This window comes from Pedobacter sp. UC225_61 (assembly GCF_044452285.1).
Taxonomy (GTDB): Bacteria; Bacteroidota; Bacteroidia; order Sphingobacteriales; family Sphingobacteriaceae; genus Pedobacter.
Map to the genome: position 1 here is coordinate 1 of NZ_JBIOAL010000001.1, position 57,671 is coordinate 57,671.

General features: G+C 35.4%; 48 protein-coding genes, 2 tRNA genes, 3 rRNA genes and 1 pseudogene (1 of these 54 running past the window's edge). 26 read left to right on the forward strand and 28 right to left on the reverse strand.

Annotated elements, in window-relative coordinates; all coding sequences use genetic code 11:
- Nucleotides 1-149: 149 nt before the first annotated feature.
- From rrf to ACHMWN_RS00025, 5 genes are all read right to left on the reverse strand, one after another.
- A 5S ribosomal RNA gene (gene rrf / locus ACHMWN_RS00005) occupies nt 150-261 on the reverse strand.
- 85 nt (nt 262-346) lie between these two features.
- Nucleotides 347-3,225: ribosomal RNA gene (locus ACHMWN_RS00010) — 23S ribosomal RNA — on the reverse strand.
- 207 nt (nt 3,226-3,432) lie between these two features.
- Nucleotides 3,433-3,509, reverse strand: a tRNA-Ala gene (locus ACHMWN_RS00015).
- 18 nt (nt 3,510-3,527) lie between these two features.
- Nucleotides 3,528-3,602 (reverse strand) — tRNA-Ile (locus ACHMWN_RS00020).
- A 110-nt stretch (nt 3,603-3,712) separates the two neighbouring features.
- Nucleotides 3,713-5,232, reverse strand: a 16S ribosomal RNA gene (locus ACHMWN_RS00025).
- Together the 16S, 23S and 5S rRNA genes with 2 tRNA genes alongside form the textbook arrangement of a ribosomal RNA operon.
- A gap of 1,354 nt (nt 5,233-6,586) precedes the next feature.
- Between ACHMWN_RS00025 and ACHMWN_RS00030 the strand changes: the two genes are divergently transcribed.
- The 12 genes from ACHMWN_RS00030 (at nt 6,587) to ACHMWN_RS00085 (ending at nt 21,651) form a co-directional block, all read left to right on the forward strand.
- Complete coding sequence (locus tag ACHMWN_RS00030; RefSeq protein ID WP_397296632.1) at nt 6,587-7,519, forward strand: outer membrane protein assembly factor BamD; 933 nt, start codon at nt 6,587-6,589, stop codon at nt 7,517-7,519.
- A gap of 4 nt (nt 7,520-7,523) precedes the next feature.
- Nucleotides 7,524-7,853 (forward strand): DNA-directed RNA polymerase subunit omega, encoded by a 330-nt coding sequence (locus ACHMWN_RS00035; RefSeq protein ID WP_372819821.1) that lies wholly within the window; start codon nt 7,524-7,526, stop codon nt 7,851-7,853.
- A 119-nt stretch (nt 7,854-7,972) separates the two neighbouring features.
- Nucleotides 7,973-9,172 (forward strand): bifunctional phosphopantothenoylcysteine decarboxylase/phosphopantothenate--cysteine ligase CoaBC, encoded by a 1,200-nt coding sequence (gene coaBC / locus ACHMWN_RS00040; RefSeq protein WP_397296635.1) that lies wholly within the window; start codon nt 7,973-7,975, stop codon nt 9,170-9,172.
- The gene (locus tag ACHMWN_RS00045; RefSeq protein ID WP_397296637.1) at nt 9,169-10,068 is read left to right on the forward strand and encodes a DUF4835 family protein; all 900 of its coding nucleotides are present in this window, start codon (nt 9,169-9,171) and stop codon (nt 10,066-10,068) included. The genes coaBC and ACHMWN_RS00045 overlap by 4 nt, the downstream gene beginning before the upstream one ends.
- 110 nt (nt 10,069-10,178) lie before the next feature.
- Entirely contained in the window at nt 10,179-10,556 is a 378-nt protein-coding gene (locus ACHMWN_RS00050; RefSeq protein ID WP_397296639.1) for a BlaI/MecI/CopY family transcriptional regulator, read from the forward strand.
- Between the two features lie 2 nt (nt 10,557-10,558).
- Complete coding sequence (locus ACHMWN_RS00055; protein WP_397296641.1) at nt 10,559-12,682, forward strand: M56 family metallopeptidase; 2,124 nt, start codon at nt 10,559-10,561, stop codon at nt 12,680-12,682.
- A gap of 119 nt (nt 12,683-12,801) precedes the next feature.
- Nucleotides 12,802-14,454, forward strand: coding sequence for a DNA repair protein RecN (gene recN / locus ACHMWN_RS00060; protein ID WP_397296644.1), 1,653 nt, complete (start codon nt 12,802-12,804; stop codon nt 14,452-14,454).
- A 67-nt stretch (nt 14,455-14,521) separates the two neighbouring features.
- Complete coding sequence (locus tag ACHMWN_RS00065) at nt 14,522-15,754, forward strand: carboxypeptidase-like regulatory domain-containing protein (protein WP_397296646.1); 1,233 nt, start codon at nt 14,522-14,524, stop codon at nt 15,752-15,754.
- 70 nt (nt 15,755-15,824) lie between these two features.
- A complete protein-coding gene (locus tag ACHMWN_RS00070; protein WP_397296648.1) occupies nt 15,825-17,072 on the forward strand; it encodes a carboxypeptidase-like regulatory domain-containing protein in 1,248 nt (415 codons plus the stop codon).
- 74 nt (nt 17,073-17,146) lie between these two features.
- The gene (locus tag ACHMWN_RS00075; protein WP_397296650.1) at nt 17,147-19,567 is read left to right on the forward strand and encodes a TonB-dependent receptor domain-containing protein; all 2,421 of its coding nucleotides are present in this window, start codon (nt 17,147-17,149) and stop codon (nt 19,565-19,567) included.
- 59 nt (nt 19,568-19,626) lie between these two features.
- Entirely contained in the window at nt 19,627-20,700 is a 1,074-nt protein-coding gene (locus ACHMWN_RS00080) for a PA0069 family radical SAM protein (protein ID WP_397296653.1), read from the forward strand.
- 78 nt (nt 20,701-20,778) lie between these two features.
- Nucleotides 20,779-21,651 carry a RimK family alpha-L-glutamate ligase gene (locus ACHMWN_RS00085; protein ID WP_397296656.1) on the forward strand — a complete coding sequence of 291 codons (873 nt, stop codon included), beginning with the start codon at nt 20,779-20,781 and terminating at the stop codon, nt 21,649-21,651.
- On the opposite strand, the gene ACHMWN_RS00090 is transcribed toward ACHMWN_RS00085, so the two are convergent.
- The 4 genes from ACHMWN_RS00090 to ACHMWN_RS00105 form a co-directional block, all read right to left on the reverse strand.
- Entirely contained in the window at nt 21,643-21,978 is a 336-nt protein-coding gene (locus tag ACHMWN_RS00090) for a hypothetical protein (protein WP_397296659.1), read from the reverse strand. The genes ACHMWN_RS00085 and ACHMWN_RS00090 overlap by 9 nt on opposite strands.
- Before the next feature lie 84 nt (nt 21,979-22,062).
- On the reverse strand, nt 22,063-22,413 hold the full coding sequence (locus ACHMWN_RS00095) for a hypothetical protein (protein WP_397296662.1): 351 nt from the start codon (nt 22,411-22,413) through the stop codon (nt 22,063-22,065).
- A 92-nt stretch (nt 22,414-22,505) separates the two neighbouring features.
- Nucleotides 22,506-22,862, reverse strand: a complete 357-nt coding sequence (locus ACHMWN_RS00100; RefSeq protein WP_397296664.1) for a hypothetical protein — start codon at nt 22,860-22,862, stop codon at nt 22,506-22,508.
- 103 nt (nt 22,863-22,965) lie between these two features.
- Nucleotides 22,966-25,503 (reverse strand): ATP-dependent Clp protease ATP-binding subunit, encoded by a 2,538-nt coding sequence (locus ACHMWN_RS00105; RefSeq protein WP_397296667.1) that lies wholly within the window; start codon nt 25,501-25,503, stop codon nt 22,966-22,968.
- 665 nt (nt 25,504-26,168) lie between these two features.
- Here ACHMWN_RS00105 and ettA point away from each other — a divergent pair.
- On the forward strand, nt 26,169-27,848 hold the full coding sequence (gene ettA, locus ACHMWN_RS00110) for an energy-dependent translational throttle protein EttA (protein WP_397296670.1): 1,680 nt from the start codon (nt 26,169-26,171) through the stop codon (nt 27,846-27,848).
- A gap of 47 nt (nt 27,849-27,895) precedes the next feature.
- On the opposite strand, the gene ACHMWN_RS00115 is transcribed toward ettA, so the two are convergent.
- The gene (locus ACHMWN_RS00115) at nt 27,896-29,692 is read right to left on the reverse strand and encodes a M61 family metallopeptidase (protein WP_397296673.1); all 1,797 of its coding nucleotides are present in this window, start codon (nt 29,690-29,692) and stop codon (nt 27,896-27,898) included.
- 110 nt (nt 29,693-29,802) lie between these two features.
- Between ACHMWN_RS00115 and ACHMWN_RS00120 the strand changes: the two genes are divergently transcribed.
- Complete coding sequence (locus tag ACHMWN_RS00120) at nt 29,803-30,192, forward strand: PleD family two-component system response regulator (RefSeq protein ID WP_397296676.1); 390 nt, start codon at nt 29,803-29,805, stop codon at nt 30,190-30,192.
- A 1-nt stretch (nt 30,193) separates the two neighbouring features.
- Here the strand turns inward: ACHMWN_RS00120 and ACHMWN_RS00125 are convergent, their stop codons facing one another.
- Both ACHMWN_RS00125 and ACHMWN_RS00130 read right to left on the reverse strand, forming a co-directional pair.
- Nucleotides 30,194-30,406, reverse strand: a complete 213-nt coding sequence (locus ACHMWN_RS00125; protein ID WP_397296679.1) for a DUF1456 family protein — start codon at nt 30,404-30,406, stop codon at nt 30,194-30,196.
- A 99-nt stretch (nt 30,407-30,505) separates the two neighbouring features.
- Nucleotides 30,506-31,813, reverse strand: a complete 1,308-nt coding sequence (locus ACHMWN_RS00130) for a DEAD/DEAH box helicase (RefSeq protein ID WP_397296681.1) — start codon at nt 31,811-31,813, stop codon at nt 30,506-30,508.
- Between the two features lie 219 nt (nt 31,814-32,032).
- Here ACHMWN_RS00130 and ACHMWN_RS00135 point away from each other — a divergent pair, with 219 nt between their 5' ends.
- Both ACHMWN_RS00135 and ACHMWN_RS00140 read left to right on the forward strand, forming a co-directional pair.
- Nucleotides 32,033-32,506, forward strand: a complete 474-nt coding sequence (locus tag ACHMWN_RS00135; RefSeq protein ID WP_397296684.1) for a ribonuclease H-like YkuK family protein — start codon at nt 32,033-32,035, stop codon at nt 32,504-32,506.
- Between the two features lie 48 nt (nt 32,507-32,554).
- Entirely contained in the window at nt 32,555-33,082 is a 528-nt protein-coding gene (locus ACHMWN_RS00140; protein ID WP_397296687.1) for a TlpA family protein disulfide reductase, read from the forward strand.
- Here the strand turns inward: ACHMWN_RS00140 and ACHMWN_RS00145 are convergent, their stop codons facing one another.
- The 3 genes from ACHMWN_RS00145 to ACHMWN_RS00155 all read right to left on the reverse strand — a co-directional run bounded on the left by ACHMWN_RS00145 (nt 33,083) and on the right by ACHMWN_RS00155 (nt 36,250).
- The gene (locus tag ACHMWN_RS00145; protein ID WP_397296690.1) at nt 33,083-33,667 is read right to left on the reverse strand and encodes a DUF4468 domain-containing protein; all 585 of its coding nucleotides are present in this window, start codon (nt 33,665-33,667) and stop codon (nt 33,083-33,085) included.
- Nucleotides 33,668-33,729: 62 nt separating this feature from the next.
- The gene (locus ACHMWN_RS00150) at nt 33,730-34,773 is read right to left on the reverse strand and encodes a porin (RefSeq protein ID WP_397296692.1); all 1,044 of its coding nucleotides are present in this window, start codon (nt 34,771-34,773) and stop codon (nt 33,730-33,732) included.
- Between the two features lie 118 nt (nt 34,774-34,891).
- Complete coding sequence (locus ACHMWN_RS00155; protein ID WP_173272448.1) at nt 34,892-36,250, reverse strand: ammonium transporter; 1,359 nt, start codon at nt 36,248-36,250, stop codon at nt 34,892-34,894.
- Nucleotides 36,251-36,672: 422 nt separating this feature from the next.
- On the opposite strand from ACHMWN_RS00155, the gene ACHMWN_RS00160 reads away from it, so the two are divergent.
- Nucleotides 36,673-37,035, forward strand: a complete 363-nt coding sequence (locus ACHMWN_RS00160; RefSeq protein WP_397296695.1) for a hypothetical protein — start codon at nt 36,673-36,675, stop codon at nt 37,033-37,035.
- A 289-nt stretch (nt 37,036-37,324) separates the two neighbouring features.
- Here the strand turns inward: ACHMWN_RS00160 and ACHMWN_RS00165 are convergent, their stop codons facing one another.
- The 12 genes and pseudogenes from ACHMWN_RS00165 to ACHMWN_RS00220 all read right to left on the reverse strand — a co-directional run bounded on the left by ACHMWN_RS00165 (nt 37,325) and on the right by ACHMWN_RS00220 (nt 45,773).
- The gene (locus ACHMWN_RS00165) at nt 37,325-38,275 is read right to left on the reverse strand and encodes a TIGR01212 family radical SAM protein (protein ID WP_397296698.1); all 951 of its coding nucleotides are present in this window, start codon (nt 38,273-38,275) and stop codon (nt 37,325-37,327) included.
- Between the two features lie 438 nt (nt 38,276-38,713).
- Nucleotides 38,714-39,214, reverse strand: a complete 501-nt coding sequence (locus ACHMWN_RS00170; protein ID WP_397296700.1) for a DUF6691 family protein — start codon at nt 39,212-39,214, stop codon at nt 38,714-38,716.
- A 12-nt stretch (nt 39,215-39,226) separates the two neighbouring features.
- A complete protein-coding gene (locus tag ACHMWN_RS00175) occupies nt 39,227-39,790 on the reverse strand; it encodes a YeeE/YedE family protein (RefSeq protein ID WP_397296701.1) in 564 nt (187 codons plus the stop codon).
- Nucleotides 39,791-39,848: 58 nt separating this feature from the next.
- Nucleotides 39,849-40,403 (reverse strand): annotated as a pseudogene (locus ACHMWN_RS00180) (putative glycolipid-binding domain-containing protein).
- Nucleotides 40,404-40,480: 77 nt separating this feature from the next.
- Complete coding sequence (locus ACHMWN_RS00185; protein ID WP_397296703.1) at nt 40,481-40,840, reverse strand: hypothetical protein; 360 nt, start codon at nt 40,838-40,840, stop codon at nt 40,481-40,483.
- Between the two features lie 34 nt (nt 40,841-40,874).
- Complete coding sequence (locus tag ACHMWN_RS00190) at nt 40,875-41,294, reverse strand: DUF6157 family protein (protein WP_397296706.1); 420 nt, start codon at nt 41,292-41,294, stop codon at nt 40,875-40,877.
- Nucleotides 41,295-41,431: 137 nt separating this feature from the next.
- The gene (locus ACHMWN_RS00195) at nt 41,432-41,941 is read right to left on the reverse strand and encodes a hypothetical protein (RefSeq protein ID WP_397296709.1); all 510 of its coding nucleotides are present in this window, start codon (nt 41,939-41,941) and stop codon (nt 41,432-41,434) included.
- Between the two features lie 29 nt (nt 41,942-41,970).
- Entirely contained in the window at nt 41,971-42,888 is a 918-nt protein-coding gene (locus ACHMWN_RS00200) for a GyrI-like domain-containing protein (RefSeq protein WP_397296712.1), read from the reverse strand.
- A 23-nt stretch (nt 42,889-42,911) separates the two neighbouring features.
- Nucleotides 42,912-43,541, reverse strand: a complete 630-nt coding sequence (locus tag ACHMWN_RS00205) for a class I SAM-dependent methyltransferase (RefSeq protein ID WP_397296715.1) — start codon at nt 43,539-43,541, stop codon at nt 42,912-42,914.
- Nucleotides 43,542-44,343: 802 nt separating this feature from the next.
- Nucleotides 44,344-45,210 carry a reverse transcriptase family protein gene (locus ACHMWN_RS00210; protein WP_397296717.1) on the reverse strand — a complete coding sequence of 289 codons (867 nt, stop codon included), beginning with the start codon at nt 45,208-45,210 and terminating at the stop codon, nt 44,344-44,346.
- Nucleotides 45,191-45,481 carry a helix-turn-helix domain-containing protein gene (locus ACHMWN_RS00215; protein WP_397296720.1) on the reverse strand — a complete coding sequence of 97 codons (291 nt, stop codon included), beginning with the start codon at nt 45,479-45,481 and terminating at the stop codon, nt 45,191-45,193. Before ACHMWN_RS00215 ends, ACHMWN_RS00210 begins: the two co-directional genes overlap by 20 nt.
- Before the next feature lie 73 nt (nt 45,482-45,554).
- Nucleotides 45,555-45,773 carry a hypothetical protein gene (locus ACHMWN_RS00220; protein WP_397296723.1) on the reverse strand — a complete coding sequence of 73 codons (219 nt, stop codon included), beginning with the start codon at nt 45,771-45,773 and terminating at the stop codon, nt 45,555-45,557.
- Between the two features lie 598 nt (nt 45,774-46,371).
- Here ACHMWN_RS00220 and ACHMWN_RS00225 point away from each other — a divergent pair.
- The 9 genes from ACHMWN_RS00225 to ACHMWN_RS00265 all read left to right on the forward strand — a co-directional run bounded on the left by ACHMWN_RS00225 (nt 46,372) and on the right by ACHMWN_RS00265 (nt 56,260).
- Entirely contained in the window at nt 46,372-46,581 is a 210-nt protein-coding gene (locus tag ACHMWN_RS00225) for a hypothetical protein (protein ID WP_173272426.1), read from the forward strand.
- A gap of 564 nt (nt 46,582-47,145) precedes the next feature.
- Nucleotides 47,146-47,766 carry a hypothetical protein gene (locus ACHMWN_RS00230; RefSeq protein WP_173272424.1) on the forward strand — a complete coding sequence of 207 codons (621 nt, stop codon included), beginning with the start codon at nt 47,146-47,148 and terminating at the stop codon, nt 47,764-47,766.
- A gap of 719 nt (nt 47,767-48,485) precedes the next feature.
- Nucleotides 48,486-49,568, forward strand: coding sequence for a hypothetical protein (locus ACHMWN_RS00235; RefSeq protein ID WP_397296727.1), 1,083 nt, complete (start codon nt 48,486-48,488; stop codon nt 49,566-49,568).
- A complete protein-coding gene (locus ACHMWN_RS00240; RefSeq protein ID WP_397296729.1) occupies nt 49,561-50,334 on the forward strand; it encodes a hypothetical protein in 774 nt (257 codons plus the stop codon). The genes ACHMWN_RS00235 and ACHMWN_RS00240 overlap by 8 nt, the downstream gene beginning before the upstream one ends.
- 598 nt (nt 50,335-50,932) lie before the next feature.
- Nucleotides 50,933-51,475, forward strand: coding sequence for a hypothetical protein (locus ACHMWN_RS00245; protein WP_397296732.1), 543 nt, complete (start codon nt 50,933-50,935; stop codon nt 51,473-51,475).
- 926 nt (nt 51,476-52,401) lie between these two features.
- A complete protein-coding gene (locus ACHMWN_RS00250) occupies nt 52,402-52,947 on the forward strand; it encodes a M23 family metallopeptidase (protein ID WP_397296735.1) in 546 nt (181 codons plus the stop codon).
- 80 nt (nt 52,948-53,027) lie between these two features.
- Entirely contained in the window at nt 53,028-54,182 is a 1,155-nt protein-coding gene (locus ACHMWN_RS00255) for an O-antigen ligase family protein (protein WP_397303503.1), read from the forward strand.
- On the forward strand, nt 54,175-55,497 hold the full coding sequence (locus ACHMWN_RS00260) for a hypothetical protein (RefSeq protein WP_397296738.1): 1,323 nt from the start codon (nt 54,175-54,177) through the stop codon (nt 55,495-55,497). The genes ACHMWN_RS00255 and ACHMWN_RS00260 overlap by 8 nt, the downstream gene beginning before the upstream one ends.
- A gap of 202 nt (nt 55,498-55,699) precedes the next feature.
- The gene (locus tag ACHMWN_RS00265; RefSeq protein WP_397296741.1) at nt 55,700-56,260 is read left to right on the forward strand and encodes a hypothetical protein; all 561 of its coding nucleotides are present in this window, start codon (nt 55,700-55,702) and stop codon (nt 56,258-56,260) included.
- 334 nt (nt 56,261-56,594) lie between these two features.
- Here the strand turns inward: ACHMWN_RS00265 and ACHMWN_RS00270 are convergent, their stop codons facing one another.
- Nucleotides 56,595-57,671: the 3' portion of an APC family permease gene (locus ACHMWN_RS00270; protein ID WP_397296743.1), read on the reverse strand. 363 nt of this gene lie beyond the right edge of the window; 1,077 of the gene's 1,440 nt are visible here — the last part of the coding sequence; its start codon lies beyond the right edge, outside the window; its stop codon occupies nt 56,595-56,597.

The window sequence follows — 57,671 nt, forward strand, 5'->3', positions numbered from 1 at the left end:
TTTCGATTTGGAAAGGCATTAAAGTTTATTAAGAAGTAATGTACTCCTGCTTTTATAGGACTACCTTATATTGTCAATCTTTTTATTCCATATTGAAATTGTGTATAAACAAGAAAGCCCTGCAACTTTCGTTACAGGGCTTCTTTAGGATCTGGCACCGACCTACTCTCCCACATGTTACTGCAGTACCATCGGCTCTGGCGGGCTTAACTTCTCTGTTCGGAATGGGAAGAGGTGGACACCGCCGATATAGGCACCTGAATATCGTTAATAGGTGGACAAGGGTCCAGCCTAGAATGACATATTATTGAAAGAAGTTAGTTTGGAAGAGCAAACAACGTGTTGCTCTTGAAAGCTTCGGATGATTAGTATTACTCGACTGTGCTGTCACCAGCTTTACATCTGTAACCTATCGACGTAGTAGTCTTCTACGGTCCTATATGGAATTCTCATCTCGTGGCTAGTTTCGCACTTAGATGCTTTCAGCGCTTATCTATCCCCAGCGTAGCTACTCTGCAATGCCCCTGGCGGAACAACAAATTCACTAGAGGCTAGTCCAACCCGGTCCTCTCGTACTAAGGTCAGCCCCACTCAAAATTCCTACGCCCACAACAGATAGGGACCGAACTGTCTCGCGACGTTCTGAACCCAGCTCGCGTGCCACTTTAATCGGCGAACAGCCGAACCCTTGGGACCTTCTCCAGCCCCAGGATGTGACGAGCCGACATCGAGGTGCCAAACCTCCCCGTCGATATGAGCTCTTGGGGGAGATCAGCCTGTTATCCCCAGCGTACCTTTTATCCTTTGAGCGATGGCCCTTCCATGCAGAACCACCGGATCACTATATCCGTCTTTCGACCCTGCTCGGCTTGTCTGCCTCACAGTCAAGCAAGCTTATGCTATTGCACTCCACGTACGGTTACCAAGCGTACTGAGCTTACCTTTGAAAGCCTCCGTTACCTTTTTGGAGGCGACCACCCCAGTCAAACTACCCATCAAACAATGTCTCCCGCTGGGCGGGATTAGACACCGAATACAAAAAGGGTGGTATTTCAACGTTGGCTCCACGACGCCTAGCGACGCCGCTTCAAAGCCTCCCACCTATCCTACACATCCTGTATCCAATGTCAATGTTAAATTGTAGTGAAGGTGCATGGGGTCTTTCCGTCCCGTTGCGGGTACCCGGCGTCTTCACCGGGACCACAATTTCACCGAGCTCATGGCTGAGACAGCGCCCAGATCGTTACACCATTCGTGCAGGTCGGAACTTACCCGACAAGGAATTTCGCTACCTTAGGACCGTTATAGTTACGGCCGCCGTTTACTGGGGCTTCGATTCAATGCTTCTCCTTGCGGATGACATCCCCTCTTAACCTTCCAGCACCGGGCAGGTGTCAGGCCTTATACTTCATCTTTCGATTTTGCAAAGCCATGTGTTTTTGTTAAACAGTCGCCTGGGCCTTTTCACTGCGGCTGATATTGCTACCAGCGCCCCTTCTCCCGAAGTTACAGGGCCATTTTGCCGAGTTCCTTAGCCATGATTCACTCGAGCACCTTAGAATTCTCTTCCCGGATACCTGTGTCGGTTTGCGGTACGGGTTTTTATAGACTGGAGCTTAGCGGTTTTTCTTGGAAGTCTGATTACCTGCGCTATCCACTCACCCGAAGGCTTGCGGTACTATCGACGTTCAGCTAGATTGGCGGATTTGCCTACCATTCTAATACCTACAGTCTTTAACGAACTATTCCGTCAGTTCGCGGCAGTGTCACTACTCCGTCCCCACATCGCATCTATAAAAAGTACGGTAATATTAAACCGTTGTCCATCGAATATCCCCTTCGGGTTCTCCTTAGGCCCCGACTAACCCTGATCCGATTAGCGTTGATCAGGAAACCTTATCCTTTCGGTGGGCGGGTTTCTCTCCCGCCTTATCGTTACTTATGCCTACATTTGCTTTTCCAGAAGCTCCACCATAGCTCACGCTACAACTTCGCTGCCGCTGGAATGCTCCCCTACCGTAATATTAATATTACCCATAGCTTCGGTATACCACTTAATGCCCGTTTATTATCCATGCACGATCGCTCGACTAGTGAGCTGTTACGCACTCTTTAAATGAATGGCTGCTTCCAAGCCAACATCCTAGCTGTCTATGCAATCGCACCTCGTTAGTTCAACTTAGCGGTAATTTAGGGACCTTAGCTGATGGTCTGGGTTCTTTCCCTCTCGGCCCGTGACCTTAGCACCCCGGGCCTCACTGCAGTGTATATTATATAGCATTCGGAGTTTGTCTGGATTTGGTAGGATTTGACTTCCCCGCACCCAATCAGTAGCTCTACCTCTATATAACTTAACCACCACGCTGTTCCTAAAAACATTTCGGGGAGTACGAGCTATTTCCCAGTTTGATTAGCCTTTCACCCCTACCCACAGATCATCCGGAAACTTTTCAACGTTTATCGGTTCGGTCCTCCAGTACGTGTTACCGCACCTTCAACCTGTCCATGGGTAGATCACAAGGTTTCGCGTCTACCTCCCCTGACTATACGCCCTATTCAGACTCGCTTTCGCTTCGGATCCGTGTCTTAAACACTTAACCTTGCCAGAGAAGAGTAACTCGTAGGCTCATTATGCAAAAGGCACGCCGTCACGCCACCTGGACGCTCCGACCGCTTGTAAGTATACGGTTTCAGGTTCTATTTCACTCCCCTGTTCGGGGTTCTTTTCACCTTTCCCTCACGGTACTGGTTCACTATCGGTCTCTCAGGAGTATTTAGCCTTACCGGATGGTGCCGGCAAATTCCCACAAGGCGTCTCCGACCTCGCGGTACTCAGGATACTACTAGACTAATGGTACTTACGTGTACGAGGCTATCACTCTATTTTGCCGGGCTTCCCATCCCGTTCCACTTCATTGCATTATAATCACATCGTAGTCCTACAACCCCAGCTATGCCGTAACATAACTGGTTTGGGCTCTTTCCCTTTCGCTCGCCACTACTTAGGAAATCATTATTATTTTCTCTTCCTCTGCTTACTTAGATGTTTCAGTTCGGCAGGTTTGCGCACTATGTGCGACATGTCTTCAACATGCCAGGTTTCCCCATTCGGAAATCGCCGGATCAATTCATATTTGCTGATCCCCAGCGCTTATCGCAGCTTATCACGTCCTTCATCGCCTCTGAGAGCCAAGGCATCCCCCGTATACTCTTTCTTACTTTCTTCTCTATACAGCCTTTTGCGCCTGTATAAATGCTTTTTTTGATCTGTCGTTACCTCTTCGTCCCCGAGGGAACTCCAAGCTAACAACGTCTCTATTGTTGTTTGCTCTTCTTATTAACTTCTTCCAATATGTCAAAGAACTTTTCAATCCCGAGGCTGCATTGCTGCATCCTTATTATAAACGTACCTTTTGTAACAGGTACCGGTGATGGTGGAGAATAACGGAGTTGAACCGTTGACCTCCTGCGTGCAAGGCAGGCGCTCTAGCCAGCTGAGCTAATCCCCCAAAAAAACTTAGCGTTTGTAGTCCCGTCCAGATTTGAACTGGAGACCCCTACATTATCAGTGTAGTGCTCTAACCAGGCTGAGCTACGGGACTGTTAATCTCGCCCCTGCAGACCTGAGTCGTGCCGATGGCTCGTCTTCTTGGTGTTTCCTTTTAGAGATATGTATCATTTTTTACGCAGCGAGTAGTCTTTCCTACTCCAGAAAGGAGGTATTCCAGCCGCACCTTCCGGTACGGCTACCTTGTTACGACTTAGCCCCAGTTATCGGTTTTACCCTAGGACGCTCCTTGCGGTTACGTACTTTAGGTACCCCCAACTTCCATGGCTTGACGGGCGGTGTGTACAAGGCCCGGGAACGTATTCACCGCATCATTGCTGATATGCGATTACTAGCGAATCCAACTTCAAGAGGTCGAGTTGCAGACCTCTATCCGAACTGTGAATGGCTTTTTGAGATTTGCTTGCTGTTGCCAGCTTGCTGCCCTCTGTACCATCCATTGTAGCACGTGTGTAGCCCCGGACGTAAGGGCCATGATGACTTGACGTCGTCCCCTCCTTCCTCTCTGTTTGCACAGGCAGTCTGTTTAGAGTCCCCACCATTACGTGCTGGCAACTAAACATAGGGGTTGCGCTCGTTGCGGGACTTAACCCAACACCTCACGGCACGAGCTGACGACAGCCATGCAGCACCTAGTTTCGTGTCCTTGCGGACGCATCCATCTCTGGATACTTCACTAACTTTCAAGCCCGGGTAAGGTTCCTCGCGTATCATCGAATTAAACCACATGCTCCTCCGCTTGTGCGGGCCCCCGTCAATTCCTTTGAGTTTCACTCTTGCGAGCGTACTCCCCAGGTGGAATACTTAACGCTTTCGCTTAGCCGCTGACTGTGTATCGCCAACAGCGAGTATTCATCGTTTAGGGCGTGGACTACCAGGGTATCTAATCCTGTTTGATCCCCACGCTTTCGTGCCTCAGCGTCAATGACACCATAGTAAGCTGCCTTCGCAATCGGTGTTCTGTGACATATCTATGCATTTCACCGCTACTTGTCACATTCCGCCTACCTCTAGTGTATTCAAGCCCATCAGTATCAAGGGCACTGCGATAGTTGAGCTACCGTCTTTCACCCCTGACTTAACAGGCCGCCTACGCACCCTTTAAACCCAATAAATCCGGATAACGCTTGGATCCTCCGTATTACCGCGGCTGCTGGCACGGAGTTAGCCGATCCTTATTCCTTCGGTACATTCAGCTACTTACACGTAAGTAGGTTTATTCCCGAATAAAAGCAGTTTACGACCCAGAGGGCTGTCTTCCTGCACGCGGCATGGCTGGTTCAGAGTTGCCTCCATTGACCAATATTCCTTACTGCTGCCTCCCGTAGGAGTCTGGTCCGTGTCTCAGTACCAGTGTGGGGGGTCATCCTCTCAGATCCCCTAGTCATCGTGGTCTTGGTGGGCCGTTACCCCGCCAACTAACTAATGACACGCATGCTCATCCCTATCCTATAAATATTTGATCATTGTACGATGCCGTACTGTGATTTTATGCGGTGTTAATCCGAATTTCTTCGGGCTATCCCCCAGATAGAGGTAGATTGCATACGCGTTACGCACCCGTGCGCCGGTCTCATGGTTGCAAGCAACCACTACCCCTCGACTTGCATGTATTAGGCCTGCCGCTAGCGTTCATCCTGAGCCAGGATCAAACTCTCCATTGTAAAATGTGTTGTTTGAACACTGACCATTCTTATTCTAGTGTTATTAAAAATTAAATAGTCTTGTATTCTATTATGTTGTCTGATAGAATAGACTTAAGAAACAGCTTGGTGTCATGTACTTTGAAATCGTACTGTTTGCCCCGCTGCGTTGTATAAATGATATCTCTTTAATGAACTTTTCGATCGTGCCTCGCGGTGATCTGTATATGTTGCAATGTCAATGTCCTGCTTTGTTCCGGTCTTTGTTGTTCCGAACCGCCACTCGACGTTTTCATTGTTTCAATCTTGTTTATTCTGCCTTCTCAACATCCGCTGATCGGCTCCCGTTTTGTTTGGGACTGCAAAGGTAGGAAACTTTTTTATTCCTGCAAACTTTTTTTAAAAAAAATCGAAACTTTTTTTCCGCTCCGTTGTTTGCTTTCCATATAGCCTCCCTATTTCAAAATCCCTCTCCTCCTTCATCCCTTTCTTCCTGTGCCGTTACCTCCGTAGCGGGTTGCAAAGGTAGGAAACTTTTCCGCTTCCCAAAACTTTTTTTTCAAGTTTTTTGAGGTTTGTTCTAAGTGGCTATAAATAAGCCGCTTTGTTTTCATCCCTCCCCCCTGCACTACCAGAGCCGTTTCCGGCATCCATCCCCCTTCCTCCGAAGCGGGACGCAAAGGTAGAAAATCTATCCCAAAACACCAAGACCCACCTAACTATTTCCCCAGGAAAAACCCTAAGTGCATGGAACACACCCAGAAAAAGTTTGATTAGGCCTTTCCAGCAAGTGGCTTGCACCCGCAGCAGTCCGGAACACAACAGCCCTACCATCGGACCGGATCCACCCGCACATGGTTCGGGCCTTGGTCGGATCCGATTGTCACAAGCCCGACCAAACCCCGAACCAACCCCGACCAGACCCCGTTTTAACATAACCTGTTTAAAGACATTTACTAAAGCATTTGTTAATTTGCTTCAGAAATGGTCAGGACCAAAACGAAGCACTATTACATCTACGAAAACTTATCTAATAAAAACACGATATAAATAGTTTCTGTAATCAACATAGCGGCTGTATAGCGGATAAAGATTGGAACAGCTATCCTTATATATATAAGCTTAGTTCCTAGTATTAACCAATACTTATATAGTATTGATAAAGATGAAATATGGCAGAGGTTATTCTACTATGATACTGAATTTTATTTTTGTTAATCTAATATAAAAACCACTTTATAACTTGACCCATAGTGTTTATTTAAAGCTTTATGTTAAAAATTGTTAAGTGTTTGATAGGTTGAAAGCCTTTAATTAGCTTAGCGGACTATTATTTTTAATTGACGTTATCGTATTATTACCTTATCTTTGCACAATGTTTAAAATTAAACACATACTTATTTTAAGTTTTATTACCATTTTATTAGGTGTAGCGGGCTGTAAAAGCCGTTTTGAAAAACTACGCCTAAGTAATGATGTTGCCAAAAAATACCAAGAGGGTATTAGACTATATAACAAGAAAGATTATTCAAAGGCTTTAATTTTATTTGAGGGCTTAGCACAAAAATATAGAGGAACTGCAGAAGCAGAAGATTTGAATTACTATTATGCTTTTACACTTTATCGTTTAAAAGACTATACAACGGCTCGTTATAAATTCAAAGAATTTGCAGATACTTATCCTGCAAGTAAAAATGCAGAAGAGTGTCGTTATATGGGAGCTTATTGCTATTATTTAGATTCTCCTAAGTCTTCTTTAGATCAAGAAAATACGTATAAGGCTATTGACGCTTTGCAGTTGTTTATCAACTTATATCCAAAAAGTGATCGTGCAACACAAGCGGCTCAATATATTGCTAATTTACGTGGTAAGTTAGAAAGCAAAGCTTTTGATAACGCTAAATTATATTATGATTTAGGTGGTTATGATATTACAAATTATAAATCGGCTGTAATAGCTTTAAAAAATGCTCAAATTGAATTCCCAGACATTAAGTATGCTGAGGAAATGAATTTATTAATTGTTAAATCGCAATATATGTATGCGAAAAACAGTTATGCAGTTAGACAAGAGGATCGTTTTAACGAAGCTATTGGCTATTATAATGAATTTATTGAAGCTTATCCAAATAGTAAATATGCAAAAGAAGCTAAACAGTTGAAGGATGATAGCGAAGCTGGAATTGTTACTGCTAGAAAACTTATTGCTGAAGAAGCAGCTTTAGTAGCTAAATATAATGCCCTACAAAAGAAAGGTGAAAAACAAAGAGATAGTACAACTAATAAAGTAGAGATTAAAAACCCATAGGATAATGAATACACCAAAACCCGCTATACCAAATACTACGGTAACTAGAAATGTACATGATTTAGATCAAAATACTGATAATATTTATGAGTCTTTAGTGATAATTTCAAAAAGGGCTAATCAGATTTCTAACAACATGAAAGAAGAGTTGCACGGTAAATTAGCAGAGTTTGCTTCATCAAACGACAACTTGGAGGAAATTTTCGAAAACAGAGAACAAATTGAAATAAGCAAGCACTATGAGCGTATGCCTAAGCCTAGCTTAATTGCAATTGATGAATTTTTGAATGATAAAATTTACTACAGAAATCCGGCTAAAGAGCAACAAAAATAATTAGCTATTGGCTAAATATTGAAGCCGCAGATATGCAGATTACATTTAATTTGCATATCTGCGGCTTAAAGCTTTAATACGTTTTGGTAAGCCAACTTAATTTCTAATCTTTGGTTATCATGCTTAGCAAAAAAAATATCATTCTTGGTGTTTGTGGCAGTATAGCCGCATATAAGTCAGCTCTATTAGTTAGAGCGCTTATAAAAAGTGGTGCAAACGTTAAGGTTATTCTTACTGCTGATGCGAGTAATTTCATTACTCCTCTCACATTGGCTACTCTTTCTAAAAATCCTGTTTATACTCAATATTTCGAAGCCGAAACTGGCGTTTGGAGTAATCATGTGGAATTAGGTCTTTGGGCAGACTACATGATTATTGCTCCTGCATCTGCCAACACCATTGGCAAAATGGCGAATGGCTTGTGCGATAATTTGCTTACCGCAGTTTACCTTTCTGCTAAGTGCCCAGTGTTTTTAGCTCCTGCAATGGACTTAGATATGTGGAAGCATGAAAGCACTCAAGAAAATATTGAAAAACTAAAAAGCTTTGGTAATACTGTTATTGCACCAAATAAAGGCGAGTTAGCTAGTGGTTTATATGGCGAAGGTCGGATGGCTGAACCAGATGAGATTGTTGAATTTTTAACAAAGGAAATAAAGAAGAATTTACCCTTGCTTGGCAAAAAAGTTCTAGTTACTGCTGGTCCAACTTATGAAGCCATAGATCCAGTTCGCTTTATTGGCAATCATTCCTCTGGTAAAATGGGGTTTGCCTTAGCTAATGAAATGGTTGCTTTAGGCGCTGATGTAACGTTAATTACAGGCCCTACATCCGAAAAGACAACTACCCAATTACAACGGATTGATGTTATAAGTGCTGCAGATATGCTGTCTGCCTGTATGGAAAAATTTTCACAAAGTGATATTACTATTATGAGTGCTGCTGTTGCAGACTACACTCCTACTGAAGTTGCTCCGCAGAAAATCAAAAAGAAGGATAGTGAATTCAGTATCAATCTTAAAAAAACTATAGATATTTTAGCAAGCTTAGGCAATATTAAAAGAGATAATCAGTTTTTAGTTGGATTTGCATTAGAAACTGAACAGGAAGAATCCTATGCACAAGAAAAATTGCAGAAAAAGAATTTAGATCTTATTGTATTAAACTCATTAAATGATAAAGGGGCTGGTTTTAAAACAGAGACCAATAAAATCACCTTATTTAATAGAGCATTTGATAAAACTAGTTTTGAAACAAAATCTAAGACTGAAGTCGCAAAAGATATTTGTGCTGAAATACTTAAATTAATACATAAATGAAGAAAATTATAGGTTTTATCTTTTCACTACTAATTTGTGGCTTTGTACATGCACAAGAATTAAATACTCGAGTACAAGTTTTAGCTCCAAACATTTCTAATATCAATAAGAAAAACCTAGAAGTACTACAAAATACAATTAGAGATTTTTTGAATAATAATAAGTGGACTACTGAAACTTATTTACCACAAGAGAGAATCGAATGCAACCTTGTACTTACCATAACTTCATGGGATGGCAGTTCTGCTTATACCGCAGAGGCACAAATACAATCTAGCAGACCAGTTTATGCTAGTTCTTATTACAGTACTTTATTAAATATTAACGATAAAGATTTTGATTTTAATTACAATGATGGACAGTCTTTAGATTTTTCTGATCAGAATTTCATCACTAATTTAAGTTCACTTTTAGGTTATTATGCCTATACAATTATCGGTTTAGATAAGGATAGCTTTAGCAAATTAGGAGGTACGCCTTATTATAATAAAGCTCAAAACGTTTTAAATGTTGCGCAAATTTCTGGCAACAAAGGTTGGAAAGCATTCGATGGTTTACGTAATCGTTATTGGTTAAATGAAAATCTGCTGAATGCTACGTTTAAAGAACTTCGTGTTTTTATTTATAACTATCACTTTAATGGATTGGATAAACTGCAAGATAATGTATCTAATGGCGCAAAAAATATACTCGCATTATTGCCAGCTCTACAACAAATGGATAAGCAAAAGTTAGGATCTATTTTCCCTAATGTTTATTTTGCAACCAAGGCTGATGAGATTACCAATGTATTATCCACAATCGATTTACAAGAAAAAATCAAAGCTTATAATCTATTAAGTGATATCGACCCAGCTAATATCAGCAAATACGAAGCCTTAAAAAAGGCTCGTTAAGTCACTTTTTTTACTCTCTTCAAAAAAAAATGTTAAATTTTCGTTAAAATATTTTGTTTATACGAATACATTCGTACATTTGAATACGAAAAAATTCGTAGTGTAACAAAATGAGCAATTCAAACATCAAACCAACAGAAGGCGAAATGGAAATTTTACAGGTACTTTGGCAAAAAGGAACCTGTACCGTTCGAGAAGTTCATGAGGATTTAAATAAAAAAGATGCTGGTTATACCACTACTTTAAAACTAATGCAAATTATGCATGAGAAAGGTTTAGTGGACAGGGATACTAGCGCTAAAACGCATATTTATCGTGCATTAATTAACCAAGAAAAAACTCAACAACAATTGGTTAATAAAATGATAGATAATGTTTTTAATGGCTCTGCTGCTCGTTTAGTAATGCAGGCCTTAGGAAATAAAACAGCAAGCCAGGAGGAGATAGATTTGATTAAGGAATATTTGGAAAAACTTGAAAACAAATAATCATGGAAGCAATGATAAATAATCTTATTAAGGCTATTGGATGGAGCATTCTTCATTCTTTATGGCAAGGCGCAATCATTTATGCTATGCTATTCATCGTTCTGATGGCTTGGCCTAAAATGAATTCGAGATTAAAACATAACCTTGCTTTTGGTTCTTTGTTTCTAATTTTTGCTAGTTTTTGTTTTACTTTTTTTACGGTGTTCGAGTTGCCAACAACAAGCACGTCTATAGAAAGTATAGCATTTAACGAAGCTGCTTATCAGAATTTATCGGAGCTAAGTCGAAATTTTAATTTTAAAACTGAAGCATATTTCCCAATGGTGGTTACGGTGTATTTAGTTGGAATTATTTTTCAATTGCTCATCCTTTTATCAAGTTATGTAAAACTTAAAAAATTAAAGCAGGTAAGTACCTTATCTGTGCCTGCAGAGTGGAGTAGAATTTTCGAATTAACACTTACTCAATTAAAGATCAATAAAACAGTTAAATTCTTCTTATCGTCTAAAGTGAATGTGCCTTTGGTGATTGGATTTTTTAAACCTGTTGTATTATTTCCTGTTGCATTAGCTACGCAATTGGATTTGAAACAAGTTGAAGCGATTTTAATACACGAGTTATCACACATTCGTCGTAATGATTATCTAATCAACCTTGTTAAAACCTGTATAGAAACGTTATTGTTCTTCAATCCATTTGTATGGCTTACCACCAAATTCATACATATAGAAAGAGAACATGCCTGCGATGACTTGGTGGTTAATTTCACGGGAACACCGTTAACCTATGCACATGCATTACTGAAATTAGAATTATTAAAAGACAAACAAACGCCGTCGCTGTCACTTGCAGCAACGGGTAAAAATCAACATTTGTACCAACGAATTAAAAGAATCACAGATATGAAAACGAATTATATGAATGCTAAGCAGCAATTCTTCATCCTGACCTTAACGATTGCCACCGTTGTTTCATTGGCATGGATTAACCCAACCAAAAAACCAGCAGAAAAAACCAAGAAGGCTATTTCTTTAACATTAATTAAAGCAGCCCCAAGTGAAACAAAAAATTTAAGTAAACATTTAGTTGTTAGAGCTGACACCGATACAACCAAAAAGAAAAAGCAATTTAAAATGATTGTTAAAGGAAATGATGGCAAAGAAGTAATCTATACTACGATGGATGATATGCCAGATAGTTTGAAGAAAAAAATGGCCGAGCTAGACAAAAAGTTCAATTCTCCTGAGTGGAAAGCTAAAATGGATAAAATTAAATTAAATGCCGAAGCAATGGAGAAAAAATTCAACTCTCCTGAATGGAAAGATAAGATGGCAAAGATTGAATTTGATTCTAAAAAGATGGAGAAAAAGTTCAATTCCCCAGAATGGAAAGATAAAATGGCTAAGATTAAATTAAGTGCTGAAGCGATGGAGAAAAAATTCAACTCTCCTGAATGGAAAGATAAGATGGCGAAGATTGAATTTGATTCTAAAGAGATGGAGAAAAAGTTCAATTCTCCCGAATGGAAAGATAAAATGGCTAAGATTAAACTAAATGCCGAAGCGATGGAGAAAAAATTTAACTCTCCTGAATGGAAAGATAAGATGGCAAAGATTGAATTTGACTCTAAAGAAATGGAAAAAAAGTTTAATTCTCCTGAATGGAAAGATAAATTGGCTAAGATTAAACTAAATGCCGAAGCGATGGAGAAAAAATTTAACTCTCCTGAATGGAAAAGCAAAATGGCCGATATCCAAAAAAATGCTGAAGAAATGAATAAAAAATTCAACTCTAAAGAGTGGAAAGATAAAATGGAAGAGCTTAAAAAGCTTCAAGATTCACCAGAATACAAAGAGTTGAGAAAAAAATATGAACAAGATTTAGAGGAATTAAAAAAAGCCAAAGGAATTAAAACTGACAAAGCTTTCTTATTATTTGACAGTAACTTAGATGTACAAAAGGCTTTTTTGCCTTTAACTGCTAAACTTTCGACTATTACCAATTTGAAGTTAAACACTCCAGATGCTATTTTAGAAACTCCAAGTATAAAGCTTAATGCTACTACTCCTTTAAAACTTGAATTAGAAAAGGCTTTTGAATTAAAACTTAAAAACAAAGAGAATTAATAACAACAAACAAATGATACACTAAGGGTAAGAACTAATTTTCTTACCCTTTTTTATTTTACTAAACTCGAATCTATTCTTGAAAGCTAAAAGCTTTTATGTTAATTTAGCATCACGATATGCTACAAAAACTTTCTATACATAACTATGCTTTAATTGATAGTTTAGACATTGAATTTGATCAGGGTTTAAACATTATTACAGGTGAAACTGGTGCTGGAAAATCTATCATTTTAGGGGCACTTTCATTAATTTTAGGTCAAAGGGCAGAAAGCAAGTACTTTTTTAATCAAAATAAAAAGTGTGTAATAGAAGGTATTTTTTTATTGGCAGATGAAAAGCTAAAACCCATTTTTGAAACGAATGATTTAGATTTTCTTAATGAAAGCATCTTGAGAAGAGAGATTTCTATAGATGGAAAATCGAGGTCATTTATTAATGATACACCGGTTAATCTTACTATCTTAAAACAAATTGGGGAGCAACTCATTGATATTCATTCTCAACATGCTACACAAGAAATTAATGATGCAGATTTTCAGCTATTGATTGTAGATTCTTTAGCTAATCATTCCTCGCTTTTAGCAACCTATAGAACTGGTTTTAAACAGTTAAAACAAAATAGCTTGCAGTTAAAAACTTTAATTAGCAAAGCTGATGAAGCTCGAAGCAAGCAAGATTACGAACAATTTTTATTCAATGAACTAGAGCAAGCAGGATTAAAAGAAGGTGAGCAAGAAGAATTAGAGCAAGAACTCGAGCGGTTAACTCATGCAGAAAGTATTAAAAGAAGTTTATTGGCTGCTACTTCCCTACTTACTGAAAATGAAGTTTCTGCAACTAGCATTTTAAAAGAAGCATCTTTGCAACTCCAAAGTATCGAAAAATTTGCTCCTGAAATTAATGTACTCTATGAGCGGTTGCGTTCTAGCATAATTGAACTTAAAGACATTTCAGATGAAACTGCTGGCATTGAAGAAAAAACACTACATAGTGCAGAGCGATTAACAATTATTCAACAACGATTAGATGTTTTGTATACTTTACAACAAAAACATCGTGTAGCAAATAACAGCGAATTATTGACCATTCAACAACAGCTAGAAGATAATTTAAGCCAATTAATTAATTCTGATGAAGAGATTGAACAGTTGAAAAAAGACATCGTTTCACTTACCGCTGAATTAAAAAAGCAAGCAAATGAATTAAGCTTAAATCGTAAAAAAGCCATTAAAATAGTTGAGGAACAAACTACTTTAACTTTAAAACAAGTTGGTATGCCAAATGCCAAATTGATTTTTAATCAAAACGCACTAACGGATTTAACTAAAGATGGTTTAGATGAAATTAATTTACTTTTCACGGCAAATGCTGGACAAGCACCTGCTCCACTAAATAAAGTTGCATCTGGGGGTGAATTATCTCGATTAATGTTAACTATTAAAGCTTTATTAGCTAAGTACACCTCCCTGCCTACTTTAATTTTTGATGAAATTGACACGGGAATTTCTGGCGAAACTGCGTTAAAAGTTGGTGAAGTAATTGCAAGTTTGGGAGAAGATATGCAAGTATTATCTATTACCCATTTACCTCAAATTGCAGCTAAAGGTAATTCACATTACTTTGTTTATAAACACGAAGAAAGCAATAAAACAACTACAGGTATTCGTAAATTAAACTCTGAAGATAGAATTTACGCGATTGCGGAAATGCTAAGCGGCAAAAATCCAGGAGCTTCTGCTTTACAAAATGCAAAAGACTTATTAGGATAGTTCTCTTTTTTCTATTGTCACGTTTATTTTATTTTTTAACACCTAATTATTTAGTTAAGTTTACAGCATGGTTAAAAAATTGTTGTTAAATTTTATACTGATTACTTGTATTAGCCTTTATTCTTTTGCCCAAAACACTTATTCTATTACTGGAATTGTTAAAGACAAAAAAGAAACGCTTCCTGGTGCTTCTGTATTTATTAGTGGTTACAAAATAGCTACATCAACTAATAGTGAAGGACAATTTGCATTGCCAAAACTTGCGCCTGGTAATTATGATATTTTAGTGCAAATGATAGGTTATCTTCCCTATTCGAAAAATATAATCATCTCAGATAAGTCGATAAATATTGAAGTTTTACTAACTGAGAATACGACCTTATTGAATGAAGTGGTCATTAAGCCTGATCCAAATAGAGCATATTATATCGCTTTATTTAAAGATTTCTTTATTGGAAAAACTCCAAATGCAAGTGAGTGTAAAATACTAAATGAGAATATTTTAGGTGTTGATGACGATATTCCAAATAGCTTATTAACTATCCGAGCAAGCGACTTTCTATTAATCGAAAACAAAGCGCTAGGCTATCGCATAAAATACTTGCTAAAAAACTTTGAGTATAACTACAGAACTAAAATATTTTATTATGCAGGGCTTCCATCCTTTGAAGAATTAAAAGGAGGTAGTGCTAAACAAAAAAAATGGAAGAAGAACAGAGAAATTGCTTACAATGGCTCTATTCAGCATTTTTTCAAATCATTGTATGCAAACAGAATTAAGGAAGAAGGTTTTGTTATTAATAAATTGGGTACAATTCCAAATCCTGGAAGAAAACCTGATAGCTTGATTAATGCAACTATTAAAAGGTTAACTAGTGGACAAAGTGGATTAAATCGAGTAATTACATTTAATGGATCTGATTCACTATCGTATTGGTTGAAGCAAAGAAATGAACCCAAAGAGATAAATATATTAATCCGTGGAGATGTTTTAATAGATACTTTAGTAAAATCGTTTAATGCTGACTTAAAACAGATGAATTATAAGGATGCTTTATATATCATTTACAAAAACGAACTCGAATCATCTTCATATAATAGTTCAGGGCTTAAACAATCCCGTCCACCTGACTTGGCTAATTATCAAATTTCTGTCCTTGATTTAATGGTGCCTCCTGTACTATTTTATGCAAATGGAGGCATATACGACCCTAGAAGTTTACTTTACAAAGGTTATTTAGCATATGAAAAAGTTGCAGATTTGGTCCCTATGGATTATATACCTACGACGAAAAAGTAGTAAATGTTAAAAAAGTTAAATTTCTCTTCATTATTAAATAATATATAGCTGATTTACTACATTAGTTGCCATGTTTAGAGCGCTCTTGCTATCCTGTCTTATTTTATTTTTAAGTATTCAAGGATTTTCACAAAACACATTTTCCATAACAGGTGTAGTTAAAGACAAAAAGGAAACTTTACCTGGCGCCGGTGTGTATGTGAGTGGATATAAAATTGCTACCGCTACCGATGCTGAAGGAAAATTTAGACTCCCAAACTTAAAACCTGGCAGCTACGATATTTTAGTTCAAATGATTGGTTATCTTCCTTTCTCAAAAAACATCATCATTTCTGATAAATCAGTTCAGGTAGAGTTTGTTTTAAAAGAAAATGCAGTAATGCTAAACGAAGTTGTAATTCGGGCTGATCCTAATCGACAAAAATACATCAACCAGTTTAAGCAATATTTTATTGGAACTTCACCAAACGCTAAAGCTTGTAAAATCATAAACCCGCAAGTGTTAAGAGTTGATTATGATATTACGACAAGCACATTAACCGTTAAAACCGATGAATTTTTAATTGTAGAGAATAAGGCACTTGGTTATAGAATAAAATATATGCTAGATTATTTTGAATATAACAAGCGCACAAATATTATTTACTATGCTGGTAAACCTTTCTTTGAGGAATTAAAAGCATCCAATGCAAAAAATAAAAAATATATTGATCTAAGAGAAATTGCTTATTATGGTTCTGCACAACATTTTTTCAAATCACTTTATAAAGGCACAAGCCAAGCAGAGGGTTTTATTATCAATAAAATAATAAAAGTACCTAATCCAAATCGAGCTCCAGATAGTATCATTAACAAAAATATTTTAGCACTTAAAAATCCACCCGGAAAAACTGGTATACGAAAAAACGCTGCAAAAGTTGATACCTCTCTATTAGCATATTGGCAAAAGCAACAAGCGCTGCCAAAATTCATAGATAAATTTAACAATGCAGAAGTGCTTCCAGATACTTTGGTACATTATTATAACAAGGATTTAAAGCTGTTAAATTACACCAATTCATTATGTGTAATGTATACGAAAGAACGAGAATCAACAGTATATGCTAACTCTGGCTTTTGGATATTCAGACCTTTATACATTCCTGATTACGAACTATCTGTAGCTAAACTGACCGATGGGCCAATTCGTTTTTATGAAGGTGGAGGGATTTTAGATTCTCGCTCTCTCCTATTTGAAGGTTTTTGGGCGTATGAAAAAGTAGCCGATATGGTACCTATGGATTATATTCCTTTGGCTAAACGTTCTACATCTCCATAATTACAGCATTATAGTTACAATTCTCTACTTTATGATTTAAATTGCATTTTAGTGCAACATATATTAATTAGTAGATGCACGTTTTTAGAATTGTACTTTTCGTTTTTGTCTTTTTGGCAACCAATTTCACCTTGCTAGCCCAAACAACTTCTTTCAAAATAAATGGCAAAATTTTAAATGAAACTCAACAAGCAATAGCTGATGCAACAGTTTCTCTCGTAAATTCCGAAAATAAAGAGGTAGCAAAAACTGTCTCTACAACTAATGGATTATTTGAATTAAGTTTCAATGTAAAAGGTGTATATAATTTAATCATAAAGCATACTGGTTTTACAACCTATAAAGTTGCTTTCGAGCTTGCCAACAAAGATTTTGACATCATTTATTTAGTTTCTACCTCGCAAACATTAGATGAAGTTGTAGTCCAGTCTAAGCAAAATTTAATTGAAGTAGATGCAAATAGTATCACTTATAATGTTGCAAAAAGTATTACAGCACAAGGTGGAAATGCGCTAGACGCATTAAAGAATGCGCCGGGGATATTTATTGACAACAATAATTCAATTACCCTAAATGGAAAACAAGGTGCTATGATTTTATTAGATGGAAAACAAACTTACTTATCTAGTAGAGAAATAGTTGATTTATTGAGAGCAATGCCAGCATCTGGAATTAAATCCGTTGAAATTATTAATAGTCCTACTGCAAAATATGACGCTGCAGGTTCTTCCGGAATTATCAATATTAAAACACTAAAATCTCAAGTGAAAGGATTTAATGGTACAACTACAGCTGGCATTTCTTACGGAGTTTATGTAAGGCAAAATCAAGATTTATCTTTTAATTATAGAAATGATAAGTTGAATATTTATGGAAGTTACAACCACTTTTTTGGTTATTATTCTTATTTATACGGCTCTGATAGAATTCAGAATGGAAAAACTTATGATAGCTTTACCGATGATGTAGATAAGCGAAAGAAAATGGGCGCTCGTTTGGGCGCAGATTATACAATTGACAACAAAAACACAGTGGGTATTTTAGTGAATGGAAATTTTATTTTTGGTGGTGGCATTACAGATACCAGAACAGATATTGGTTTGCCAAATTCATCAACTATTGATCAAACATTAAAGGCTATAAACGATTATTATCATCAGAATACCGAAAGATATAACATAAATCTAAATTATAAATACGAAGATACTTTAGGTAAAATTTTTAATATCGATGCAGACTATGGATTTTACGAAAAGGGAGCTGGTAATCTTCAATCTAACATTTATTCGACCCAGAATAATGTAACACAAGAAAATTATTACAGAACTTTAAACGGCGCAAAAATCTACTTAAAAGCAGTTAAAGCAGATTATACAACAAATCTCTGGAAAGGCAAGCTAGAAACTGGTATTAAATATTCTGCAATTGAAACGAGTAATAATTCAAGATTTTATCAAGTATTTAATACAAATGAAGTATTTGATGAACGTAGATCTAATACATTTAATTTTAATGAGAACATTGCAAGCGCCTATGTGAATTATAAAAAGTCGTTTGGTAAATGGGTTTTGCAAGGAGGCTTACGTATCGAAAACTCTGCTTCAGAAGGTGAATTAGCTTTTAAAATAAATGGAAAAGATTCGCTAGAGAATATCAAGAGAAATTATACCAATCTTTTCCCATCTTTTAGTGCATCGGTTAAACCTTCAGAAAATCATAATTTCTCATTTGGTTACTCGAGGAGGATTGACAGACCAGCTTATAATGACTTAAATCCTTTTGTTTATTTATTAGATGAACTTTCTTTTTGGCAAGGAAATCCATTTTTAAAACCCCAACTAAGTCATCGTTTTACATTTCAATACGCCTATAAAAGTAATACTATAGTTAGCTTAAACTTTGCACACACAAGCGATTTTAGCGCAAGTATTACAGATACAATAGCTAAAACTAGTATTGTAATGATCCCTAGAAACCTTGGCGTACAACAAAATATTTCACTTTCCCTAACCCAGTTATATACTCCAACTAAATGGTGGGACATTACCTTTAACGGCACAGTTTATCATATTCAAAATAAAATCTCATTTGATCAATATCGAGATTTAAATCTAAAACAGTTTGCAGGTCGCTTAAATATTCAGCAACGCTTTAAAATGCCGTATCAAGTTACAGGAGAAATTTTAGGTTTTTTAAATTCTAAAAGACTGATTGGTGGTAACCAAATTATGAAAGCTACAAGTCAGATAGATTTAGGTTTACAAAAAAACTTCTTTAAAAATAGCGCAACAGTCAGACTAGCATTTACAGATATTTATAAAGGAAGTAAGGCTTATTCTACTCAGAATTTTGAGGGTTTTTACATGAAGAATTACAGTTATTTTGAAACCCGTCAACTTAAACTAAACATCACATATAAATTTGCAGATAGTAAAGCAAAAGGTCCAAGAACAAGAAATTCTGCTTTAGAAAACGAAAATGGTCGTATTAAATAATAAACATTTTGTTGAAAATTCAAAATTAAAATTACTAAAAATATTAGTAATTTTAATTCATGAGCATTAGAGAAGAGAATCAAGATAATTATTTAAATGGACGTGGCGCACAGTTTAACACATCCAATAAATTTCTTAAAAATTCTTTAGCAAAAGAGCATCCAGAAGGGATTGATGATTGGGAAGAGCCAAATGCTAAAACAACTTTCATCATCGGAAAATCTAAATCCGTTGTCAACAAAGTGGATAGTCCGGATGTGGGCATGGCCTATTCTTTAAATCCTTACCAAGGTTGTGAACATGGTTGTATTTATTGTTATGCTCGTAATTCTCATGAATATTGGGGTTTTAGTGCGGGCTTAGATTTTGAACGAAAAATAATCGTTAAAAAAGATGCACCTGAACTTTTTAAGAAATTTTTAGAACGAAAAGGTTGGGATGCCTATCCAATATCTTTATCTGGCAATACCGATTGCTATCAACCCGCTGAACGGAAATTTAAGCTTACTCGTCAACTTTTGGAAATCGCATTAGCCTACAAGCAACCCATCGCTATGATCACAAAAAATGCTTTGATTTTAAGAGATTTAGATATTCTACAAGAGATGGCAAAACTCAAATTAGCCATGGTTTACGTTTCAATTACCAGTTTAGATGAAAAATTACGCTTGAAACTTGAACCTAGAACGACTACTGCTAAACAGAGGTTAAAAATTATTGAAGAATTAAGCAAAGTTGGATTGCCAACTGGTGTAATGGCAGCTCCAATGATTCCAGGTTTAAATGACCATGAAATGCCAGCCATTCTAAAAGCAAGTGCAATTAATGGCGCTAAACGTGCAGGTTATACTGTGGTTAGATTAAATGGAGTAATTAACAAAATATTTGAAGACTGGTTGCGCAAAAATTTTCCAGATCGATTTGATAAAGTTTGGCATCAAATACAAAATTGTCATAACGGAAATGTAAACGATAGTCGTTTTGGAACACGAATGCGTGGAGAAGGGAATTTTGCAGAAATGATTAGGAACACGTTTAAACTCCATTGCAAACTGAATGGATTGAATATAGAAAACATTGAATTAGATAGCTCGTTATTTAGCATACCTAGTGCACAACTCAATTTGTTTTAAATCTCAACTCATCATTGCTTCGTTCCTCGCAATGACTTGAAAGAGAAATTTCTTACCTTCGAAATTCAAACCAATTACATGAACATTGCCCTCGTAACTTATCAAGATAAAGGTGCTTATGCCTCTCCCACTGCAGAAAATGAAGATGATTCACTTTTAAAATTCCTTCAATCGAAAAATTTAAAAATCGAAAAGGTAATTTGGAACGATCCCCAAGTTATTTGGGAAAACTATGATTTAGCTATTCTAAAATCACCTTGGGATTATTTTGATTTAGTAGCAGATTTTTATAATTGGCTAGCAAATTTAGAAGGCAAAAATATCAGACTTTTAAATCCAATAGATATTGTAAAGTGGAATGCCGATAAACACTATTTGCATGATATTGAAAAAGCTGGATTAAAAGTAACACAAAGCATTTTTATAGACAAGGGGCAAAAAATCAACTTACAAGATTACTTCGAGGAGCTACGTTCAGATAAAATAATTGTTAAACCAGCTGTGAGTGGAGGTTCTAAAAACACGTTTAAAGTTACCACATCAACTGCTGAAGAAATAAGCACAAAACTCAATGAGCTATTACAAGAAGAAGATTTTATTCTTCAGCCATTTTTGACTGAAATTGAACAAGCCGGCGAATGGTCTTTTCTGTTTTTTGGCGGGAAATTTAGTCATGCATTATTGAAAAAAGCAAAATCAGGAGATTTTAGAGTACAACATTCTTTTGGTGGAACAATTCATCCGCAACAACCGCCGAAACATTTATTAACAACTGCGCAGCAGTATATAGATCAATTTGCAAAAAATTGTTTGTACGCTAGAGTTGATGGTGCGGTTGTAAATGGCGAATTTTTATTAATGGAATTAGAGCTCATTGAACCTTTCCTTTTTCTGGCGACAGAGGAAAAAGCTTTTGAAAATTATTATGAAGCGTTAATGAAACTAGTTTAAAATCAAGTTCTTCTTCCTAATGTAAACAAAACCCAATCCACCGAAAGATACTAAAATCAACCAAGTATAATTATCTATCGGACAATTTAATATAGCTGTATCTCCTAAAAATGCAGGACCAGAGCCACTTACTGTACATGGACTCGTAGTTTGTTTATATGTACAGCCTGCTAATGCAGTAGAAGATGAGTTTGATTTATAATTAGTACCATTTTGTACTGAAGTATAAATTTTTGTAAGATTAGAATTAAGAATACATCCAGTTGTAGCCTTTACGGAAAGAACCATTCCAAAAGCAAATAAAAATACAATGAAAAATTTAATCATGAGAGCGGGATAAAATCTATCTACAAAGATAATATTCCATGCATTAATAGTATGAAATTTTAGTGAAAAAGCTTTAGTTGACTATTATAAGAGGTTTTTGAAAGGAATAAGTGAACTTTTCTTACGAATATGCATAAAACCTAATCCACCCAAAGACAATAAGATTAACCATACATAATTATCTATAGGACAATTCAATATAGTTGTATCACCTTTAAAACCTGCACCTAAACCACTCACAGTACAAGAATTTGTTGTTTGTTTATAAACACAACCTGAAAGTGCAGTTGAAGAAGTAGTTGACCTATAAGTTGTACCACTTTGTAATGAAGTATATATTTTTGTAAGATTGGAATTCAGAACACAGCCAGTTGCTCCATTTACGGAAATAACCATTCCGAAAGCAACTAGAAATACGATGAAAAATTTTAACATGAGCGTTAGATCATTATATCGTACTAAGATACACATTCCTTTTCATTAAAATATTATGCTATTTTCTATAAAAAGCTTAAATGACCTATTTTTCAAGGGTTTTCTAATGGATTAAGCCAAGCCTTATTGCGAACATGAACAAAACCAAATCCACCAAAAAACAGTAAAACTAACCAAACATAGTCATCTATTGGACAATTAAGTACAGTTGTATCACCTAAAAATCCTGGACCAGAACCATCTACTGTGCAAGAAGTTGTAGTTTGCGCATATACACAACCTGAAAGTGCGGTAGAAACATTTGTTGTTCTGTAATCTGTACTACTAGCTCCACCATTTTTCTTCGTATAAATTTTTGTCAAATTAGAATTAAGGACGCAGCCAGTTGCTGCTTTGACCGTTACTGAAAGTAAAGAAATGGTCAAAAGAAAAACAATGAACTTTAACATAACGAATTGAGTTTCGGCTATAAATAGAGCTCAAAGCTATAAAATGTTCTTTTTTAGAAATAGTTTATAACAAAAAAATCACCCAATTGGGTGATTTTTTAAGTTAAGCTCCTTCTTCTTTTTTCTTCTTTTTACCGTTGCTTTTGTGTGCAACTGTAATTTCTTCTTTCTCTTTATCGTAATCAATTTCTAAAGTATCTCCATCATGGATATCACCTTTCAAGATTTCTTCAGCAATTGGATCTTCCAAATATTTCTGAATAGCTCTTTTTAACGGACGAGCACCAAAATTACTATCGAAACCTTTATCTGCTATAAACTCTTTCGCAGGATCAGTCAATTTCACTTCATAACCTAAGTTATGAACACGACCAAATAATGATTTCAGTTCGATATCAATAATTTTAAAGATTTCTTCTTTACCTAAACTGTTAAACACTACTACATCATCAACTCTATTTAAAAATTCAGGAGCAAAAGCACGTTTTAATGCATTTTCAATTACACCACGACTATGTGCATCGCTTTGATTAATCTTTGCTGAAGTAGAGAAACCAACACCTGCTCCGAAATCTTTCAATTGACGAGCGCCAATGTTGGAAGTCATGATGATAATTGTATTTCTAAAATCAACCTTTCTACCTAAACTATCTGTCAACTGACCTTCATCCAATACTTGTAACAAGATATTAAATACATCAGGGTGAGCTTTCTCAATTTCATCTAATAAGATAACAGCATATGGTTTTCTACGTACTTTCTCAGTTAATTGACCACCTTCTTCATAACCAACGTATCCTGGAGGCGCTCCTACTAAACGAGAAACAGCAAATTTTTCCATGTATTCACTCATGTCAATTTGAATGAGTGAATCATCACTATCAAACATAAAACGAGCTAGTTCTTTTGCCAACTCAGTCTTACCAACACCTGTTGGACCTAAGAAAATAAATGAACCAATTGGTTTTTTAGGATCTTTTAATCCGGCTCTTGTACGTTGGATCGCTTTTGTTAATTTCTTAATCGCATCATCTTGACCAATGATTTTTTCCGCAACAGTTTCGTACATATTCAATAGTTTCACACTATCGGTTTGTCCAACACGTTGCAACGGAATACCAGTCATCATCGAAACCACTTCAGCAACGTTATCTTCAGTAACCTCGTAACGTTTAGTTTTAGTTTCAGCTTCCCATTCTGCTTTAGCACGATCCAATTCTTCTAAGAGATTTTTTTCAGTGTCACGCAATTTGGCTGCTTCTTCGTACTTCTGGCTTTTAACTACTTTATTCTTTTCAATTTTAATATCCTCTATCTTACTTTCAATAGTGATAATGTTTTCTGGAACATGAATATTAGTTAAATGCACTCTCGAACCCGCTTCGTCTAATGCATCAATTGCTTTATCTGGTAAAAAACGATCAGTTATATATCTAGATGTTAATGCAACACAGGCATTTATTGCCTCATCTGTGTACGTAACACCATGATGTTCCTCATATTTTTCTTTAATGCGGTTTAAAATTTCGATGGTTTCATCAGGCGTAGCTGGCTCAATCATTACTTTTTGGAAACGACGATCTAATGCACCATCTTTTTCAATATACTGACGATATTCATCTAAAGTTGTCGCACCAATACATTGTATTTCGCCTCTGGCCAATGCAGGTTTAAACATATTCGATGCATCTAATGAACCAGATGCACCACCAGCACCAACAATCGTATGAATCTCATCAATAAACAAAATAACGTCAGTAGATTTCTCTAACTCGTTCATTACCGCTTTCATACGCTCCTCAAACTGACCACGGTATTTTGTACCTGCCACCAATGAGGCTAAATCTAGTGTAACTACACGTTTGTTAAATAAAACTCTTGAAACTTTACGTTGAACAATTCTTAAAGCCAAACCTTCTGCAATTGCACTTTTACCAACGCCAGGTTCTCCAATTAAAATCGGATTGTTCTTTTTACGACGTGATAAAATTTGAGAAACACGTTCAATCTCTTTCTCACGACCAACAATTGGGTCTAATCTACCTTCTTCAGCTGCACGTGTTAAATCACGACCAAAATTATCTAATACAGGAGTTTTAGATTTAATGTCAGAAACTTTTTTAGGCGCACTAAAACTTTCTTCTTCTTGAAAATCGTCATCGCCACCGCCGGCAGTACCACCACCTTGAGCTTCGTCTCTAAAGCCGTTTTTGTTAACCTCAACCTCTTGTTTAAAAATTTCGTACGTAACGCTGTACTGCAATAAAATTTGCGACGCGATATTGTCATCATCTCTTAAAATAGATAACAATAAATGCTCTGTACCAATTAAATCGCTTTTAAATATTTTCGCTTCTAAATAGGTGATTTTTAAAACTTTTTCTGCTTGTTTAGTTAAAGGGATGTTGCCCAAATTAACCGTAACGCTAGATGTGCCACGAACAGCTTCTTCAATAGAGCGACGAAGTTTAGCAGTATCAACCCCTAATGATCTTAAAATCTTTATGGCCATACCATCGCCTTCGCGAATAAGGCCCAATAACAAATGCTCTGCGCCTATATAATCGTGTCCTAATCTCAGGGCTTCTTCCCTGCTAAAAGAAATCACGTCTTTTACTTGTGGAGAAAATTTAGCTTCCATAATATGTGTGTAATCGGGTTGACTTTAAACTATAAATTACTTTTATAAATATAGCTTCCCAATTTTTATATTTTATCAACAATTACGCCATTTCGGTGGATAAAGATTTCTAGGATGACGATATTTCCTAAAACTTACCATGTTCTGACTAAATATACAAATTAGTATAATAAACACGCAATAATGGCAGATGGTTTGAATACTCAGATTTTGTTTGTTAAATCGTGGACAAAGATTTCTCCGCTACGGTCGAAATGACGCCACCGTCATACAACCAATCCCCAAACCACAAGCCACTGCCAAGAACGAGGGCTGGCCTTGTAGCATCCCGAAGGAGAAAGCATTAAAACTTCAGCAATACCTTTCAAAAACCGCTTCCAAAACAATGAGCCAGTTCGATACGATACCTATCGGATTAAATCGAACCTGCTGCTTGTTGCCAAAAAAGTTTTAATAGCTTAATCCTAGAGATGATACTAAGCCTTGATCTTTTGTTTCTTTTCTATCAAGAGAAAAGAAAGAGCCATAGCGGCGGCGAGCTAAAAAGAAAAAAACAACTAATTAGTGTAGATACTTCGACAGCTCAGGATTACAAAACAAAAACCCATCTCAATAACTTTCAACTCTCTTCACTTTTAAGCATCTTTGCACAAATACTAATCATTATGTCAGACGAGAAAATAATCTTTTCAATGGCTGGAGTGAGTAAAATCTATCCACCACAAAAACAGGTTTTAAAAAATATTTACTTATCATTCTTTTACGGTGCTAAAATAGGCGTTGTAGGTTTAAACGGTTCTGGTAAATCATCCTTATTAAAAATCATTGCTGGTTTAGATAAATCATTTCTAGGTGAAGTAGTTTTTAATGCTGGATATAGCGTTGGTTACTTAGCTCAAGAGCCAATTTTAGATGAGAGCAAAACCGTTCGTGAGGTTGTAGAAGAAGGTGTTGCAGAAATTACTGCTATCCTTAAAGAATACGAAGAAGTTAATGAGGCATTTGGCTTAGAAGAAAATTATTCTGATGCCGATAAAATGGAAAAATTAATGACTCGTCAAGGCGAGTTGCAAGATAAAATCGATGCAGTAAATGCTTGGGAATTAGATACCAAGTTAGAAAGAGCAATGGATGCTTTACGTTGTCCAGAGCCAGATACAAAGATTGGCGTACTTTCTGGAGGAGAGCGTCGTAGAGTAGCAATGTGTCGATTATTGCTGCAAGAACCAGATGTTTTATTGTTAGATGAGCCTACCAACCACTTGGATGCAGAAAGTATCGATTGGTTAGAGCAATTTTTACAAAACTATAAAGGAACAGTTATCGCTGTTACCCACGATAGGTATTTCTTAGATAACGTTGCAGGCTGGATTTTAGAACTAGATCGTGGTGAGGGTATTCCTTGGAAAGGAAATTATTCTTCATGGTTAGATCAAAAAGCAAAACGTTTAGCGCAAGAAGATAAGACAGAAAGCAAACGTCAAAAAGCATTAGAGCGTGAGTTGGAATGGGTTCGTATGGCGCCAAAAGCTCGTCATGCAAAATCTAAAGCTCGTTTAGCAAATTATGATAAATTGGCATCTGAAGACGGGAAAGAACGTGAAGATAAATTGGAATTATTTATTCCAGCTGGGCCGCGTTTAGGTAATGTAGTAATTGAAGCTACAGACGTAACTAAAGCTTATGGTGACAAAATCTTATTCGAAAACTTAAACTTCTCTTTACCTCCTGCCGGGATTGTTGGTATAATTGGTCCAAATGGTGCGGGTAAAACTACCTTGTTTCGTTTAATTACCGGACAAGAGACACCTGACAAAGGTACTTTTAGAGTGGGTGAAACTGTTGAATTGGGTTATGTAGATCAGATGCATAATGATTTAGAGCCAGAAAAAACAGTTTATGAAAACATTACCGACGGTTTAGATAATATTCAATTAGGCAATAAGGCTGTAAACGGTCGTGCTTATGTTTCTAAATTTAATTTTAATGGTGGCGATCAGCAGAAAAAAGTTGGCGTTTTGTCTGGTGGCGAGCGTAACCGCGTTCACTTGGCCATTACATTAAAAAAAGGTGCCAATGTTTTATTACTCGATGAGCCTACCAATGATATTGATGTGAATACTTTACGTGCTTTGGAAGAAGCTTTGGAAAACTTTGGGGGTTGTGCAGTAGTAATTAGTCACGATAGATGGTTCTTAGATCGTATTTGTACCCACATTTTAGCTTTTGAAGGAAACTCGGAAGTTTATTTTTTTGAAGGTAACTATTCTGATTACGAAGAAAACCGTAAGAAAAGATTAGGAGATGTAACACCACATAGAATTAGATACAAAAAACTAGTTTAAATAGAAAAAGCTCCAAATGGAGCTTTTTCTATTATATCAAAACTGTATTAATTCTTTGTAAGCCAACTTTCTAATATTCTTCGTTGTAAATCAGTTAAATTTTCTTTTCTGCTAATTGTAAATGATCTATTCAACTTATTTTCCAATTTCAGATTTACCTCTTTTTTTACTCCCCCTTGTAAAATATTAAATGTTATAATTTCATTAGCTTTTTTATTTTTTTCAATATCTAAAATACTCTCCGCATTCACTGCAGTTTGTCCCACGGTTAAAATAACATCTCTGTTTCTTATTCCCGCTTTCCATGCGGGAGATTCATAATCTACATTGCTAACCACTAAACTATCATTACGCATACGTGTTCTTATTCCTGTATAACTTGTAGGTAATACTCTAGTTACTGTATCGATATTTAAACCTGCATAATTCAAGTATTTCTGATAGTCTAATTCTTTTGTTGTGGTAGTATATTCAAAAAGTTCAGTTAAATCTGTTCCTGCAATTTTTTCAGTTTCAGTTCTAAATTCTGCTTCTGTAAATCCTCTTTTTAATTGTTGATAGTATTTAGTATACATTTTCCTCATCACATCATCTAAAGATTTCTGATTGTTAGTGGCATTTCTAATTTTAAAATCAAGTAACATCCCTACAACTGGTCCTTTATCATAATAAGATATTGTTCTATTTATTTCATCTTCGTTTCTACCAAATGGCCCATCAGACCAAGTATTGTAACTCGCTTGTATAAGAGATTGAAAATGTCTACCAGGCTTATTTTCAAAAGCGATGATATTATTTTTAAAATTATCATACAATTGACCTTCTGTCATTAAGCCCGCTCTTTTAACAACTAAATATTCATAATAAACAGATAATCCTTCAGAAACCCACAGCATGTTGGTTCTGCTACCTTTTTTATAATCAAAAGGGCCCAACTCAATTGGTCTTATTCTTTTCACATTATAATGATGAAAATATTCATGTGCAATAAAATTGTATAATTTATTTCTACCATCCGCAGTTGTTAGCCCTCCTCCGTCGAAACTAATAGTTGTAGAATTCAAATGTTCGATACCTCCTTGTCCTGGACCAATAGCAATAAATGTATAGTCTTGATAAGGAATATAGCCGATTAAATCTGAAGCAGATTCAACAATTTTTTTAACATCGGCAATAAATTTTTCCTTATCAAAATCACCCAATTTATAACCTACAAAATAATGCGGAATTCCTTTAACCTTAAAAGAAGGCAACGATTCCAAAGGACCTACTAATAATGGACTATCATACAAAATATCATAATCTGATGCATAATAAGTAAATGGTTTATCCTTTAGTTTTAACAAACCAGTAGCTACAGTCCAATTATTAATGGGCTTAATTTGAACTCTAGATGCTTCATTTATTTTACCTTCTGGATAAAGAAATAAAGCTCCCGGAATAATATATCCCCTATCTATGCCTAAATAACTCGACGCAACAAAAGCTCTTGTTGCTTTAACAGTATAGGTAATAGTAACCAAAGTTTGTTTATCAGCACTAATCGTCCAGGTATTTTCATCTCTTTTTTTCCATGCCACTGCTGAGCCAGCTTTATCCCTTACATCAAAATCTGATACATATTGGGCAAAATTCATCTTTTGATAATAGCCAGGAGTCCAAACAGGCATTACAAAATCTGAAGCTTCGGTTATTGTTGTTTCCATAGCTACCTGAAATTTGTGTTGTTCAGGGTTTTCCATTGATACTGTATAATTAATAGATGTCTTCTGCTGTGCTTTTATATTGTCTATATTAAACACAATTAAGCCGAGGAATAAGATATAGAGAAAGGATATTTTCATTATAAAAATTTTAATGATCTAAACTAGAAAAAATTAAGTGCAAATTAAATTAAACCCTATTGTATTTATGTTGTTATATAATCATCTTACAATAGTATATATTTGCCGTTATGAAGAAAATACTCGTAGTTGACGATGATGATGAAGTTTTAGAAACTATTCAGCTTATTTTAGAAATTGGTGGGTACGAAGTTGAGCCCCTAAACGATGCAGAACTAGTTTTTGATCGTATAGATGAGTTTAAACCAGATTTAATTTTACTTGATGTTGTTTTAGGAAGAATCGACGGAAGAGTAATATGTAGTCAACTCAAATCTCATGAGGACACTAAGTATGTTCCGGTTTTAATGATGTCGGGTCTGTATGATTTAAAAGAAGTACAAGACATGGAATGTGCGCCAGACGATTTCATGTCTAAACCATTTAAAATGGATATTCTTTTAGAGAAAATAGAAAAACTAGTTAACAGAAAGATTATTTCGAGATACGATATTAATTAATTTACTTTTTCTCTTCTCTTGGACCGCGTTTATAAATAACTAAACCGTTTAAGAAGTTACGTAAAATCTGGTCGCCACATTTCTTAAAATTAGGATGTTCATCATTCCTAAAAATATCGCCTAGTTCACTTTTAGTAACTGTAAAGTTTACCAGTTTACAAATTTCTATAATTTGATCGCTATTTAAGGATAAAGCTACCCTTAGTTTTTTCATGATATCGTTGTTACTCATTTTAGTATTTAGTAATTAATATATTAGTAGTTAGAAATTTCAAGTCAGACTCCCTGACTTTTCATACTTCCCCAACTTCCTTTACATTGCTGTTTCTATTTTTACTTTTTTATTCTTTACTCTTTCATTGGCCAAAGTTCTCAAAACTTGAGGAACCAATTTCCTTTTAATTGCCACATAACTTGCCTGGTCTTTTACTTCAATTAATCCAACATCATCTTTTTGCAATCCGCCCTTCTTGAGCAATAAACCAACAATATCAATTTTATTGACCTTATGTTTTTTTCCTGCACTAATGTACAAGGTCTGCCAAACGCTATCCTGGGGTAATTTATATGGTCCTTTTAATTTTTCCGTTTCAATATCAGCTTTTAAGAATGGATATTTCTCATCATCTGCTAAAATCAGGTAAGCTGTACCTTTTGCATTCATTCTCGCAGTACGCCCGTTTCTATGCAAAAAAGCATCTTCTGTGTACGGCAATTGATAATGGATAATATATTCTACTTCCGGAATATCTAAACCTCTAGCCGCTAAGTCAGTAGTTATTAAAATTTTAATGCTCCCATTTCTGAATTTTAATAAGGCTCTTTCACGTTCATCTTGTTCCATGCCACCATGAAAAATATCATGAGCTAAATCTTTATCAATTAATAAATCGCTAATTCGGTCGACGGTTTCTCTATGGTTACAGAAGATTAGAGTGGTTTTACTTCCTATTTTACAAATTAATTCAAATAAAGTATCTAACTTATCCTCTGCTGTAGTTTGTACCTTTTTCAATTTTAAATCTGGAGCGATCTGAACATCTTTTAAAAAATCAATTTCTGTATGATCTTTTAAACCAGTAAACGAAGGAATTTCTTCCATAGCAGTAGCTGATGTTAAAATCCGTCTTTTTAAAGATAGCAGATTACCGATGATGTAAGACATGTCTTCCGTAAATCCAAACTCGAGAGCTTTATCAAACTCATCTAATACTAAAGTGGTAATAGTAGATTCATCAAAATTTTGATGACGCAAATGATAAGCAATGCGACCAGGCGTACCTATTAATACTGCCGGTGCCTGTTCTAAATTATTGCGCTCGGTTTTAATTGGATGTCCACCATAACAGCAATTCACTTTAAAACCCGTACCCATTTGTTTAAAAACCTGCTCTATTTGAAGCGCTAATTCCCTTGAAGGAACTAAAATTAAACACTGAACTCCTTTACTATCTTTAACTAGGTTTGTTAAAACTGGTAGCAAAAAGGCTAAGGTTTTACCAGAACCAGTTGGTGCCAACACCAAAATATCGTTACCTTTTTGTGTTGCAGAAATTGCTGCCTCTTGCATTTGATTAAGTGCAGTAATTTTTAGGTTATCGAGTATGGGTTGTAGCATCATGTTGCAAAGGTAATTATAAGTTTCCAGTTGTCAGTTTTCAGTTCACATTGACCTCCCTTTTCCATTTCACATCCCACATCTTACACACAAAAATCGTATCTTGTTGATAACCAATTTAATGTTGACAAATAAACAACATAGATTTAATCATTATCTAATATTAACCTCTTAATTTTAAGAAACCTGATTACGGGTTGTTAACCTTAACACCAATAACGTATGACCTGGAAAAAATTTAGTGGCGAAGTTATCCACTCGTCTATTTTAGAAGAAGTTGAACAAGCGATTATCCGCGAAACCGAAAACGGTTACAAATTAAAAGTTTGTATTGGTACCGACTCACAAGTTAAAGGTGCAACGACCGATTTTGCAACCGTAATTGTTTTGCTTAGAGAACATCATGGTGGTTTTATGTACATTAACCAAGATAAAACCACACAACAAATGGGCATTAAGGAAAGAATGTTAGTAGAAGTGCAAAAATCTATTGAAACAGCTTATTCTATTTGCGATTTATTGGATATTTATGATGTGGATTTAGAAGTTCATGCAGATATTAACACCAATCCTATGTTTAAAAGCAACAAAGCATTAAACGAGGCAATGGGTTATATTTTAAGTATGGGCTTTATCTTCAAGGCTAAACCAGAAGCGTTTGCAAGTTCGACATGTGCTGACAAGATGGTCCACTAAGATTGCAAATCAACAAGATATCGTATATTTGATTCATAAAATTAATTTATGAAAAAGATATTTCTATCTCTTATGGTCATCGTTTATTCGGTTACCGTTTTTGCTCAAACAGTAGATAAAGACAGCTATACAAAAATTGGTGATCCTATTCCATCATTTACTTTCGAGATTGAAAAAGGGAAGACCATAAACATAGCAGATTATAAAGGAAAATTAATCTTAATTAATCTATTTGCAACATGGTGTCCGCCATGTAATGTAGAATTGCCCGAAGTACAAACTAAAATTTGGAATAAATACAAAGACAATAAAGATTTTGCATTTTTTGTTTTTGGAAGAGAAGAAGGTTGGGATAAATTGATTCCGTACAAAGCAAGCAGAGGTTTCACTTTTCCCATTTTACCAGATGTAGATAGAGGTGTTTTCAGCAAATTTGCTAAGCAATCCATTCCCAGAAATATTCTCATAAATCAAGAGGGGAAAATTATTTACCAGTCGATGGGATATGAAGAAAAGGAATTTAAGGTGATGTTAAAGTTGATTGAAAAAGAATTAGGCTCAAAAAATTCTAAGTAATTACCAATTTTTACTAATCACTTTTTTCTCTGGTAAAGGTTCGGATATTAAGGTTTTACCTGCCATAAATTGCTTAAATTTAAAAGCAAAGTCTTTTGTATATTTTGCAGCTTGAACCTGATACTCTTTCCACTGAGCCGCATTTAATTTACCCGGGTCTCTTTCTAAAGGCACACCAATGGTAGTGCTCGCTACAAAATTTCCATATCGATCGCGTTGATACGGAATAAAGCTAAAATCACTTAACCAAAAACGATACTTTCCTTCTTTTACTTCCGCCTGAAAGCGATACAAAATTTCTCCGGATGGATGTGACATCACCAATAAAGTTTTGTTAACGACCATTTTGCCAGTGGCGATGAATGCCGTATCACCCTGTAAAGACTTAAACTGAATTTCCTTATGTTGTTTTTTGAGATAATTGACTACCCTATCCACAAGTGTATCTTTAGTAGTCCCTTCTAATGGCACTACTTCATAATAAATGAATTTACCTTGTTCATCTACAGGCAATAAACTTTCGCTTTGCGCATGTACATACACAAAACAATTAAGCAATAAGAAAACGCTAGTTATAAATTTCATCTGTTATTTATAAATATAAAAAACGCCAGAACTCAGCTCTGGCGTCCTAGTTTGTTTGGTTATTAAAAAGCGTAAACTGCAGCTAAAGAAAATTGAGAAGCTGACTTTGCAGGGTTTATTCCATTAGTTTTGGTAAATCCTTGAGAAAAATCTTTATCACTATCAAAGCGAACTTCCGGAATAAATGTTAAACCACCAGATTTAATATTGGCAGAAAAAGTTAACGAAGCTACACTTACATCTGCAGCAGTACCCACTCCTTTATAGTTAAAATATTCGCCTCTTAAACCTAAAGCAACTGCTTTGTTAAACGCATATTGCGGATATAATGCCACACCCGAATAACCGCCATTATCGTTTGAAACAGTATAATCAGCTGCGTTTAAGCCTAATTTAAATTGTTCAGTAATTTGATAAGCAGTGGTTAAATCTAAGATTGTGCCTGTTCCTGCCGCACCTGCAGAACGACCAGAAAGCACATTCAAATAAGCCGTCCAACCTGTAACCGGTGATATAGTTAATTGCGCACCAACATGAGAAACACCATTAAAATCTTGATATACATTCCAATCGTTAAACAAACCTGCCATTAAACTCACCTTATCAGAAAATGCATAACTCGCTTTTATCCCTGCATTTTGAAAAGGGCCAGAACCGAATAAATAAGATGTAGAATAGTTAAAATTAGCCGCAGGCGAAATCACCTCGTACCCAATAAAAGTACCCATATAGCCTGCAGTCATACTGAACTTATCTGTAAAAGCATAACTCACGTATAAATTCTGAATGTTAAAACTGTTTGTAGCTTCATCGTAAAGACCTGCTGCATTGGGTATAGATTGCGACTGTCCGCGTGGGCCAAAAGATAACTCGCCTACAAATGAAGCTTTACCTGTCGTCTTTTTCAAAGCCAGATCAATCATTCCTAATGAAATAGAATTTTGTTCGTTCGCAAAATAGGTATTAATGTTAGCCGACTTAGCGAAATCATATTTGTAATAGGTATCAACTGAACCAGATATTTGCAAAGGCGAACCTGCCTCTTGTGCAAAGGTAGCTGTCGTACATCCGAGGGTAGCGATAAAAAGTAGAGCTTTAATTTTCATAATTTTAGTTTTAAGGTTTATTATTATTCCATTATCTACGAATTGAAAGGGCAATATTCGGGCTACCCACTTAAAATGTGGTTCAATTTTTATGAATAGCCCGAAATAATATGTTTGCCTAAATGTTTGGAACTTCTTGTCCGGCAACAATTAAAGTACCTTGAGTATACTTTTCGTCGTGCTGACTTGCATCTAATCCTTCTTCTTCCTCTTCGGCACTTACACGAATTGGTTGTACTAAGTTGATCAGTTTAAAAATGGCAAATGAAACTACAAAACTGAATACTACAACAATAAATGCACCTTTTAACTGCGTAAAGAAAAACTCAGGATTACCATACAACAAGCCGTCTGCACCCAAGCTGTTTACTGTTTTAGTAGCAAAAACCCCTGTAAGCAACATACCTACTATACCACCCACACCATGACAAGGAAATACATCTAAGGTATCATCCAAACTTGTTTTTTGTTTCCAAGAAACAACTAAATTAGAGATAACAGCTGCAACCGCTCCAATAAAAATACTTGATGGAATGCTCACAAAACCTGCACCAGGCGTGATAGCAACTAAACCGACAACTGCTCCGATACAGAAACCTAACACCGAAGGCTTTTTACCTCTAGCTACATCAAAAAACATCCATGATAAACCAGCAGCACCCGCAGCTGTATTGGTAGTTAAGAAGGCAGAAACAGCTAAACTATTTGCACCTAAGGCAGAGCCCGCATTAAAACCGAACCAACCAAACCATAATAAACCTGTACCAATTAATACATATGGAATATTAGCAGGTGGTACTTCCCGGTGTTCGATATGAGATTTTCTACGTTTTAATACTAGCGCTCCAGCTAATGCAGCCATACCTGCTGAAATGTGTACAACTGTACCTCCAGCAAAATCTAACACACCTAATTTTAATAAGAAACCATCTGGCGACCATGTCATGTGTGCCAACGGCGAATACACAAATAAGGCAAAAAGTACAATAAATAAAATATATGATGTAAAGCGGATACGCTCCGCAACTGCTCCTACCACCAAACCTGGTGTAATAATGGCAAACATTAGTTGGAAAACAGCAAACAATGAAAGTGGAATGGTTCCCCATGCCGGACCTGAATTAACGCCTTGAAAAAATAAGAACGTTCTAGGATCTCCAATAAATCCTCCAATTGATTTTCCAAAAGCAAGACTGAAACCTACAACAGTCCAAAGTACTGTAATTACACCTGCAGCTACTACACTTTTAATCATGGTAGAAAGTACGTTTTTACGATGTACCATTCCACCATAGAAGAAAGCAAGCCCTGGAGTCATTAGAAATACAAGGGCAGCAGAGAATAATACAAATGCAATATCGGGAGCGCTGTATTTTCCTTCATCAAAATTAGGAAGTAATGGAATAAAAAGAGCTAACACTGCGATTATCATTAAAATCACAAATGGAGAATACTGTTTAAATAAAATTTTACCCATAGTTTTTAGTTTTATTGTTGATTTTTTATTAATTATTTAAAATTAAGCATAAATTCTTAATAATTATCACAATTATTTACCAAAAAATATTAAATATATTCATTTTAAACAAAAAAAAACTTAAAAAAGTAAAATAAAACTTAAATATCACAACAAAAACAACAAAATGAAACATAATTAAAGCAATTAATCATAATTTTTATGAGTTTACAGAAAAAAATGGACGATTTTTATTAAAAAAACAAAAAATAACACCTTAAAAACTTAATTTTTAACAAATTTTCAATAGATAAAACAAATTGTACCTTTATTTCATGAAATCATACCAACTAAAGTTCAAGCAAGTCCTCCCAATTACGCTGTCAGCAGCTTGGGATTTCTTCTCCTCACCAGCCAATCTTGCCAAAATAACCCCAGATGATATGGAATTCATCGTCACTTCCGATGATAGTCAGGGTAAAATGTACCCTGGGATGATTATTACTTATAAAGTCTCCCCTTTGTTTGGCATACATTTAAATTGGATGACAGAAATTACTCAAGTTGCGCCAGAAAAGTACTTTATCGACGAACAACGCTTCGGACCTTTTAAGTTTTGGCATCATCAACATCATTTCAAAGCAATTGAAGGCGGTGTTGAAATGACGGATATTTTAACATATGCACTGCCGCTAGGTGTATTAGGTACAATAGCGCATAACTTGATGGTAAGAAATAAAGTAAAGGAGATATTTACGTTTAGAGAAAACAAGGTGATTGAACTATTTGGTTCATTTGTTCATTAGTATCATTGGTTCATTTGTGTCATTTGTTCATTTGACAATGATGCTACTTTTTCGTCATTGCGAGGCACGAAGCAATCTTAATTCTGTAGTAGGCTTTATCATCGCTTTATGATTTCCCGTTTTCACCGGAATGACGACCAAAGTCACTTACTGTAGTAAATTAACTGAGTGTTTAGCTGCTATACTCGTCATGCTCAGCTTGACTGGGCATCGTAATGCATAAGTAGTTTTTTTTACAGCGCTTTAAGATTCCCGTTTTCACGGGAATGACGAGAAAAAAACCTTTGGATTAAGATTGGGTATAACTTGAGCCTTGTACAATCTCTCTCCGTTCAATTTCTTTATCAATGTAGGTTTGGATAGCCGATTTGTTTAATCCCCAGTTAGGAGCAATTAATAAATCCCAGTCTGAAATACCGAATAAACGCTGAATTACGATATCTGGTCGTAGCAGGGGAATTAATTCACATAATAAATCGGTGTATTCTTCGAGTGTAAATAACTTAAAAGGGTTCTTTTTGTATTTAGCACCCATAATAGAACCTTCCACGATGTGCAAATGGTGAAATTTAACAAACTTGATTTGAGGAAAACGATTGATTTCGTGAATGTAACCGTACATCATTTCTCTAGTTTCCCAAGGGAAGCCAAAAATAGTGTGTACGCAAAGGTCTAGTTTAGAGTTCTCCAGCAATTCAACTGCTTTAACAAATTCTCCATGACTGCAACCTCTGTTAATTTGGTCTAAGGTTTCATCATATATCGACTCCATGCCCATTTCTAAATCCACATCAAAACGATCGGTATAACTTTCTAATAAAGCTACTTTTTCAGCATCGATGCAATCTGGTCGGGTACCTACAGCAAAGCCAACTACATCTTCTGTTTGTATGGATAAGGCTTCATCGTACATCATTTTTAAATAATGTACGGGTGCATAGGTATTTGTATTGGGCTGAAAGTAAACAATGAACTTATCGGCTTTGTACGAAGTTTTTGCTCTGCGCATGCCTTCTTCCAACTGTTCTTTGATATTAGGATTTTTGCGAGAAGGTTCTGGGGTAAATGAATCTACATTGCAATAGGTGCAACCGCCATAACCTTTACTTCCATCACGATTAGGGCAGGTAAAACCTCCATCTACAATCACTTTAAACACACGTTGTCCATTGTATTTTTCACGTAAGTGTACACCGTAGTTGTTATATCCCTTTATACCCGAATCTAATGCTGTTCCCATTTGGAGACAAAGATAAGGATATTTGGCAGTTTACTAGTAAAGCGTTCGTCATTTCGACCCATCGGAGAAATCTTTGTCTTTGCAATTTTCTATTTATAGGTCTGTCATCCTGAGCTTATCGAAGGATCTATTTTAGCTTGCGCTCAGATTTGCCTCGGCTCTTGATAGCCGATGGATCAAGTTGTTTCCCGGTAAGCATGTATTGATTTTGTCCTCGAGATTGCTTCGCAATATTCTCTTGATGGAAAAAGGGACTAATCTTGAGCTTGCGAAAGCATGAATACCAATAAAAACAAAAGATGAATAACATCAAGAAAGAACGATGCTTCCACGCACTTGCTTACGACGGCCCGCCGTTCTTTCTGCCAATCGCTCTTTTTGGATAGTGCAAAGAAATTTAAGTTGTAATTCTGGATCAAAAACCAATTCACAACCTTTTTAGTGCGGTAATTTATCTCTTAAATAACCGTAAACCCAAGTACCAGCAATAGCACTTAAAAGAGTTACCGCAATAACGGTTGCACCAGTTCCAATTTGTGCAAACAATGGACCAGGACATGCGCCCGTAATTGCCCATCCTAAACCAAAAATCAATCCACCATATATTTGTCCCTTGTTAAATTTCTTTGGATGAAATGTGATCGTTTCTCCATATATAGTCTTAATGTTGAATTTCTTTATCAGAAAAACAGAAATCATCCCTACTAAAACGGCACTACCAATTATTCCATACATATGAAAGGATTGCAAGCGAAACATTTCCTGTATACGGAACCAACTTACTACTTCTGCTTTTACGAATAAAATACCAAATAGTGTTCCCACAACTAGATACTTTAAATTATGATACCACTTATGTTCCAAGCTGCTTTCATTTACGCATATTGAATCTAGCTCACGAAGTTGTAGATCATTTTCAGTCTTTATATTTTGTTGCATTATTGTTTTGTGTTAAAGTGAAAGAATATACGGTAAAATCAAATTTGCCATTGTAAAACCACCCACCATAAAACATAAGGTAGCTATTAATGATGACCATTGTAAGGTAGACAATCCCATAATAGAGTGCCCACTAGTGCAACCTCCTGCATACCGTGTCCCAAAACCAACTAAAAATCCTCCAACTATCATTATCAATGAGCCTTTTAGGGTAAAAAGTGATTGCCAATTCATTATATCTTCAGCAACGAGGTTGTTGAAGTTTGTAATCCCATAGGTTGCAAGTTCTTCAGCCAATTTCGAATTAACATTAATGGGATTAGGATTTGATAAAAGGTTAATAGCTATTGCTCCGCCCAAGAATATGCCAAATACAAAAAATAAATTCCATATTTCTTTTTTCCAATCGTATTTAAAGAAAGGAATGTTAGCTGGCATACACGATGCACAAATATGTCGGAGCGAAGAGCTAATACCAAACGATTTGTTGCCAATAATTAACAATATTGGAACAGTTAATCCTATTAAAGGCCCCGCTACATACCAAGGCCAGGGCTGTTTTAAAAAATCTATCATTTTATTTTATTAAAAATGTAATGTCGGAAAAATTGGAAAGGCTAAGAAATTTCCTTGGTTATGCTTTAATAGTCATTTCGAAAAGGTTTGGGTAGTCAACAACCAATCCTTGCTCATCAATTTTTATTTGCGCTTGAAAACTTGTGTCCTCATTTTCATAAGTATATAAGCTGGCGTTAACTCTTTTATAAATCTGCTTAACAGGTTTCATCTTTCGGTGCAGAACATCAAAATACAGTACATCAATAATTTTTTGCTCGTTGTCGTTTAGTTTGAGGCGGTTAATCGGCAAAGTATTCGTAAATGGAGTTAGTGAAATGTCGATATCAAAAATATTTTTTAGTTCTTCATCAGGTTTACCGTTTAATAACTAAGTTCCATTCTTCCTTTCTAAAGTCAGCAATTCATCTGAATTATCTAAACAAGTTCTTAAAGTTAAAAATGTTGTTTCCCAATCTTTATTGGTCTTAATATGATATTCGACCTTATAAATATGATTCTCGTGAACTCCTATTATTGTCGAATTTATTTCATTCCCCAAGTCAGAATTTGTCATAAGACAATTTTCTATAGCGTGATAAAACTTTCCTGTCCAGATAATATTTGTTTGCATAATTTTTTATTTGTGTTGACCTTGTTTCTTTCTTGCGCAAGCGTCTCGCTTATGACTAATATATACAGGACTGATACTTACAGCATCGGGGTTTGTTTGTTGTCTTTTCCTTTTGAAAATATGTCTTTATTCCACTTACGGAAATCATAATACTTACTCTTTGGCTCTCCCGTCCAACCATTAATGCCTTTTTTCTTTGGCAAATAATACCCATGTATATATAAAAGTGGTATAATAAATAGTGATAACAAAGTCATTGATGTTGCCCTATCAACGTAAACAGAGATACAACAGACCAATAAAACCGTTGATAGATATTTTGCAACTCTACGAATTTTCGGGGTTTGTTCTTCAAAGTGTCCCATAAGTATATTTCCTAAAGCATATACTATGCTTACGACCGCTATTTCAAACCACAATGATTCTGTTGTCCACATATTCTTTATTAGCTTATTTAGGTTTGTTTCTAGTTTATTTACTCCTTTTATTAGATTTCATTGCTTTTAGTTTCTCAGTTTTGGGATCGTCTAGATACTTTTGATACTCGGATGTCTCCATGCCAAAAATAGCTACTTTGCCACTACTATTGCTATGAATGCCAAAACCGTAAGTCTTAGCTAAGGGAGATGTTCTTAAACAAGCTTGTCCCTTTGCAAAAAATACTTCTCTTGCCTGTTTATATTCTGATTTAGTTAAGTCCTTTCTGTCGGCAAATACTTGAAACACGATATCATCGGAAGTATATTTATATGGATTTTGGGCAATCAGTTCATACTGCATTTCTGCAATAGTCTTTTTATCTTTAGCAGGCGGTTTGGATCCGCTTGTTGCTTTAGTGTCTTCAGACACTTCAATAAGAGTGTTAAAGTAATTTGTGGTATGAACTTCCATTTTTCTAAGTTATAAAATGATTTCCTGAATAATTACCGTCGTGCGAGGTTGTCCGTTACAATAACCAATAACGTGCCACACCCTTGTGAGTTGCGATAAGTTGGAATGAGTTGATCGCTGGAGAAAGTAATTTACTGTCAATCTTTAATAACTGCTTTTAGCTTAAAGGTTTGCTGCCCCCTATCAGACATTACCGAATTAATTCTATTTGCGAAAAAGTCTTGAATAAACTCCCAGTCACTTGCGTTCATGCTTCCATTCCCGTTTTTGTCAAGGTGATCTACAATATTTAAGTTACCAATAATTTCAAAATTGTCTCGAAACATCATAAAATCTTTTCTCCAAATTATAAATCCATAAGAACCTAAAAGGCATGGTTTAATCTCAGGTTGAATTGACCACATTTTATGTAGTTCGTTATCGGAATATTTGAAATCATTCTTTCCATTTCCTATCCCAAAGAATTCGGTATCCATAACATTTGCAGTTGTTGGCTTTTCCAAACTGTCGTAAGTCAAAGCCGAAAAAGTAAAGTTTTGCGGACTTTTCTCCTTGTAAGTACTTGTACAAAGCAACACTTTATATTTATTGTCATTCGCTTTAAATGTCAGCAAGTCACCTTGATTGATATCTGTTATTGTTGGCATATAATGGTCTTATAATAGTATACAGCGTTTTATTCAATTGGTATATAAAAGTCAACAATAGCCTTTCTTTCAGGATGTTCCTTAAAGTTATTATGATAAATCTCAAAAGGATTACTATCAGCCTTTTTATATCCGTTTTCATTCATCCATAAATATAGCCCTGTCCACGCTTTTTCAAATTCATCCAAGCCTATCTCATATTTACCTCTTATAAATCTCCCTGCTTTAATTGCGGTCAATCCAATTTCCCCAGTTGTTTCTACAGGTTTATTTAATACAATTGAAGCACTCATTCTAACTTTGTTGGCCTCAGTAACTTTAAAACTGTCATGATAAATGGTTACCATTTTTGTTTGGTCGTTCATCAATCCCTGAGGTGTTGCCCATTTAATTAATGTTGCATAAGCGTTTTCAAGGTTTTGCGGCCCGATACTTGAAACATAAGCCAAATCCATTTTTGGCATTTCTTTAATCTCAATTTTTGCATTCATTTTTATCCAATTTTTAAGGTGATCAATGATGCAAATGTATTGGTCATAGTCTGGATACTCTTGTCCTTTCTTGCTTTCCAGTTGACTAATCTTGCTATGTCGATTTGGATTTTGCCTTTTAAATTCAGTCGGGCTTAGTCCATAATATTTCTTAAATGCTCTGGAAAAGGAAGAATTATCGCTAAATCCAAATTTGTGAGCAATTGCTGTTACCGCGATGTTTTTATGCAACAAGTCTGATGCTGACTTTTCTATCCTTCGTCTTATGATATACTCATTTAAGGTTTCTCCTGTAATGAATTTAAAAACGCGGTGGAAGTGGAATGGCGAAAAAAAGGCGATTGCTGAAACTGTATTTAAGGAAAGATCGGATTCTAAGTTTTCGTCAATAAATTCAAAAACCCGATTGATCCGTTTCTTATAGTCAGCTTGTATTTCTTTAGCTATAATTGTCATTTTTTAAAACCTTTATTATAGGATCATCGCTTCTTAGCTGTCAATATAGTGTGTATATCAAAGTCTGTTTCTGATGTTTTATACTTTACCTTAAAAGTCTCTATTTCGGCAAATTTTGTTTTAATCAATTGTGTCTTTAAGTCCTCTAAATTATGAAACTGAAAGTAAACTCGCCCACCGCTACCAATTTTAAAGTCAGATTTATCAGGGTCGCCTTCAACAAAACTCAAATAAATCAATCCGTTTTCGTTTAGTAAATTGTAGGCGTTTAAAATTAATTCATTACTTTCTGTAGGCGATAAATATGGCAAACAAAACCCACAAATAATCCCATCATACTTGCTGCTAAGACTCTTGATTTGCCGACTGTCCATAGCGGCAAAATCTGCTTGTGGATTATTTTTCTTTGCCAATTCAATCATATTTGATGCAATGTCAATTCCGAAAATATCAAAGTCTGGTCTTTTGGACAGTAGATATTTAGTTATATTTCCAGGACCGCAACCAATTTCTAACAGTTTTGCTTTTTGTTTAGAAACAGAAACACAGATATAATCGTAGGTATCATTATATAAGGTTAAGTCCATAAACTTATCTTGGTAAATAGAAGCTACGTTATTCCAAGTTTCAAATGTTTCTTTATATCTGTCCATGTTGTTGTCGTTTTAAAATGCTGCTAATGCTTTAAGTTTTGCGACTGACGTGAAATTGAAATGTCATTGCAACCCTTATCCTTACTAAAAATTATTTTGTCAGGTATTTAGAAACTTCCATCAATTATAATTATTTGTTTTCACTATTGTTTCTATCCAGTAAAATATCTCATTGAAACGTTCAGTGTTAACACCATTCCTTTTCACCTACCTTAAGACAAAATAACGTCTCAACGATGTGTCATATGTTAAAAATAGTTAAGATCAAGGCTTCATCAAATCACCCGTAAATAAAAATATAAAAGCTCCAGTTATAGCCGGGTATGATGGGAACCATAAAGAAATACCGTCTTTGAGAGGAACGAAGCAATCTTACTGTAGGTTTTGGTTTTATAAATTTTGATTATTCAATTTGAAGTTCGGCATTACGGTTAACCGTAATGAATTATAATATTAAATGAAGTTTTTTACATTTCATTTAATAAATAAAAATCATTATGACAAAAGTAGCTGCATTTCATTCAATTAAACAAAGCGTTTATCATGACAACAACAAGTGTACAGAAGGTAACAACATTGAAAAAGAGAATTTACGTCAAGGAACAGGTGGTAAACCTAAATGCTCTCATTGTACTAAATTGAATTAGTTCAGATGATTCCCAATTTATGATGACTGCCCTTGATGATGAATCAAGGGCTTTATTAATCAATGTTCCTATTTGCACCGCTAGCCCTAACCAAGATCAGCAAGGTATTTTGCCAATTAACGTCATTGTCATATCCGTGTTTTTTAAGTAAGTTGCTAACTGTTGGCACTCTTCTTTTTATTAGTTTTTCTAATATTATTTAAATAAACAGTATATGGCTTAATATCCAAGTTAGATGCAATTTCTAATTTCGATTTTTCGATTATCTTTTCTGGAGCATCAATTTTGTTTAGAAATACATCAATTCCAGTAATTGTTTGATTACCGCTATATTGGGTTTTTCTATAACTTAATTTAAAATCGCCTGATATAACAATATCCAGAATTTCATTTAGCAGATGCCTAAAATCCTTTTGTGATGAGAATGTCAAGTCGTCTACGTAACGAGTGTAAGTAAGCCCATGAAGATTAGATAGTTCGATAAGTTTTTTATCTGTTTCGAGGAATACCAAATTTGATATATGAGTACTAGTTGGTGTTCCCTGTGGAAGTTCATATTTCCAAGTAGTAAGTTTAGTTAGCCAATGCGAGTAATGGTGAGAAAAGCCAAGTACCATAAAAGTTTCATAAACTCTTTGGTGATTAATATTTGGATAGAACTCTTGAAGGTCCGTAGTGAACTGAAATTTATTTCCTTGATGCGGTTTTGCGTTAGTAATATTACTTCTTTTTTTTACTCCTCCATGAACATTATTTGGCAATGGAATAGGAGATAAAATCCTATTTTTTATATTTTTTTGAATAGCTTTTAAGTCATTTAAAGATGGTCTAATTATTCTTTGTTTGACAGTTCCATCTCTATAGGTTTTAAATTCTCCAGTTTTTTTATTCGTCTTTTTTTCTATCCATTCGTGGTAGTAATTATCAATATCCAATATTAATTTCTCAACCTCAACTGGTTTATGGCCAATAATTGCACATAATTTCTTGAACTCGTTTTTTTTAAACTGCAAAGAATTCATTTACTAATGATTTTACTGAAGGACTTACGATTTTGAAAGCATTTCTTTTGCTTGGTTTAACATCTTCTTCAGTCATTGATAAAAAAAACAATATTGGTAACGGCATATCCAATTTTTCACTAATAGTTTTTAATGTAGAAAGGTTAGGTTCTTTTAAATTCCCTTCAATTTGAGAAAGGTAAGTTTGTGTAATTCCACAAAGCGAAGAAAACTCCGTTTGGGTCATGCCCTTTTTCTTTCTAATATTTTTTATAATACTTCCTAAGTCCATTTTAATAGATTTTTGAAAAAAATTAAGGAGTGTTCGGTTTTTTAATCAACATCTTGTGGCGTCTAATCTGTATTCAAACGAAAAATTTAATCAACAACTCAATTATTACAGCAATTTCTTCTTGAATTTGCTTATTGGTCTTGCCTTTTTTTCGTTTCAGATTTTGAAGTCTTTGTAATGCTTCATTCAAGACAATTAAGTCTTGTTCCGAAAGAGAACACTGGCTCTTTGTGATAATAGTGATACCTTGTATCACGTTTTCAATGTTTTGAATTTGTTTTAATCTTGACATTTTACTTGTTTTACGACAACGACATTGTTGCCTGCTTATTCAACAAGAGGTCTAGTAAAATATCTAGTTAAAGCCTATACACTTAATGTGTAGCGTCAATGTTCTCATACACTCACTTAAATTTCCTGCTTAATAATTGCTTACATCGCAACAACTATCAGAATTCATCAATCCGAACATCTCCAAGACGGCAAAGCGGTTTCGGTGTGGTCAGGCAGGTTGAATTGCTGTGCTGTTTATTAACCCGTTAGGGTTGCCTTTTCAGACATTCAAATGAACTCCATTAAGAGTATAGACATCAAAACACTTTTCAAAGAACTAATACAGTACAAATATAAGTAATATTCCTGACAGTTAATAATATATTTGAAAATATTTTTAATGCCAATTGTAAGTTATTCTGTAAATGGTCCATTCACTTACTGCATAGATGTAATGGAAGCTTAGCATACCACCTACTTATGATGTACTATAAAGCCTAGTCCTATCAGCGCATATATGTTAAAAATAGTTAAGATTAAGGCTAAATCAAATTACCCTTAAATAAAAATACAAAAGCTCCGTTATAGGTGCTTTAAAATATTTCAATTAAGCTCAAATGGAAAATCAACAAGACCGAGTAATTATTTATCCTTCAGACATCATGCGCTGGTACGGTTATGATCCGTTGTCAAGAAGTGCCTATCTTAAGCATCGCGAAATTAAAAAAGCAATGGGCATCGTTGGTAAACGACCGCTCACCATTTTCCATTTAAGCGAATACTTCGGCATTTCGACAGAAGACATCGCTAAGAAATTGTTTGCCTAAGTCGTGCATTTCTTAATCCTATTTAAAAAATCTACGCCCTAAATTCTAGTGCTTGCACTCTTTTCGTCTGTATCCTTTGGTTTTTCCCAATGGGAAAAGGGCTTTGCGTAACGGGAGATGTCTTTTGCATGATAGGAAAAGTCCTTCGCGTAACAAGAAATGTCCTTTGCGTGATGGGAAAAACCCTTTGCGTGACGGGAAATGCTCTTTGCGTGATAGGAAAAGTCCTTTGCGTGATGGGAAATGTCCTTTGCGTGATGGGAAAAGTCCTTTGCGCAATGGGAAATTGACATTTCCTATCGGGAAAAACCAAATTTCCATATTGAAACGTGCCTAAACGACAGCGTTTTGATCAAATTAAACTGGTTTTGTAGCGAATGGTATAGGAATAATATACAAACAACAAATTTCGACTATTTATACCCACTTTATACTGATTTTAAACGAATTGATTAAAATGGTATTAATAGTAATACATTATGCATCAGCGTGTTGCAAAGTCATATTCCCTTATTTACTTTGGTATCGGTTTAGGGGAATACACCCCTGCCTTAATATGAAAACATGAAAATTGCGAAATTAATTTTAAGCTATTCGAAGCTATCGGATGCACAATTGAACTTAAAAGCACAAAACATTGTAGATGCATTAACCAACAATGCTTATTTCCCCACTACCACGCCCTCTTTGGCACAACTTACTTCGAATGTAACTGCGTTCAATTTAGCGCTCAATAAAGCAGCTACGGGTGATCGTCAGCAGATTGCCTTAAAAAATCAAACAAGATTAACTTTGATCTCCGATATGCGCCAAATGGCATTGGATATTTCTTCTCAAGCTAATGGCGATAAAGCTCAATTAATTAGTAGCGGTTTTGATATTGCGAAAGAAGGTGAAGGAAGCAGTGCCATAGAAAATCCAATAGATTTTTCGATGAGCGACGGCGCTAACCCAGGGGAAATGATTTTCTGCTGCAAAGCGGTAAAGGGTGCGTTGAGTTATAATTTCCAATACACGGATGAATTGCCTACAGCAGATAGTCAATGGAAAACTCAACCTTGTAGTTCCTGTCAGTTTACCTTTAAGGGTTTAAAAAGTGGCACACGTTTATATGGTCGTATCACTGCCGTGGGCAGAAAAGGGCAAATGGCAGATTCTGATATTATTTCTAGAATGGTGCAGTAAGGGGTTTGGGGGGTCGCGTCATTTGGACCGTAGCGGAGAACCACGAAGTGCTCAGCGAAGCTAAATCTTTGGACTTTTCCAATGCTTGAGCCTACCCCATGATCGTCTTTGCGATCCCGATTTTTCATCGGGAGTGGCAATCTCCTAATTTCCATACTTGTCATCCTGAGCGTAGCGAAGGATCTATTTTCTTCCTATGCTCAGTCTTGCCTCGGCTCTTGATAGCCGAAGGATCAAGTCCCTTTTTTCACTAGTGCTTATTTTGGGGGTGTTCAAGAGTGCTACGCAGTTTTCCTTGATGAAAAAGGAACAATCCCGAGCTTGCGAGAGCATGAATACCGATAAAAAAATAAAGGCTAATGAATAACATCAAGGCTGTGAATCATTGCTCGGATTACACTATCCAAACTTTTAAAGCGACAGAAAAAGGTTCGATAAAAATCCGATAAAATCGGATCGAACTGCTTTCTGTCTTGGATAGTGGTTGTTTTAAGTTTGTGCAAAAGTTCGAATGCGTTCTCCTTCGGAATGCTTCAAGGCCGGTTGTAGCTCTTAGGAATGGTTTTGGAAGGTTGGATCCCCGCCGCGTCATTGGCCAACCTTATCCCCCTAAAAGACTACAAAATAAATGCTAGATAATACTTATCTTGACTTTAATTTCTATATAAATTACTTTAATGTCAATTTAGAATATACTAGATAATAACCTTACTATCAATATGAAAACTAATCTCTTAATCTGTAGCTCCTTAAGGAAGACTTTTCTTTATGTATTACTGTCATTAAGCCTTTGTTTTTCTTGCAAGAAGAACGAAGGAACTGACGTTGAACTTGACAGCCTTATAGCAGCTAAATCATGGTATCTGAAACAGAACAAGGAATCTTATAAAAGAAATACAGAGTCCTTTTTAATGACAAAGGACAAATCAGTCCGTGTAAAAAAGGAAATCGATTGGAGTGGCGCTAAATCATATAAATTATCAGATGGAACTGACATTACAGGCATTCCAGTAGATTTGCGTTTTTCGGATGGAAAACTAGCAAATGGTAACTTTCTACTTTTAATAACAAATTCGGAAAAAGGTTTTAAAAGCATCATCACCAAGGACCAAAAGACTGAATCCTCAGACACTTCCCTAGGTTCAGCAAGTACTCTTGAAAATCTTTACAGAAAATCAAATGCTAACCTAGAAAAAGGAGGTGGAATTAATAAGATCAGAGCGAAACTGATGAATGCACCAATTGTCACATGTATAGACTGGTACTATGTTGAAACTACTTATGACGAAGAAGGAAACATCATAGATGTCTATATAGAGTTTCTGTATACCGAATGCCTTGAAACAACAGGAGGAGGAGGAGGAGGAACGCTAGAGCCTACCGAGCAACAAGATTGGGGAGCAACGACAGATGAAGATTATTCGGAAAACATAGTAGAAGAGGAAAATAATGAAGTTGACACAAGATACTTTATTCACTACTACAAATGGACCTTTCATAAGGCGTATCAAGACTTGTGGGTTTTTAGAAGTTATGAGAAAGGGCGGACAAAAAAGATTGGCACTGGTAATGAGAAATTTTGGAGCTTTGTACATCTTAATCACTTTCCTGTAGGAGTGCCATTAGGGAAAACAATAAATATTCAAATGATTGATGCTTATACCTATTTTTCACCAGAAGCTGGCACTGTTAATCTGTACTATAAAGTCCAAAAAGTATTTAATGTAGAAGGGACAACATCAGAATACTACTCGGGAGAATATACTAAATCAAAAACATTTGGCCCTCAACAATATGAGTAAGTATCTAATTATTATTTTACTAATTGTAGGTTGCTCACGCGAGAAAAAGATAATAACAAATAATATCTCAATCGTAGACTTTAGTTCGCATGCTCGGTCAGAGGATGGATTTGAAGGTTTTGACATCAATAATGAAGTGAGGATTGCATTCTATAAGGATTATATCCTGTACAGAACCTCATTAACTTCAACTGTTGACACCAATAGGAATAATGAGGCACATATTTACCTGAATGAGCCCGTTGGTAAAAAGGTCCACTCTTATTTTGTTATAAAGAACGGAGATCAAAAAGGAATAGTTTATGGATCCACTATAAGAAACCGAATTATTGATGTGAATATTTTTCTACGTGACCACGGGTTAAATTTTGATGGCTCTTCATTTTTTAAAATGCAGCTTAATAGAGAACCAGATACAATTATAAGAGATTTAAAATCCAAAGAAATTGTGATGGATAAATATGCTGTCAAGAATAAGCAGCATGGCCAACCAGACTCTGTGTATAGGTACTACAATAAAGATCTTAGTGGCCTCCAATGTTCCTTCAATAAGCCCCTAGATAAAAAGATGAATAGTAAAATGTGGAAAATATCATTAATATTTGTTAAAAGTCACAATTCAGGTGCTAAAGACGCATTAAGATCACAAAATGAGGCCTATTGGAAGTTTGACAAAACTTCCCTTAGCAAATCTGAAATCAAAGAATTGATGGGCATCTTTAACATATTTATTAAGGAACGCTCTAAGATAGATTTACGTAATTAAGATTAGACTAAGTTGGAAATGCAATAAAAGAAAGGCCAAATTATCAAGCCCTTAAAAACTATTTTGATGGAAAAATAACTTTGCAACAACTAAAAGATTTAAAAGGACGTCAAGAAACATGCAATCAAAAGGATTAAGCTTATTAAAAGCACTATTATTATTTATCCTATTAATTGGTGTTATTAGTTACTTATACGACTGTATTGTAAATTTTGAATATGCTATTAAAAACCTAAACTTTCTCCTTTTATATATAGTTGACTATCTATTTAGAAGCTGGCTGTTTATACTCGTATTTATCTGCTATTTTTTAATTTTCAAAAATTTAGATGAAAAAAGGTTTCTTTTATTTAAAATCATCTACATGATCTTATTTTCTGCTCTATATGCAAGATGTTTTTACATGGATGATTATAGTTTAAGTAATTTAATAAACAAAGGATTTAAACTCTTTGTATGCTGTTCTATAAGTAGCATGATGAGTATGTTATATTTAGAGCTTTATATGTATAAAGGTAGAAAACAAGATTAATTATCCCTGCTGTTCAACATGAGCTAACAATTCAAAGGGTAGTTATTACAATTTAGATTAAGTTTTATGAAAAGAAAAGTATTAGCATTGATAGTGATCGTTTTTAACTTCTTAATTATAAATAATAGTAAAGCTCAAGAAGATTATCAATTAAAATTTAAAATTGAGAACTCATTGTATTCATTTTTTAACACTTATGGACATGATGTTTTCTCAAACCCAAAGTATAAGGATAAAGCATACACTTTTGGTTTTGCTATAAGTATCAATCAACATGGCTTAGTGGAAGAGGTCATATTTTCGAACAAAACAAAAACCCTAGATAGTTTAGTTTCTTTTGCAGAAATAACAAAAAAATTAAAAGCGCAAAAAACCGCCTTCAAAAGTTACAGGAATACTGTTTTAATAAGTTTTGTGCTAGTGCGAAGAGGTTGGGATAAAAATATAGCTAATTTTTATGATAAAGATGATTTAGAGAGAAATCCAGAACTACCTGATTTTGATACTTATTTTTATAAAATAATGCCTAACATAGATCGTATTAATAAGGATAAAAAAATAAAATTTTTACAACCTTTTAGTATGATCCAAGTACAAGGACATCGTTAGGTAAATTAAATGCCGTTAGAGCATCTTGCTGGTGCACGTCTGCGACGTTTACTTTTCTTTTAAGATCTATTATGATTTCACACAGCACAGGCGTGTGCTTACGAGGATCGTCATTTCGACCGCAGCGGAGAACCATGAAGTGCTCAGCGTAGCTAAACCTTTGAACTTTCAATTTCTATTTACGCTCTTGTCATCCTGAGCAAGCTTGCACTGAGCGTCGCAGAATAAACGACCTTTCCTTTCTTCAACGCTCGGGCTTGCCCCCATGCCCGTCTTTGCGAGGCTTGTTTTTCACAAGCCTGGCAATCTCCTAACTGCAGATTACTTTGGCACAAGCGGGACGCTTGCGCTAGAGGGTTGTTTTTCACAAGCCGTGGCAATCTCCTAATTGTATTTACTCCATACTTGTCATCCTGAGCACAGCTAAGGACAAATATTCTAGCTCACGCTTTGGCTTGCCTCGGTTAGCCACCGATTCGGGTCTCTTCTTTTCCATTGATGAAAAGAAGCAAAAATCTAGGCTGCGAATCATTGCTCGGATTACGCTATCCAAACTTTTAAAGCGACAGAAAAAGGTTCGATAAAATCCGATAAAATCGGATCGAACTGCTTTCTGTCTTGGATAGTGGTTGTTGTAAGGTAGTGCAAAAGTTCGAATGCGTTCCCCTTCGGAATGATTCAAGGCCGGGTGGCGTTCTTGGGGATGGTTTGTGGTTTGGGAAAGGTTGTAGGGCCTTATATCCCCCAAAAAGACTACAAAATCAACATTAGACAATACTTATCTTGCTTTAAGTCGAAATGTTCAGCGAATTTCAAAGAACAGGTTATAGAAGACAATAATTAATTAGGTGCAACCTTAAAATACTTGATAGTTAATATTAGATAAATAACCTTATGGATGAACTTAATACCAAACTTGTGTGAATATGACAATAAAAAGAATGATAAAGCTTTTGTCTTTTGCGTTGGTCTTACTAATTGTTAGCGGTATTTCTTTTGTAAACATAATAAGGCAGAGCAAGGAGCTAATCATTCCTGTTCTTGGTGCTACTATAAATAGTTGGGATTGTAAAAGTTATTGGCATTCTCCTTGGGGGAAGTCTATAGTTCATAAAGGCATTGATATATTTGCTCCACATAAAACTGAGATACTAAGTCCTATAACAGGTTTTATACTTTCAGCTGGTTACAGTGAAAATGGGGGGAATTATCTTTATATTTTTGGACCAAAATTACGAATCTATTATTTCGCTCATCTCAACACTTCAGAAAAGCACTCCTATACCTTTATTAACAAAGGACAGCGTATAGGGGCGGTTGGTAATTCTGGTAACGCAATTAGCTCACCATATCATCTGCATTTCTCTATATTTTCTCTTTTTCCAATTGTAAAGTACTACACTACAAATGAACCGAAAGGTTGGATGAAGATGTTCTACCTCGATCCTGTTAAATCCCTTATCACAAGCTAATGGTTAATGATTACTTAAGGCGATATCCGTTCATCATAAGCTTTGCTTTACTTTCTTCGGTACTTGCTATTTCACTAGTTATGTTAAACCGAGCATTTCTTGTTGGTGCAGTGCTAGGAATTATTTTCTTGTTATTTTCTTTTGAAAAGTTATCATTAAACAAAAAAACAATTGGTCTCTCCTTCCTTTTTGTCTTAGTTGCAATTGCTGTAGTTACTATTTTTCTAAAAAGTGATTCTAGTCTAGGTAGACTACTCATCTATAAAATTTCGTGGAACATGTTTACTGAATATCCAATTACAGGAATTGGTTGGGGTAATTTCCAAAGGGAATACGGTTTGCATCAAGCAACATATTTTCAAGCAGGAAACTATAGCCAAAAGGAATTTCTTTTAGCAGACAATACATTCTATGCTTTTAACGATTATTGGGAGTTGATAGTTGAAACAGGAAGTATTGGTGCAGGTTGTTTATTTACTTTCCTTTACTTTATAGTTCGACTGGCTTATCATCGCCTCCATACTACCCCAAATGATGATTTATTAAAATTTCTCTTAGCTCTTTTACTGGTCATTGGTATTGCGGCACTGTTTACCCATGTATTTGAGCATGGCCCTTTTAAAATCATACTCGCATTTATCTTGTCATATTTATTGCTAGCAAAACGCAAAAACTTTAAAATCGTTGCTACACTAACTATTACAGTAACATACGCTGCTTGCCATTACTATTTTAAGCTTAACAACATCAGCAATTACAAAAAATGGGAGCATGCTAAGATTTTGTCTTCAACTGGATACATTTTAGAAAGCCAAAAAACATACGAATATTTATACAAAAAGTTTTATGACAATCTCGAATTTCTGCAGAACTACAATAGTGTGCTTGGATTTAACAATCCTGACAAAAAGATTTTCATTCTAAAAGAAATCCTTAAACGGTATACCCATCATGCCTGCTATTTAGAAATGGCAAAGATTTATGAAGAAATAGGTATGAGAAAAGAGTCAGAAAATGCATTTCTAAAAGCTGTTTATATGGTACCTAATCGGTTTGTAACAAAAGAGGCAATCTATAATTTTTATATCAATCACAAGCAATTCGATCAAGCTGCCTACTGGCGCCACATCATACTCACCATGCCAGTCAAGGTCCCTTCAGAAAGGATTGAGGCGATTAAGCAAACTGTAAAATCAAAACATTTATTAACCTTAAAAACTAAAATTTATGATTAAAAACAAAAATCCGTACATTATTATTACGGCAATCTGTATGCTTTCCATTGGAATCTATTCCTGTCGGAAAGAAATGACAAGTATTCCCGAAATGAAGCATGAAGCTCAATGGGCAAAAAGTTATTTTAACGATGTACTTTTACCAAAGAGTGGTAATCAAGTCTCATATAAAATGGCAAACAAATTATCATCTATAAAAGAGAGGGAAACAAAACCAAATCAAAAAACGCCCTTATGGACTCGTGCATCCATTGGTAAAACTGCTTTGTATGAATTTGTGGAAGTCCCTTTGTCTTACAATAGGAAGATTGTAACGTTAATTGGTCCAAAAGATATGAAAGCAGATCCTGAAATAATAAAGGCAAGTTTTAATCGATTAATTATTTTCAAGGATAAAAAAGGGAAAATCAATCAAAGAATTGTCTCATTCATCCCCGACAAGGACTATCTACGAAGACATAATGGGGATATTAGCCATAATAAGATCGATCACCTAGATCCTGATTTTAATGGTTTCCTTGTATATAAAACATGGGATGATGTCACTGTAAATAGATTACGAATTGTAAATGGAAAAGCGGTTAGTTTAAAAAAAGTGAAGGCAACGTCCTCATCATTTAAACTAAACAAATCTGCCAGCACGGACAGAACTACATCAGAACGTCCAGGATATGAAGGTGAACCTGGATGCATCGATTGGTATGACGTTACATGGGAAATAATTTGTTATTACATGGGTGATGACCCCATTCCATACTACTGTAGTGATCCGATAATAGTATCAGAAATTTATTTAAAAACAACTTGTCCAGATGGAGAAGAAGGTCCAGACTGCGAAGATCCTGTAAATTTCACCAACCCAGACTGTGAAACTGGATGCAGAGGATGCGATACTGACCCTGATTTTAGCCCAGATTTTGGATCTCCAACTAATATTGATAAAAGTAGCACTGGAGAAACATATGAGGTAATGGGTATAGATACATTTAAAGTGAGAAACGTATCTTGGCTATATCATTATGGGCTAGAGTATAGCTTTGAAAGTACGGAGAGAGCTGCCGTTAAAATTAGTGGTGGTCCAAGAAAATTTCATTCTTTAGTGCATCAAGGCGTTGATTACACTGGGAGTACTACAAATTATGAGGTTACGTTAGACAAGGAAACTTTTACTCCTCAAGTACAGGACAGTTCGGGGCAAATGCATGCAAGATATAAAATTATGATTGATGCAGAAGTTGCGGGTATTAAAAAACATTATGTATCAGAATATTATGATTCTTATGGTCATTGGGATACATACTTTCAATTTTTTTAAATGAGACAATTTATTTTTTATTTATTCTTATGCTCAATAAGTATTTCGTGTAGGACAAAACAAAGTGTAATTGAGATTATAGAAATAAAGGACTATGGACAATTTTTTGATCTTGAGCGAAAGTCTCTGTTTAAAATGGGACATACTTCAAATCTTGTATTTAGTGGTAATGACAGATTGTTCATTGAATCGAAGGATCTCCTTGACGACAAAAGACATTCTAGACAATACCGGCAAAAAGATAGACAACGTGGTTACAAAGCAGGATACATCGTACATAGTGCATGTTTTTCAAAAGGGGAGTAAAAATGGATTAAGTTATCACTTGGATTCTTTTAAAGAAGAAAAAGGAATAGTATTTAATATCGACTCTTTATTGCAAACCCTAGGCTTGGACAAACAGAACATGCTTTTACTCAATCTCGACTTAGGAAAGCCAGATAAAGTAATAAAAGAAAAAAATGTTGTGATTGAAAAATTCTCTTTTACTAAGAAAAGTGCCTCCGACCCAGACTCGGCATATCGATATTATGATCGAAGATTAAGAAATGTTGACTTTTCATTTTCCGAAAGGTTAGATAAACAAAAGAACAGCAAACTGGTCAAAACTTTATTTATCTACAATCAGACAAGTGGTATTGATGGGCCTAAAAAATATACCATTCCAAGAAGAGTAATGGGGACTTCAATGGCTAGAGTTAATCTGAACGTTGATCGTATTAAAGAAGTTTTTGAGAAATTCAGAAAGGAGATTGAAAAATAGAAGGATTGCAAATGCTAATTCCGTAGTTCGAGGTGGGTTTTAACAAAAAAAAGATGTCACCTAATTAGTTTTACTACGATTTATATTTCATAAAAAGCCACTCATTTGAGCGGCTTTTTATGATTAATAGTATTACTCCCTTCTTATACAAACTTCTAATAGTGGGATTTCTACCTTTTAGTATTCATACATTAAGTAGCAGCAGCAATTGATATACAATACGTAAAACTACGTGTTGTAAGCGGTGATCTTTTTTGCGATTAAACAAAAAAGGATGGCAAGATTAAATCCTACCATCCTTTAGCTATTGAATTTTATTCGTCGTTACATCATTTTACAGGGCCTTTTTCCGATTAAGGAAAAGGTAAACCGGAACGCCTAATACTACAATGATCAAACCTGGCCACGTATATTGCTGTTTATACATGAGCAGTAAACCACAAAATGCAGCACCAATTAATAAGTAAACAATTGGAGTAATTGGGTATAACCATGTTTTGTACGGTCTCTCTAAATTAGGTTGCTTTATTCTTAAATAAATGACACCAAAAACAGTAATCATGTAAAACAGTACAATCACAAAAGAGATCATATCCAATAGATTACCATACTGTCCGCTTAAACATAAAACGGCAGCCCAAATTCCTTGCATCCAAAGTGATTTTTCTGGCACTCCGTTTTTGTTATTGGCAATCGCTGCTTTAAAAAACATTCCATCCTTGGCCATGGTTTGGAAAACCCTTGAGCCTGCAAGTACCAATCCGTTAATGCAACCAAAGGTCGAAATCATCACTAAAACCGCCATTATGATTGTACCAATGCCCGTACCGAAAATTTGCTCGGAAGCTACCACAGCAACTCTATCGTTTGTTGCAAAAGCAATTCCATCTCTGTTTAAGGTATTCAGGTATACAAAATTGACCAATAAATAAAGGATCATTACTGCAGAAGTACCTAAAACCATAGCACGTACGATATTTTTTTTAGGGTTTTCTATTTCTCCAGAAACAAAGGTTACGTTTTCCCAAGCCACACTAGAAAATACCGAGCCTACCATTGCCGCTGCAATACCGCCCATAATGGTTAGTCCAGAAATAGATTCCCATCCCGATTTCAAAAAGTTTCCAGCTGCATCTGTTTTCAGGTTATTAAATGCTTTCCAGCCAAGACCCATATTCTCGTTCCAAAAATTGTTTTTTACCAACAAGAAACCTAAAACAATTAAACCAATTAACGCAACGATTTTAGATCCAGTAAAGATATTTTGTAAGAGTTTACCACCTTCTACTCCTTTGGTATTGATATACGTTAACAGCAAAATAACGACAATCGCCAAAATCTGTATCCAGGTAATTTTATAGCCACCACTTTGAAAAAGTGGCGCAGCATCGTTTAATGTTGGGATGAGATA

Excerpts from the sequence above, each read along its gene's own strand:
- ACHMWN_RS00260 (WP_397296738.1), top strand. The coding sequence starts at position 54,175 with ATGATTAAAAACAAAAATCCGTACATTATTATTACGGCAATCTGTATG.
- ACHMWN_RS00255 (WP_397303503.1), top strand. The coding sequence starts at position 53,028 with ATGTTAAACCGAGCATTTCTTGTTGGTGCAGTGCTAGGAATTATTTTC.
- ACHMWN_RS00045 (WP_397296637.1), top strand. The coding sequence starts at position 9,169 with ATGAAGAAAATTATAGGTTTTATCTTTTCACTACTAATTTGTGGCTTT.
- ACHMWN_RS00080 (WP_397296653.1), top strand. The coding sequence starts at position 19,627 with ATGAGCATTAGAGAAGAGAATCAAGATAATTATTTAAATGGACGTGGC.
- ACHMWN_RS00250 (WP_397296735.1), top strand. The coding sequence starts at position 52,402 with ATGACAATAAAAAGAATGATAAAGCTTTTGTCTTTTGCGTTGGTCTTA.
- ACHMWN_RS00095 (WP_397296662.1), bottom strand. The coding sequence starts at position 22,413 with ATGTTAAAATTTTTCATCGTATTTCTAGTTGCTTTCGGAATGGTTATT.
- ACHMWN_RS00115 (WP_397296673.1), bottom strand. The coding sequence starts at position 29,692 with ATGAAAATATCCTTTCTCTATATCTTATTCCTCGGCTTAATTGTGTTT.
- ACHMWN_RS00235 (WP_397296727.1), top strand. The coding sequence starts at position 48,486 with ATGAAAACTAATCTCTTAATCTGTAGCTCCTTAAGGAAGACTTTTCTT.
- ACHMWN_RS00075 (WP_397296650.1), top strand. The coding sequence starts at position 17,147 with ATGCACGTTTTTAGAATTGTACTTTTCGTTTTTGTCTTTTTGGCAACC.
- ACHMWN_RS00085 (WP_397296656.1), top strand. The coding sequence starts at position 20,779 with ATGAACATTGCCCTCGTAACTTATCAAGATAAAGGTGCTTATGCCTCT.
- ACHMWN_RS00120 (WP_397296676.1), top strand. The coding sequence starts at position 29,803 with ATGAAGAAAATACTCGTAGTTGACGATGATGATGAAGTTTTAGAAACT.
- ACHMWN_RS00030 (WP_397296632.1), top strand. The coding sequence starts at position 6,587 with ATGTTTAAAATTAAACACATACTTATTTTAAGTTTTATTACCATTTTA.
- ACHMWN_RS00170 (WP_397296700.1), bottom strand. The coding sequence starts at position 39,214 with ATGCAACAAAATATAAAGACTGAAAATGATCTACAACTTCGTGAGCTA.
- ACHMWN_RS00210 (WP_397296717.1), bottom strand. The coding sequence starts at position 45,210 with ATGAATTCTTTGCAGTTTAAAAAAAACGAGTTCAAGAAATTATGTGCA.
- ACHMWN_RS00150 (WP_397296692.1), bottom strand. The coding sequence starts at position 34,773 with ATGAAAATTAAAGCTCTACTTTTTATCGCTACCCTCGGATGTACGACA.
- ACHMWN_RS00215 (WP_397296720.1), bottom strand. The coding sequence starts at position 45,481 with ATGGACTTAGGAAGTATTATAAAAAATATTAGAAAGAAAAAGGGCATG.
- ACHMWN_RS00105 (WP_397296667.1), bottom strand. The coding sequence starts at position 25,503 with ATGGAAGCTAAATTTTCTCCACAAGTAAAAGACGTGATTTCTTTTAGC.
- coaBC (WP_397296635.1), top strand. The coding sequence starts at position 7,973 with ATGCTTAGCAAAAAAAATATCATTCTTGGTGTTTGTGGCAGTATAGCC.
- ACHMWN_RS00100 (WP_397296664.1), bottom strand. The coding sequence starts at position 22,862 with ATGTTAAAGTTCATTGTTTTTCTTTTGACCATTTCTTTACTTTCAGTA.
- ACHMWN_RS00165 (WP_397296698.1), bottom strand. The coding sequence starts at position 38,275 with ATGGGAACAGCATTAGATTCGGGTATAAAGGGATATAACAACTACGGT.
- ACHMWN_RS00130 (WP_397296681.1), bottom strand. The coding sequence starts at position 31,813 with ATGATGCTACAACCCATACTCGATAACCTAAAAATTACTGCACTTAAT.
- ACHMWN_RS00140 (WP_397296687.1), top strand. The coding sequence starts at position 32,555 with ATGAAAAAGATATTTCTATCTCTTATGGTCATCGTTTATTCGGTTACC.
- ACHMWN_RS00230 (WP_173272424.1), top strand. The coding sequence starts at position 47,146 with ATGAAAATTGCGAAATTAATTTTAAGCTATTCGAAGCTATCGGATGCA.
- ACHMWN_RS00185 (WP_397296703.1), bottom strand. The coding sequence starts at position 40,840 with ATGTGGACAACAGAATCATTGTGGTTTGAAATAGCGGTCGTAAGCATA.
- ACHMWN_RS00155 (WP_173272448.1), bottom strand. The coding sequence starts at position 36,250 with ATGGGTAAAATTTTATTTAAACAGTATTCTCCATTTGTGATTTTAATG.
- ACHMWN_RS00240 (WP_397296729.1), top strand. The coding sequence starts at position 49,561 with ATGAGTAAGTATCTAATTATTATTTTACTAATTGTAGGTTGCTCACGC.
- ACHMWN_RS00135 (WP_397296684.1), top strand. The coding sequence starts at position 32,033 with ATGACCTGGAAAAAATTTAGTGGCGAAGTTATCCACTCGTCTATTTTA.
- ACHMWN_RS00245 (WP_397296732.1), top strand. The coding sequence starts at position 50,933 with ATGAAAAGAAAAGTATTAGCATTGATAGTGATCGTTTTTAACTTCTTA.
- ACHMWN_RS00190 (WP_397296706.1), bottom strand. The coding sequence starts at position 41,294 with ATGGAAGTTCATACCACAAATTACTTTAACACTCTTATTGAAGTGTCT.
- ACHMWN_RS00175 (WP_397296701.1), bottom strand. The coding sequence starts at position 39,790 with ATGATAGATTTTTTAAAACAGCCCTGGCCTTGGTATGTAGCGGGGCCT.
- ACHMWN_RS00065 (WP_397296646.1), top strand. The coding sequence starts at position 14,522 with ATGGTTAAAAAATTGTTGTTAAATTTTATACTGATTACTTGTATTAGC.
- ACHMWN_RS00195 (WP_397296709.1), bottom strand. The coding sequence starts at position 41,941 with ATGCCAACAATAACAGATATCAATCAAGGTGACTTGCTGACATTTAAA.
- ACHMWN_RS00225 (WP_173272426.1), top strand. The coding sequence starts at position 46,372 with ATGGAAAATCAACAAGACCGAGTAATTATTTATCCTTCAGACATCATG.
- ACHMWN_RS00220 (WP_397296723.1), bottom strand. The coding sequence starts at position 45,773 with ATGTCAAGATTAAAACAAATTCAAAACATTGAAAACGTGATACAAGGT.
- ACHMWN_RS00205 (WP_397296715.1), bottom strand. The coding sequence starts at position 43,541 with ATGGACAGATATAAAGAAACATTTGAAACTTGGAATAACGTAGCTTCT.
- ACHMWN_RS00145 (WP_397296690.1), bottom strand. The coding sequence starts at position 33,667 with ATGAAATTTATAACTAGCGTTTTCTTATTGCTTAATTGTTTTGTGTAT.
- ACHMWN_RS00200 (WP_397296712.1), bottom strand. The coding sequence starts at position 42,888 with ATGACAATTATAGCTAAAGAAATACAAGCTGACTATAAGAAACGGATC.
- ACHMWN_RS00125 (WP_397296679.1), bottom strand. The coding sequence starts at position 30,406 with ATGAAAAAACTAAGGGTAGCTTTATCCTTAAATAGCGATCAAATTATA.
- ACHMWN_RS00050 (WP_397296639.1), top strand. The coding sequence starts at position 10,179 with ATGAGCAATTCAAACATCAAACCAACAGAAGGCGAAATGGAAATTTTA.
- ettA (WP_397296670.1), top strand. The coding sequence starts at position 26,169 with ATGTCAGACGAGAAAATAATCTTTTCAATGGCTGGAGTGAGTAAAATC.
- ACHMWN_RS00090 (WP_397296659.1), bottom strand. The coding sequence starts at position 21,978 with ATGATTAAATTTTTCATTGTATTTTTATTTGCTTTTGGAATGGTTCTT.
- ACHMWN_RS00035 (WP_372819821.1), top strand. The coding sequence starts at position 7,524 with ATGAATACACCAAAACCCGCTATACCAAATACTACGGTAACTAGAAAT.
- recN (WP_397296644.1), top strand. The coding sequence starts at position 12,802 with ATGCTACAAAAACTTTCTATACATAACTATGCTTTAATTGATAGTTTA.
- ACHMWN_RS00055 (WP_397296641.1), top strand. The coding sequence starts at position 10,559 with ATGGAAGCAATGATAAATAATCTTATTAAGGCTATTGGATGGAGCATT.
- ACHMWN_RS00070 (WP_397296648.1), top strand. The coding sequence starts at position 15,825 with ATGTTTAGAGCGCTCTTGCTATCCTGTCTTATTTTATTTTTAAGTATT.
- ACHMWN_RS00160 (WP_397296695.1), top strand. The coding sequence starts at position 36,673 with ATGGAATTCATCGTCACTTCCGATGATAGTCAGGGTAAAATGTACCCT.